At 59.1% G+C, this 55562-nt stretch carries 60 protein-coding genes and 1 pseudogene (2 of these 61 only partly in view); 38 read left to right on the forward strand and 23 right to left on the reverse strand.

Features of this window, described 5'->3' with window-relative positions:
* Both KX928_RS03870 and mutM read right to left on the reverse strand, forming a co-directional pair.
* Positions 1-572, reverse strand: partial view of an enoyl-CoA hydratase gene (locus KX928_RS03870; protein WP_219499166.1) — the 5' portion only. It extends 205 nt beyond the left edge of the window; 572 of the gene's 777 nt are visible here — the first part of the coding sequence; the start codon lies at positions 570-572; its stop codon lies beyond the left edge, outside the window.
* Positions 573-636: 64 nt separating this feature from the next.
* Positions 637-1488 carry a bifunctional DNA-formamidopyrimidine glycosylase/DNA-(apurinic or apyrimidinic site) lyase gene (gene mutM / locus KX928_RS03875; protein WP_219499169.1) on the reverse strand — a complete coding sequence of 284 codons (852 nt, stop codon included), beginning with the start codon at positions 1486-1488 and terminating at the stop codon, positions 637-639.
* Between the two features lie 86 nt (positions 1489-1574).
* On the opposite strand from mutM, the gene ubiE reads away from it, so the two are divergent.
* Both ubiE and ubiB read left to right on the forward strand, forming a co-directional pair.
* Positions 1575-2327: a bifunctional demethylmenaquinone methyltransferase/2-methoxy-6-polyprenyl-1,4-benzoquinol methylase UbiE gene (ubiE, locus tag KX928_RS03880; RefSeq protein ID WP_219499171.1), complete on the forward strand. Its 753-nt coding sequence runs from the start codon at positions 1575-1577 to the stop codon at positions 2325-2327.
* A 1-nt stretch (position 2328) separates the two neighbouring features.
* Complete coding sequence (gene ubiB / locus KX928_RS03885) at positions 2329-3873, forward strand: 2-polyprenylphenol 6-hydroxylase (RefSeq protein WP_219499174.1); 1545 nt, start codon at positions 2329-2331, stop codon at positions 3871-3873.
* Between the two features lie 2 nt (positions 3874-3875).
* On the opposite strand, the gene KX928_RS03890 is transcribed toward ubiB, so the two are convergent.
* A complete protein-coding gene (locus KX928_RS03890) occupies positions 3876-5054 on the reverse strand; it encodes an acetyl-CoA C-acyltransferase family protein (RefSeq protein ID WP_219499177.1) in 1179 nt (392 codons plus the stop codon).
* Positions 5055-5175: 121 nt separating this feature from the next.
* Between KX928_RS03890 and KX928_RS03895 the strand changes: the two genes are divergently transcribed.
* The 4 genes from KX928_RS03895 to KX928_RS03910 all read left to right on the forward strand — a co-directional run bounded on the left by KX928_RS03895 (position 5176) and on the right by KX928_RS03910 (position 8461).
* Complete coding sequence (locus KX928_RS03895) at positions 5176-5742, forward strand: helix-turn-helix domain-containing protein (protein ID WP_219499180.1); 567 nt, start codon at positions 5176-5178, stop codon at positions 5740-5742.
* Between the two features lie 102 nt (positions 5743-5844).
* The gene (locus KX928_RS03900) at positions 5845-7032 is read left to right on the forward strand and encodes a glycine C-acetyltransferase (protein WP_219499183.1); all 1188 of its coding nucleotides are present in this window, start codon (positions 5845-5847) and stop codon (positions 7030-7032) included.
* On the forward strand, positions 7029-8069 hold the full coding sequence (tdh, locus tag KX928_RS03905; RefSeq protein ID WP_219499186.1) for an L-threonine 3-dehydrogenase: 1041 nt from the start codon (positions 7029-7031) through the stop codon (positions 8067-8069). The genes KX928_RS03900 and tdh overlap by 4 nt, the downstream gene beginning before the upstream one ends.
* Positions 8066-8461 carry a hypothetical protein gene (locus KX928_RS03910; protein ID WP_219499189.1) on the forward strand — a complete coding sequence of 132 codons (396 nt, stop codon included), beginning with the start codon at positions 8066-8068 and terminating at the stop codon, positions 8459-8461. The genes tdh and KX928_RS03910 overlap by 4 nt, the downstream gene beginning before the upstream one ends.
* On the opposite strand, the gene KX928_RS03915 is transcribed toward KX928_RS03910, so the two are convergent.
* The 3 genes from KX928_RS03915 to KX928_RS03925 form a co-directional block, all read right to left on the reverse strand.
* Positions 8429-9157 (reverse strand): metallophosphoesterase family protein, encoded by a 729-nt coding sequence (locus KX928_RS03915; protein WP_219499192.1) that lies wholly within the window; start codon positions 9155-9157, stop codon positions 8429-8431. The two genes, KX928_RS03910 and KX928_RS03915, sit on opposite strands and share 33 nt — an antisense overlap.
* 104 nt (positions 9158-9261) lie before the next feature.
* Positions 9262-10857: a phosphoglycerate dehydrogenase gene (serA, locus tag KX928_RS03920; protein WP_219499196.1), complete on the reverse strand. Its 1596-nt coding sequence runs from the start codon at positions 10855-10857 to the stop codon at positions 9262-9264.
* A gap of 54 nt (positions 10858-10911) precedes the next feature.
* Complete coding sequence (locus KX928_RS03925; RefSeq protein WP_219499199.1) at positions 10912-12093, reverse strand: phosphoserine transaminase; 1182 nt, start codon at positions 12091-12093, stop codon at positions 10912-10914.
* Positions 12094-12252: 159 nt separating this feature from the next.
* Here KX928_RS03925 and serB point away from each other — a divergent pair, with 159 nt between their 5' ends.
* Entirely contained in the window at positions 12253-13131 is an 879-nt protein-coding gene (serB, locus tag KX928_RS03930; RefSeq protein ID WP_219499202.1) for a phosphoserine phosphatase SerB, read from the forward strand.
* A gap of 62 nt (positions 13132-13193) precedes the next feature.
* Complete coding sequence (locus tag KX928_RS03935; protein WP_219499205.1) at positions 13194-13508, forward strand: YciI family protein; 315 nt, start codon at positions 13194-13196, stop codon at positions 13506-13508.
* Here KX928_RS03935 and KX928_RS03940 read toward each other — a convergent pair whose 3' ends face one another.
* Positions 13509-14489: an asparaginase gene (locus KX928_RS03940; protein ID WP_219499208.1), complete on the reverse strand. Its 981-nt coding sequence runs from the start codon at positions 14487-14489 to the stop codon at positions 13509-13511. It lies immediately after the preceding gene.
* A gap of 178 nt (positions 14490-14667) precedes the next feature.
* Between KX928_RS03940 and KX928_RS03945 the strand changes: the two genes are divergently transcribed.
* From KX928_RS03945 to KX928_RS03955, 3 genes are all read left to right on the forward strand, one after another.
* Positions 14668-15198 carry an invasion associated locus B family protein gene (locus KX928_RS03945; RefSeq protein ID WP_219499211.1) on the forward strand — a complete coding sequence of 177 codons (531 nt, stop codon included), beginning with the start codon at positions 14668-14670 and terminating at the stop codon, positions 15196-15198.
* Positions 15199-15282: 84 nt separating this feature from the next.
* Positions 15283-16467 carry a dual-specificity RNA methyltransferase RlmN gene (gene rlmN, locus KX928_RS03950; protein WP_219499214.1) on the forward strand — a complete coding sequence of 395 codons (1185 nt, stop codon included), beginning with the start codon at positions 15283-15285 and terminating at the stop codon, positions 16465-16467.
* A complete protein-coding gene (locus KX928_RS03955) occupies positions 16467-17204 on the forward strand; it encodes a DsbA family protein (RefSeq protein WP_219499217.1) in 738 nt (245 codons plus the stop codon). Before rlmN ends, KX928_RS03955 begins: the two co-directional genes overlap by 1 nt.
* 38 nt (positions 17205-17242) lie before the next feature.
* Here the strand turns inward: KX928_RS03955 and KX928_RS03960 are convergent, their stop codons facing one another.
* The 3 genes from KX928_RS03960 to KX928_RS03970 form a co-directional block, all read right to left on the reverse strand.
* On the reverse strand, positions 17243-17581 hold the full coding sequence (locus KX928_RS03960; RefSeq protein WP_219499220.1) for a hypothetical protein: 339 nt from the start codon (positions 17579-17581) through the stop codon (positions 17243-17245).
* A 1-nt stretch (position 17582) separates the two neighbouring features.
* Positions 17583-17939, reverse strand: a complete 357-nt coding sequence (locus KX928_RS03965) for an ElaB/YgaM/YqjD family protein (RefSeq protein ID WP_219499224.1) — start codon at positions 17937-17939, stop codon at positions 17583-17585.
* An 89-nt stretch (positions 17940-18028) separates the two neighbouring features.
* Positions 18029-18871, reverse strand: a complete 843-nt coding sequence (locus tag KX928_RS03970) for an LOG family protein (protein WP_219499228.1) — start codon at positions 18869-18871, stop codon at positions 18029-18031.
* 166 nt (positions 18872-19037) lie between these two features.
* On the opposite strand from KX928_RS03970, the gene dapD reads away from it, so the two are divergent.
* The 3 genes from dapD (at position 19038) to KX928_RS03985 (ending at position 21240) form a co-directional block, all read left to right on the forward strand.
* Positions 19038-19865 (forward strand): 2,3,4,5-tetrahydropyridine-2,6-dicarboxylate N-succinyltransferase, encoded by an 828-nt coding sequence (gene dapD, locus KX928_RS03975; protein ID WP_219500091.1) that lies wholly within the window; start codon positions 19038-19040, stop codon positions 19863-19865.
* A gap of 99 nt (positions 19866-19964) precedes the next feature.
* Positions 19965-20876: a hypothetical protein gene (locus KX928_RS03980; RefSeq protein ID WP_219499231.1), complete on the forward strand. Its 912-nt coding sequence runs from the start codon at positions 19965-19967 to the stop codon at positions 20874-20876.
* 10 nt (positions 20877-20886) lie between these two features.
* Entirely contained in the window at positions 20887-21240 is a 354-nt protein-coding gene (locus tag KX928_RS03985; protein ID WP_219499233.1) for a DUF8846 family protein, read from the forward strand.
* On the opposite strand, the gene KX928_RS03990 is transcribed toward KX928_RS03985, so the two are convergent.
* Both KX928_RS03990 and KX928_RS03995 read right to left on the reverse strand, forming a co-directional pair.
* Positions 21237-22331 (reverse strand): Hint domain-containing protein, encoded by a 1095-nt coding sequence (locus tag KX928_RS03990; protein ID WP_219499236.1) that lies wholly within the window; start codon positions 22329-22331, stop codon positions 21237-21239. The genes KX928_RS03985 and KX928_RS03990 overlap by 4 nt on opposite strands.
* A gap of 1 nt (position 22332) precedes the next feature.
* Positions 22333-23916 carry a Hint domain-containing protein gene (locus KX928_RS03995; RefSeq protein WP_219499240.1) on the reverse strand — a complete coding sequence of 528 codons (1584 nt, stop codon included), beginning with the start codon at positions 23914-23916 and terminating at the stop codon, positions 22333-22335.
* 263 nt (positions 23917-24179) lie between these two features.
* Here KX928_RS03995 and dapE point away from each other — a divergent pair, with 263 nt between their 5' ends.
* Genes dapE through rnr form a run of 4 tightly spaced genes read left to right on the forward strand, consistent with a single transcriptional unit; the run spans position 24180 to position 28601 of the window.
* A complete protein-coding gene (dapE, locus tag KX928_RS04000) occupies positions 24180-25325 on the forward strand; it encodes a succinyl-diaminopimelate desuccinylase (RefSeq protein ID WP_219499244.1) in 1146 nt (381 codons plus the stop codon).
* Positions 25322-25744, forward strand: coding sequence for a GNAT family N-acetyltransferase (locus tag KX928_RS04005; RefSeq protein ID WP_219499247.1), 423 nt, complete (start codon positions 25322-25324; stop codon positions 25742-25744). Before dapE ends, KX928_RS04005 begins: the two co-directional genes overlap by 4 nt.
* Positions 25741-26340: a TIGR04282 family arsenosugar biosynthesis glycosyltransferase gene (locus tag KX928_RS04010; protein ID WP_219499249.1), complete on the forward strand. Its 600-nt coding sequence runs from the start codon at positions 25741-25743 to the stop codon at positions 26338-26340. Before KX928_RS04005 ends, KX928_RS04010 begins: the two co-directional genes overlap by 4 nt.
* Positions 26341-26345: 5 nt before the next feature.
* Positions 26346-28601: a ribonuclease R gene (rnr, locus tag KX928_RS04015; protein WP_219499251.1), complete on the forward strand. Its 2256-nt coding sequence runs from the start codon at positions 26346-26348 to the stop codon at positions 28599-28601.
* Here rnr and KX928_RS04020 read toward each other — a convergent pair.
* Complete coding sequence (locus KX928_RS04020) at positions 28598-29290, reverse strand: glutathione S-transferase family protein (RefSeq protein WP_219499254.1); 693 nt, start codon at positions 29288-29290, stop codon at positions 28598-28600. The genes rnr and KX928_RS04020 overlap by 4 nt on opposite strands.
* A gap of 81 nt (positions 29291-29371) precedes the next feature.
* Between KX928_RS04020 and KX928_RS04025 the strand changes: the two genes are divergently transcribed.
* Both KX928_RS04025 and KX928_RS04030 read left to right on the forward strand, forming a co-directional pair.
* Positions 29372-30091 (forward strand): helix-turn-helix transcriptional regulator, encoded by a 720-nt coding sequence (locus tag KX928_RS04025; RefSeq protein WP_219499257.1) that lies wholly within the window; start codon positions 29372-29374, stop codon positions 30089-30091.
* Between the two features lie 69 nt (positions 30092-30160).
* The gene (locus tag KX928_RS04030) at positions 30161-31504 is read left to right on the forward strand and encodes a lytic murein transglycosylase (RefSeq protein WP_219499262.1); all 1344 of its coding nucleotides are present in this window, start codon (positions 30161-30163) and stop codon (positions 31502-31504) included.
* Between the two features lie 75 nt (positions 31505-31579).
* On the opposite strand, the gene KX928_RS04035 is transcribed toward KX928_RS04030, so the two are convergent.
* The 7 genes from KX928_RS04035 to KX928_RS04065 all read right to left on the reverse strand — a co-directional run bounded on the left by KX928_RS04035 (position 31580) and on the right by KX928_RS04065 (position 39487).
* On the reverse strand, positions 31580-32758 hold the full coding sequence (locus KX928_RS04035) for an ABC transporter permease (RefSeq protein ID WP_219499265.1): 1179 nt from the start codon (positions 32756-32758) through the stop codon (positions 31580-31582).
* A 4-nt stretch (positions 32759-32762) separates the two neighbouring features.
* The gene (locus tag KX928_RS04040; protein WP_219499269.1) at positions 32763-34403 is read right to left on the reverse strand and encodes an ABC transporter permease; all 1641 of its coding nucleotides are present in this window, start codon (positions 34401-34403) and stop codon (positions 32763-32765) included.
* Positions 34404-34691, reverse strand: a complete 288-nt coding sequence (locus KX928_RS04045) for a DUF1330 domain-containing protein (protein WP_219499271.1) — start codon at positions 34689-34691, stop codon at positions 34404-34406. It lies immediately after the preceding gene.
* Between the two features lie 72 nt (positions 34692-34763).
* On the reverse strand, positions 34764-35870 hold the full coding sequence (locus KX928_RS04050; RefSeq protein ID WP_219499274.1) for an extracellular solute-binding protein: 1107 nt from the start codon (positions 35868-35870) through the stop codon (positions 34764-34766).
* Between the two features lie 118 nt (positions 35871-35988).
* A complete protein-coding gene (locus KX928_RS04055; protein ID WP_219499276.1) occupies positions 35989-37089 on the reverse strand; it encodes an ABC transporter ATP-binding protein in 1101 nt (366 codons plus the stop codon).
* A gap of 225 nt (positions 37090-37314) precedes the next feature.
* Positions 37315-38712: an aspartate aminotransferase family protein gene (locus tag KX928_RS04060; RefSeq protein WP_219499279.1), complete on the reverse strand. Its 1398-nt coding sequence runs from the start codon at positions 38710-38712 to the stop codon at positions 37315-37317.
* 82 nt (positions 38713-38794) lie between these two features.
* Complete coding sequence (locus KX928_RS04065) at positions 38795-39487, reverse strand: GntR family transcriptional regulator (RefSeq protein ID WP_219499281.1); 693 nt, start codon at positions 39485-39487, stop codon at positions 38795-38797.
* A gap of 153 nt (positions 39488-39640) precedes the next feature.
* Here KX928_RS04065 and KX928_RS04070 point away from each other — a divergent pair, with 153 nt between their 5' ends.
* From KX928_RS04070 to KX928_RS04090, 5 genes are all read left to right on the forward strand, one after another.
* Positions 39641-40723 carry a polyamine ABC transporter substrate-binding protein gene (locus KX928_RS04070; protein ID WP_219499285.1) on the forward strand — a complete coding sequence of 361 codons (1083 nt, stop codon included), beginning with the start codon at positions 39641-39643 and terminating at the stop codon, positions 40721-40723.
* 81 nt (positions 40724-40804) lie between these two features.
* The gene (locus KX928_RS04075) at positions 40805-41932 is read left to right on the forward strand and encodes an ABC transporter ATP-binding protein (RefSeq protein WP_219499290.1); all 1128 of its coding nucleotides are present in this window, start codon (positions 40805-40807) and stop codon (positions 41930-41932) included.
* A 28-nt stretch (positions 41933-41960) separates the two neighbouring features.
* Positions 41961-42836, forward strand: coding sequence for an ABC transporter permease subunit (locus KX928_RS04080; RefSeq protein ID WP_219499292.1), 876 nt, complete (start codon positions 41961-41963; stop codon positions 42834-42836).
* Positions 42833-43651 (forward strand): ABC transporter permease, encoded by an 819-nt coding sequence (locus KX928_RS04085; protein WP_219499293.1) that lies wholly within the window; start codon positions 42833-42835, stop codon positions 43649-43651. Before KX928_RS04080 ends, KX928_RS04085 begins: the two co-directional genes overlap by 4 nt.
* Complete coding sequence (locus KX928_RS04090) at positions 43648-44973, forward strand: NAD(P)/FAD-dependent oxidoreductase (RefSeq protein WP_219499298.1); 1326 nt, start codon at positions 43648-43650, stop codon at positions 44971-44973. Before KX928_RS04085 ends, KX928_RS04090 begins: the two co-directional genes overlap by 4 nt.
* 12 nt (positions 44974-44985) lie before the next feature.
* Here the strand turns inward: KX928_RS04090 and KX928_RS04095 are convergent, their stop codons facing one another.
* Entirely contained in the window at positions 44986-45651 is a 666-nt protein-coding gene (locus KX928_RS04095; protein ID WP_219499301.1) for a flagellar hook capping FlgD N-terminal domain-containing protein, read from the reverse strand.
* A gap of 11 nt (positions 45652-45662) precedes the next feature.
* Positions 45663-47057 (reverse strand): flagellar hook-length control protein FliK, encoded by a 1395-nt coding sequence (locus KX928_RS24225; RefSeq protein ID WP_219499304.1) that lies wholly within the window; start codon positions 47055-47057, stop codon positions 45663-45665.
* A gap of 92 nt (positions 47058-47149) precedes the next feature.
* Here KX928_RS24225 and KX928_RS04105 point away from each other — a divergent pair, with 92 nt between their 5' ends.
* From KX928_RS04105 to KX928_RS24310, 6 genes and pseudogenes are all read left to right on the forward strand, one after another.
* Entirely contained in the window at positions 47150-47431 is a 282-nt protein-coding gene (locus KX928_RS04105) for a rod-binding protein (RefSeq protein WP_219500093.1), read from the forward strand.
* A complete protein-coding gene (locus tag KX928_RS04110) occupies positions 47421-47780 on the forward strand; it encodes a flagellar protein FlgN (protein WP_219499307.1) in 360 nt (119 codons plus the stop codon). The genes KX928_RS04105 and KX928_RS04110 overlap by 11 nt, the downstream gene beginning before the upstream one ends.
* Before the next feature lie 209 nt (positions 47781-47989).
* Positions 47990-49246, forward strand: a complete 1257-nt coding sequence (locus KX928_RS04115) for a flagellin N-terminal helical domain-containing protein (RefSeq protein ID WP_219499310.1) — start codon at positions 47990-47992, stop codon at positions 49244-49246.
* 72 nt (positions 49247-49318) lie between these two features.
* On the forward strand, positions 49319-49690 hold the full coding sequence (gene flaF, locus KX928_RS04120) for a flagellar biosynthesis regulator FlaF (RefSeq protein ID WP_219499311.1): 372 nt from the start codon (positions 49319-49321) through the stop codon (positions 49688-49690).
* Positions 49687-50091 (forward strand): flagellar biosynthesis repressor FlbT, encoded by a 405-nt coding sequence (flbT, locus tag KX928_RS04125; protein WP_219499313.1) that lies wholly within the window; start codon positions 49687-49689, stop codon positions 50089-50091. The genes flaF and flbT overlap by 4 nt, the downstream gene beginning before the upstream one ends.
* 272 nt (positions 50092-50363) lie before the next feature.
* Positions 50364-50609 (forward strand): annotated as a pseudogene (locus tag KX928_RS24310) (DUF1217 domain-containing protein); the annotation flags it as partial.
* A gap of 265 nt (positions 50610-50874) precedes the next feature.
* On the opposite strand, the gene KX928_RS04135 reads toward KX928_RS24310, so the two are convergent.
* On the reverse strand, positions 50875-52251 hold the full coding sequence (locus tag KX928_RS04135) for a FliI/YscN family ATPase (protein WP_219499315.1): 1377 nt from the start codon (positions 52249-52251) through the stop codon (positions 50875-50877).
* Positions 52252-52305: 54 nt separating this feature from the next.
* Between KX928_RS04135 and KX928_RS04140 the strand changes: the two genes are divergently transcribed.
* The 7 genes in view from KX928_RS04140 to flgA are tightly spaced (at most 49 nt apart) and all read left to right on the forward strand, a layout consistent with a single transcriptional unit that may run on beyond the window.
* Positions 52306-52731: a FlgB family protein gene (locus KX928_RS04140; RefSeq protein ID WP_308342156.1), complete on the forward strand. Its 426-nt coding sequence runs from the start codon at positions 52306-52308 to the stop codon at positions 52729-52731.
* Between the two features lie 14 nt (positions 52732-52745).
* Positions 52746-53138 (forward strand): flagellar basal body rod protein FlgC, encoded by a 393-nt coding sequence (gene flgC / locus KX928_RS04145; protein WP_219499317.1) that lies wholly within the window; start codon positions 52746-52748, stop codon positions 53136-53138.
* Positions 53139-53187: 49 nt separating this feature from the next.
* Positions 53188-53517 carry a flagellar hook-basal body complex protein FliE gene (gene fliE / locus KX928_RS04150; RefSeq protein WP_219499319.1) on the forward strand — a complete coding sequence of 110 codons (330 nt, stop codon included), beginning with the start codon at positions 53188-53190 and terminating at the stop codon, positions 53515-53517.
* Between the two features lies 1 nt (position 53518).
* Positions 53519-53788: a flagellar biosynthetic protein FliQ gene (locus KX928_RS04155; RefSeq protein WP_219499321.1), complete on the forward strand. Its 270-nt coding sequence runs from the start codon at positions 53519-53521 to the stop codon at positions 53786-53788.
* 1 nt (position 53789) lies between these two features.
* On the forward strand, positions 53790-54503 hold the full coding sequence (locus KX928_RS04160; RefSeq protein ID WP_219499322.1) for a flagellar hook-basal body complex protein: 714 nt from the start codon (positions 53790-53792) through the stop codon (positions 54501-54503).
* 25 nt (positions 54504-54528) lie between these two features.
* Entirely contained in the window at positions 54529-55314 is a 786-nt protein-coding gene (gene flgG / locus KX928_RS04165; RefSeq protein WP_219499326.1) for a flagellar basal-body rod protein FlgG, read from the forward strand.
* Between the two features lie 29 nt (positions 55315-55343).
* Positions 55344-55562, forward strand: partial view of a flagellar basal body P-ring formation chaperone FlgA gene (gene flgA / locus KX928_RS04170; RefSeq protein WP_257883507.1) — the 5' portion only. It continues 174 nt past the right edge of the window; 219 of the gene's 393 nt are visible here — the first part of the coding sequence; its start codon is at positions 55344-55346; its stop codon lies beyond the right edge, outside the window.

Here is a 55562-nt window from a genome sequence, read left to right on the forward strand (position 1 = left end):
TTGGCTTCTTCGAGCAGCTTCTTGCAGGGCACCACACGTGATGCAAGGCCTGAGCGTTCCGCCTCGTTGGCGTCCATGAAGCGCCCTGTCAGGTTCATGTCCATGGCCTTGGACTTGCCCACGATCCGGGTCAGGCGCTGCGTACCACCGATGCCGGCAACGACGCCAAGGTTGATCTCGGGCTGGCCGAACTTCGCGGTCTCGGAACAAATGATGAAATCACACATCATCGCCAGTTCGCAGCCGCCGCCCAACGCGTATCCCGAAACGGCCGCGATGATCGGTTTGCGCACCCGCATGATCTGGTCTGTTTCCGGTGTGAACAAGTCTCCCGAGAAGGCTTCGACAAAGCTCTTGTCCTTCATCATCGCGATGTCAGCGCCGGCGGCGAAAGCTTTTTCTGATCCGGTAATGATGATGCAGCGGACTTTTTCGTTGTCCTGTGCGGCGCTCAGCGCGTCGGCCAGTTCCTTCATCAATTCGTCATTCAGGGCGTTCAGGGCATCTGGCCGGTTTAGCGTGATCTGGGCCACATGGTTCTCTACTTCAACGATGATCGTTTCATAGGCCATTAAAGAAGCTCTCGGTTGTTGTCAGGAATTCCGAGTCTGTACCATGCGGTTTGCGGTGTTCAAGCTATCTTTGGCATTGCGCACAATAGAAAGATGAGCGTCCGGACTGAACGATTCGCTTGATGACGCCGGGGCAGTCGGGGGTGCGACAGGCTTCACCTTCGCGCCCGTAAACATCAAAGCTATGTTGAAAATATCCAAGTTCTCCATCAGCTTGGCGGAAATCGCGCAAGGAGGATCCCCCGGCTTCTATGGCTTCTGACAGGACGTCCCGAATGATGGGTACAAGACTTGCAACCTTAGGTTTAGAAAGTTTTGCCGTTTTTTGTGTCGGTCGGATTTTTGCCCGAAAAAGCGCTTCGCAGACATAGATATTGCCCAGCCCTGCAACTAGTCTCTGATCCAGCAGCGCCGATTTTACGGGGGTCATCTTGCCTCTAAAGGCGGAAATCAGATGCGCCTCGTGAAAATCATTGCCCAATGGCTCCGGGCCCAGGACCGCCAGCAGCTTGTGTCTGTCTGCCGTTGCCGTCTGCATCAGGTCCATCGCGCCAAACCGCCTTGGGTCGTTGAACGTGATGCGCGCACCGTTTTCCATATGCAGCACGACATGGTCATGTTTCTCCGGCACCGGATGGTCGTGTACGAAATGTCCCAAGGGGTCACCCGACACCAACATGCGCCCCGACATCCCAAGGTGGATCAGGAGGGTTTCGCCGGAACTGAGATCGGCGAGGATGTATTTTGAGCGTCGCCTAAGGCGGTCTACACACTGACCCGACAGCCGCGCAGCCATGTCGCGCGGAAACGGCCACCGCAGGTCGGGGCGGTTGACGTCTGCCCTGGCGATGACAACCCCTTCCATCGCGGGTGTCAGGCCCCTTTTGACGGTTTCGACTTCTGGTAGTTCCGGCATATTCACCCCTGTGACCAAAGGGCCGCATTGTGCCCGGCCCCCCAAGCCCTATAACAAGTGCCGAACCGCAAGGACCACAAGAGCCGATGACCGATCACAGCGACAAAACCACCCACTTCGGGTTTGAAACCGTCCCCGAAGACGAAAAGGCCGGGCGGGTGCAGGGTGTCTTCAGCTCTGTGGCCAGCAAGTATGACATCATGAATGACGTCATGTCGGGTGGGATTCACCGCCTGTGGAAGGACGCAATGATGGACTGGCTGGCACCGCGGGCGGGTCAGAAGCTGCTGGATGTCGCCGGTGGCACCGGTGATATTTCGTTCCGCTTTCTCAAGCGTGCGGGCTCCGGGCATGCCACGGTGCTCGATCTGACGGAACCCATGCTGATGGAAGGGCGTAAACGCGCGGAGGCCTCGCGCATGGAAGACAGCCTTGACTGGGTTGTTGGTGATGCGATGGCCTTGCCCTTCGAGGACAATACGTTCGACGTCTACACCATCAGCTTTGGTATTCGAAATGTGACCCGGCCGCAGGATGCCCTGGCCGAGGCGTATCGGGTGCTGCGTCCCGGCGGCCGCCTGATGGTGCTGGAGTTCAGCCAATTGCCGAACCCGATGATGCAGAAAGCCTATGACCTATACAGTTTCAACGTAATCCCCCGCATGGGCCAGATGATCGCCAATGACCGCGACAGCTATCAGTATCTTGTTGAATCAATCCGGAACTTTCCGGATCAGGACACCTTTTTGCGGATGGTACAGGATGCCGGTTTCGAGAATGCAAAGTACCGCAACATGACCATGGGCGTCGCCTGTCTGCATTCAGGGTGGAAACTCTAGGGTGCGCGGTCCTCACAATATCTGGCGACTGATCCGTACCGGCGCGACGTTGGAGCGTACAGGTGCGATGCAGGTCGTGCTGGACGCTTTCGAGGCCCCGCCGCCACTGCGGTTTGTCGCGCGTACCCTGGGCCTGCCGTTCAAGTGGCTGGGCTACAAAGGCGATCCCGACATGCCGCCTGCCACCCGTGCGCTGACCGCGCTGGGTCCGGCCTACATCAAGTTCGGTCAGATCCTGTCGACCCGCCCGGATGTCGTAGGCGATGAGCTCGCGCTTCAGCTGCGCGTGTTGCAGGACAAGCTGCCGCCGTTTTCGGTAGAAGAAGCCAAGGCCGAGGTGCAGCGGGAGCTTGGTGTGCCGGTCGATCAGATTTTTTCTGATTTCAGCGCACCCGTGGCGGCGGCATCCATTGCGCAGGTGCACAAAGCCACCTTTGCCGCCAACGGCGAAGCGGTCGCTGTGAAAGTGTTGCGTCCGAATATCGAAAAGGCGTTCCGCAAGGACATCGACGCCTTCTACCTCGCCGCGCGCATGGTGGAGATATTCTCTCCGGGATCGCGGCGCCTGCGGCCAATGGAGGTCATCGAGCATTTCGACGGCGTTGTGCGCGGCGAACTTGACCTGCGGCTGGAATCGTCAGCCGCGTCGGAATTCGCAGCCAACACCAAAGACGATGAAGGCTTCCAGCTCCCTGTGATCAAATGGGAATACTCGGCGCGCCGCGTCATGACGCTGGAATGGGCAGATGGTGCGCCGATGGGCGATAACGATGCCATCGATGCTGCAGGCCACGACCGTGTGCACCTCAGCGAAAGGGTTCTGCAACTCTTCCTCAACCACGCCTTGCGGGACGGATATTTCCACGCCGACATGCATCAGGGCAATCTCAAGGTCGCGCCGAACGGTGACGTTATCGCCTATGATTTCGGCATCATGGGGCATATCGACGAATACACCCGGCGCGTCTATGCCGAGATCCTTTTCGGGTTCATCCGCAAGGATTACAAGCGCGTGGCCGAAGTGCATTTCGAGGCGGGATATGTGCCCGCGGACAAAGATGTCGACGAGTTTGCGCGAGCGCTGCGTGCCGTGGGGGAGCCGATCTTTGGCATGGATGCGACCAAAATCTCAATGGGGCGTTTGCTGAACTATCTTTTCGAAGTGACAGAGCGGTTCGGGATGGAGACGCGGACAGAACTGATCTTGCTGCAAAGGACCATGGTCGTTGTGGAAGGGGTCGCGCGCTCCCTGAACCCGCAAATCAATATCTGGCAGGTCGCGAGTCCGATCGTGAGCGACTACATTTCGAAATCCATCGGACCAAAGGCGGTTCTGTCGGATTTTGCCAAAACAGCCCGCGTGATTGCGCGGTTTGGTCCGCGCCTGCCGGCCATGGTGGAAACCGCCCTGGTCCGGCAAAGCAACGCAGAGGAAACGCCGACGCGCCGCGGGTTGGCGGAGCGCGTGTTTCTGGCCGTGGTCCTCGGTATTTCCGTCGGGGTTGGAGGGGCGGCCTGCCTCATCCTTGTGGATTTCGTCTTTTAGGATCAAAGCCTTTCGATCGCCAGCGAGATGCCCTGCCCGCCGCCAATGCACATCGTGATCAGTGCTTTCGAGCCCCCGATGCGCTCCAGTTCGTAAAGCGCCTTGACCGTGATAATCGCCCCGGTCGCGCCCACCGGGTGACCCAGCGCAATGGCACCGCCGTTTGGATTGACCTTTTGAGGGTCGAAACCCAGCGCGTTGCTGACCGCAAGTGCCTGTGCCGCAAAGGCTTCATTGCTTTCGACAACGTCAAAGTCATCCGCACGCAGACCCGTGCGATCCAGCAGGTTCTGCACCGCAGGGACCGGGCCGATGCCCATCACTTCCGGCCGCACGCCGGCATGGGCATATCCAAGGATCCGCGCCTTGGGCGTAAGGCCAGCTTTCTCAGCGGCTTCTGCGGTTGCCAGAACGACAGCGCCGGCACCGTCGTTGATACCGCTCGCATTGCCGGCGGTAACGGTACCGTCTTTCTGGAAGACGGGCCGCAGCCCGGCCAGAGCCTCCGCCGTTGTCGCCTTGGGGTGTTCGTCTACACCGAACGCCACGGTGTCCCGTTTCACCCGGACATCAACCGGCGCGATCTGGCTTTTGAAGTGACCTGCTTCAATGGCCGCGGCAGCCCGGTTCTGGCTTTCAAGAGCAAAGGCGTCCTGCTGGTCACGCGTGATGTCGTGTTCCCGGGCGACGTTTTCCGCGGTCACACCCATGTGGCCGGTGCCAAAGGGGCAGTTCAGCGCGCCCAGCATCATGTCTAACGTGCGGATGTCTCCCATCTTCGCGCCCCAGCGCTGGTCGGGCACGACAAAGGGCGAGCGGGACATGTTTTCGGCCCCACCTGCGAGGCCAAAATCCGCGTCCCCGAGCATCAGGGACTGCACAACCGAAACAATGGCCTGAACGCCTGAACCGCACAGACGGTTCACATTCATGGCCGGTACTGAATCCGGTACACCTGCCTGCATGGCCGCAACGCGGCTCAGGTACATGTCCTTGGGCTCCGTGTTGATCACATGCCCAAAGGCGACATGACCCACCTGCCATCCCTCGATACCGGCCCGCGCCATGGCGGCCTTTGCGGCAACGGTACCAAGCTCAATCGGAGGTGTGCCCGCCAAAGCACCGCCGAAAGTGCCGATGGCGGTGCGTGCGCCGTCCAGAATTACGATTTCTTTGGTCATGATGGCTTCCTCTCCAGTTGAAGAGGACTATGCGGTGACGCGTCACGAATGTCAGCAGCGACGTGCCGTCAGCGCAAGGTATTGAATTGACAGAATCCTTCATGTCGGCGAAACCTCCGGCATGACGGACACAGATAATGCCATTCTCACGCAGTTACCCGCGCGCCTGAAAGAGGCGCGGCGCGACCAGGGGCTCTCGCTTGACGCGGTGGCCAAGCTTTCGGGCGTGTCCCGTTCCATGGTCAGCCAGATTGAACGGGGCGAAAGCAGCCCGACTATCGCGACCCTTTGGAACCTGACCCGCGCGCTGCAGGTCGATTTCGCCGGCTTGCTGGATGGCGCGCCTGCCGCCCCGCAAATCGAAACCCTGCGCGCGGCGGACGTGCCGACAATCGATAACCTGGGGTCGGGGTGTCGTATCCGGATTCTGTCGCCACCTGAAGACGCGGGCAAACACGAGGTGTATGAACTGACGATCTCAGATGGCGGCTCGCTCGACAGTCAGCCACACGCGCGTGGTGCGCGGGAACATCTGACTGTGATCGATGGCAGCCTGACTGTCACCAGTGGGGATGCGGAAAACACGCTCCGTGCTGGGGACACCGCGCGCTACGCCGCTGATGTTCCGCACCGGATTGCCGCCAAGGGCGGAGAGGTCCGGGCGTTTCTGGTCGTGCAGGACGCCTGATGCCAATTTCCGAGATTACGGAAAATTTCCGCTATTGTGAAATTCCCCTATTTCGGAACGACCTCCACTATGTTAGATGGAAGTCAGAAAGGGAGTCGCCTCATGACGCAATCATATCTGGACCATATTTCCGCAACACTCTCTCAGATCCAGGCGGATGGTATGATGAAGCGCGAACGTATGATCACCTCGCCGCAAGGTGGCGTGATCTCGGTCGGCCCGCGCGATGTCATCAACTTATGCGCCAATAACTACCTGGGCCTCGCGGATCATCCCGATCTGATCGCGGCAGCCAAGGGGGCGATGGATCCGCGGGGTTTCGGTATGGCGTCGGTGCGTTTCATTTGCGGGACACAGGACATCCACCGCGAATTGGAACAAAAAATCGCGACGTTCCTGGGCAAGGACGATTCAATTCTCTTTGCGGCCTGTTTCGATGCCAATGGCGGCTTGTTCGAACCGCTGCTTGGACCAGAGGACGCGGTCGTCTCCGATGCACTCAATCACGCGTCGATCATCGACGGTATCAGGCTCTGCAAGGCCAAAAGATACCGATATGCCAATTCCGACATGGCCGATCTCGAAGGTCAGTTGCAGCTGGCCCGTGACGAGGGCGCAAGGTTCATTCTGATCGCCACGGATGGTGTTTTCAGCATGGATGGCTATCTGGCCAGGCTGCCGGAGATTACTGCGCTGGCGGCCAAATACGAGGCGATGGTGATGGTAGATGACTGCCACGCCACCGGATTCATTGGCCCCAAGGGTGCGGGCACACCAGCGCATGCAGGCGTAGACGTCGATATCCTGACCGGTACGCTGGGCAAGGCTCTGGGAGGGGCGATTGGCGGGTACATTGCGGGGCCGCAACCGGTCATCGACCTGCTGCGGCAACGGGCGCGGCCCTATCTGTTTTCCAATTCGTTGCCACCTTCGATCGTGGCGGCGGGGATCACGGCGTTGGATCTGGTGGAGCAGGGTGACGATCTGCGGGAGCGCTTGTCTGAGAACGCACGGTACTGGCGCGCCGGTCTGGAAGAACTGGGGTTTGACCTGTTGCCGGGGGAACATCCCATCATTCCTGTCATGCTGGGAGAGGCGCAATTGGCGCAGGATATGGCGGCGCGCCTGTTCGACGAGGGCGTTTTCGTGTCGGGGTTCTTCTTTCCGGTAGTGCCCCGCGGACAGGCGCGGATCAGGACACAGATGAACGCGGCCCTCACCCGGGATGACCTTGATCGCGCGCTCCGGGCGTTTGAAGTGGCCGGCAAAGCCTGCGGGGTGATTTCATGAGCAATGAGATGAAAGCCCTCGCCAAGCTGCACCCCCGCGAAGGGCTGTGGATGACGCATGCGCCAGTGCCCGAAATAGGCCCCGACGACGTGCTGATCAAAATCAAGAAGACCGGTATCTGCGGCACGGATATCCACATCTGGAACTGGGATGACTGGGCGGCTGCCACGGTGCCGGTTCCCTTGATTACGGGCCATGAATTCGCCGGTGAGATCGTTGAGCTTGGCCGCAATGTCACGGACCTCGAGATTGGGCAGCGCTGTTCGGGAGAGGGGCACCTGATCGGCAAGACGTCCCGTCAGAGCCGGGCGGGTAAATTCCACCTCGATCCGGCAACCCGTGGGATTGGTGTCAACGAACAGGGGGCTTTTGCGCAATACCTCAAGCTGCCCGCCTTCAACGTCGTGCCGCTTCCGGATGAGATTTCGGATGATATCGGCGCCATACTCGACCCGCTGGGTAATGCCGTTCACACGGCGCTGAGCTTCGATCTCGTTGGTGAGGATGTGTTGATTACCGGGGCCGGACCCATCGGAATCATGGCCGCCGCTGTGGCCCGCCACGTAGGCGCCCGGCACGTGGTGATCACGGACGTCAATCCGGATCGTCTCGCGCTGGCGGCGCGCGTCGCCGAAGTGGTGCCGGTCAACGTGGCCGAGGCGGAGTTGGCCGACACAATCTCTGATCTGAAGATGAAACAGGGGTTTGACGTCGGATTGGAGATGTCAGGCAACCAGCGTGCACTCGATCAGATGGTCGAGGCGATGACGATGGGCGGGCGCATCGCGATGCTGGGCATCCCCCCGGGCAAAAGCCCTGTCGACTGGAGCCGCATCGTGTTCAAGGCGATCACCATCAAAGGCGTCTACGGGCGGGAAATCTTTGAGACATGGTACAAGATGATCGCCATGTTGCAGAATGGTCTGGATGTCAGCCGGGTGATCACGCACCGGTTCCCCGTGGACGAGTTCGAGGCCGGGTTTGCGGTGATGAAATCCGGTCAGTCGGGCAAGGTTGTTCTGGATTGGACGGGGTGAACCCGATCTATGGGCAGGACAGCTTCTTTACGCTGTCACTTGCCGGACAAGTTGGCCTTGCCGCTTTGTCGGGGGGCTTTGCGCTGGCGATGATCTGGCTCAGTTGGCGCTTGACCAGGAACCGAGCCGCGTGGCTGCGCGGGATCACGGCAGTTGCCCTCTTCTGGTTTTTTATCTGGCTCTCACCACAGGCCTACTACTTCTACTACCTGTTGGTCTTCGACGGGTTGCCGGCGCAATGGGTTGTCAGATCGCCGGCCACCCCGTCGCATCTGCTGCGGCTTTTGACCTTCACCGCTGACGCTAGTCTGAGCCACCACGGCCAGGGATTTTTGGGGTGGGGTATGTTGGTCGCGGGCCTATGGCCGCAGCGGCACCCGACCAGTGTCTGACAGCAGCCAGCAGTCTGTCCCCTCGAATACCGCCGCGTGCAGGGGGCGAAAATAGCCCGCGCCACCGTCGAGGTTGACCCGATTGCCTGCGTGTTCGGGTTGCTCCAGCGCGGTATGCCCGTGCACCACCAGCCGTTCATGAGATCTGCGATATTCCAGAAACGGTTGCCGGATCCAGACGAGATCATCCTCGACCTGCCTGTCCAGCGCGACCCGGGGCCGAATGCCAGCGTGCACAAACAAAAGGTCATCGGTCATATGCATCAGCGGCAATTGATCCAGGTAGTCCCGATGCGACTGCGGAACCGATGCAACAGCGGCGGCGTGAACTTCTTTCAGCGGGGCGCCTTCCTGTGCATCGACACCGTAAGAGGCCATTGTCTTGTCGCCGCCGAGACGCGGATCGAACCACTGAAGATCAGCGCGGGTTGCGGGGTCATGCACGATCATGAAATCAAGAAATCGCGTCAGGTAGCGGTCGTGGTTGCCCTTAAGGGTGATCCAGTTCCGCCCTGCCGCGCGCGCATCGACCAGCAGTTGCACCACGCCGCGGCTGTCGGGGCCGCGATCAACGTAATCGCCGACAAAGACAACCTGCGCGTCAGGCCCGCCGTCGGCTTCGATCAGCGACAGGACGCGGTGCAGCTCGCCAATCTGCCCGTGGACATCACCGATGGCATAAATTGGATGGCTCATGATAGCACCTCGGGCTGATGGGGCGGTGATGCCGCAAAGCCCACCAAGAGTGAAGCTGTTTCGTGCGGGGGCCACCGATAAGAAGCGGCAGCCCCCCGATCTGATCAGGCGACGTCGAAGGCGAGCGGCTTGATCTGTGTGAACAATCCGGTTTCCGCCAGTTTCGCGCGCGCTTCTGCCGGGACCGGTTCGTCGACGTAAAGCAGCGCAATCGCCTCACCGCCGGCCTGGGCCCGGCCGAGGGTAAAGTTGGCGATATTGACGCCGTTGTCGCCCATGGTCTGACCCAGAGCCCCGATGATGCCCGGCACGTCTTCGTTCGTGGTATAGAGCATATGCGCACCAATCTCGGCGTCGATGTTGATGCCCTTGATCTGGATGAACCGCGGCTTGCCGTCCGAAAACACGGTGCCCGCGATGGAGCGTTCGCGTTTCGCCGTGACGACTGTCACTTTGATGTAGCCGTCGAAAGCGCCGGATTTATCCTGATTGGTCGTTGAGATCTGGATGCCGCGTTCCTTGGCGATTACCGGGGCGGAAACCATATTCACGTCCGGATTGGCCTTTTTCATGATGCCCGCGATGACCCCGCAGTTCAGCGCTTCGAGGTTCATGCCCGCGACGACACCGTCGTAAAGGATGTTGATCGCGCGGATCGGCTCGTCTGTCATCTGGCCGGTGAAACTGCCCAGATGACCGGCAAGTCTGACCCAAGGCCCCATGACACGTGCCTCTTCCGCCGTGACCGAGGGCATGTTGAGCGCGTTTTCCACGGCACCCGTCAGCAGGTAGTTCGACATCTGCTCGGCCACCTGCAGCGCAACATTCTCCTGCGCCTCGGTGGTGGCGGCGCCCAGATGCGGGGTGCACACGACATTGGGCAAATGGAACAGCGGGTTTTCGCTGGCAGGTTCCTTGGCGAAAACATCAAAGGCTGCGCCTGCCACATGACCGGATTTCAAAGCCTCTGCCAGCGCCTTTTCGTCCACAAGCCCGCCACGTGCACAGTTGATGATGCGCACGCCCTTCTTGGTCTTTGCAAGGGCGTCAGCGCTCAGGATGTTGGCTGTCTGATCCGTGAAAGGCACATGCAGGGTGATGAAATCGGCGCGGGCCAGAAGATCATCGAGGTCGACCTTCTCCACCCCCATCTTCTTGGCTTTTTCCTCGCCCAGAAACGGATCATAGGCCAGAACCTTCATCTTCAATGCACGCGCGCGGTCGCAGACAATACCGCCGATGTTGCCCGCACCGATCACGCCCAATGTCTTGCCGGTCAGTTCCACACCCATGAACTTGGATTTTTCCCATTTGCCGTCATGGGTTGATGCGGAGGCTTCCGGAATTTGCCGGGCCACGGCGAACATCATCGCGATGGCATGTTCCGCCGTCGTGATCATGTTACCGAAGGGTGTGTTCATGACGATGATGCCTTTTTTGGAGGCCGCTTCCTTGTCGATGTTGTCGGTGCCGATACCCGCGCGGCCGATGACCCTGAGGTTGGTTGCCGCATCAATGATCTTCTGCGTGACCTTGGTGGCGGAGCGGATCGCGAGACCGTCATAGTTGCCGATGATCTGGCTGAGTTTTTCCTTGTCTTTGCCTACATCCGGCTGGAAATCGACGTCGATCCCGCGGTCGCGGAAGATCTGAACGGCCGCTTCTGAGAGTTTGTCTGAGATAAGTACCTTGGGGGCCATCTGGCGCTCCATTTCTTGAATCTTGGGAAGGTAAGTCGGGGACGGGTCGGCGGGTTACGCCGACACCTTCTGTGCTTCGAGTTCAGTTTCGAAGGCCCATGCCAGCCAGGGCAGCATGGCCTTGATGTCCGATGTCTCGACCGTGCCGCCACACCAGATGCGCAGGCCAGCCGGTGCATCGCGGTAGGCGCCGATATCCAGCGCCACACCCTCGTCGGCAAGCCGCTTGGCCACCGCTTTTGCAAAAGCCGCCCCATCGGCCACCTGATCGCTGGAAAACTTCAGGCAGACCGATGTGTTCGAACGGGTCGCCGGATCAGAGGCAAGGAAATCGATCCAGTTATGCTGTTCGACAAAACCGGTGATGGCCGCTGCATTCGCATCCGCGCGTGCGATCAGGCCTTGCAACCCGCCTATGGAGTTGGCCCATGTGAGTGATTGCAGGTAGTCCTCGACGCAGAGCATCGATGGCGTGTTGATTGTTTCGCCCCTGAAAATGCCCTCGATCAGCTTGCCGCCCTTGGTCAGCCGGAAGATTTTCGGCAACGGCCATGGCGGCGTGTAGCTTTCCAGCCGTTCGACGGCGCGTGGTGACAGGATCAGCATGCCGTGTGCCGCTTCGCCGCCAAGCACTTTCTGCCAGGAGAATGTGGTCACGTCGAGCTTGTCCCACGGCAGATCAACCGCAAAGGCCGCCGAGGTCGCATCGCAGAGCGTCAGCCCCTTGCGGTCTGCGGGGATCACGTCGCCTGACGGCAGCCGCACGCCCGAGGTCGTGCCATTCCAGGTGAAGCAGACATCGTTGTCGTAATTCAGCGCGCCCATGTCGACGATCTGGCCGTAGTCCGCCGTATGCACGGTGTGCTCGATCTTCAGCTGCTTGGCCACGTCCGTGACCCATCCTGCGCCAAAACTCTCCCATGCCACCATCTGTGCCGGACGTTCGCCCAAGAGCGACCACATTGCCATCTCGAAAGCGCCGGTGTCCGAGGCGGGCACGATACCAATGCGGTAATCCGCCGGCACGCCGAGGATCTCGCGCGTGGTCTCGATCGCTGCCAGCAGCTTTGCCTTGCCGGGGGTCGCGCGGTGCGATCGCCCCAGCGGCGCGTCGGACAGATTGGTCAGATCAAATGTCGGGGGTTTGGCACAGGGGCCAGAGGAAAAACGCGGGTTCGCCGGTTTTATCGACGGTCGAACGTGATCCGGCCGCGTTGCCGGTTTCTGTATAGCCATTGATGCTATCCTTCCAGATATGCGCCCTTCGTTGGGGAAGGGTGTCCCACGGACGGGTCTATGGTGTGCTCCGGTCTGGTGCAACGGAAAAAACGGCGCTAGAACGCCGCAAATTCGCTTTTTTGCGACACCTCCTGCGCCGATCGGAAACTCTATCTCATGTTCACCGTCACTTTGCTGACCGCGCCCACGGCGCGAAACCTTGATCCCGCGCTTGTCGAAGCGCTTCGCAATGCCTGGGGTGGCAGCGAGGTGGTCTGGTTGTCGCCGGGTGAGGCAGCAGAGTTTTCCGTATCGCGAATTCCAGGCAATCGATGGGACGTCTGGGCCGAGGTGCAGCGCCAGGGCGTCGATCTGGTGGTCCAGCCCACCGCGGGTCGTCGCAAGAGAATGCTGCTGGCCGACATGGACAGCACGATGATCCGGCAGGAGTGCATCGACGAATTGGCCGAAGAAGCAGGCATTGGTGACAAGGTCAAAGACATCACGGCGCGGGCCATGAACGGCGAACTGGATTTCGAGGATGCGCTGCGCGCACGGGTGGGGCTGCTGAAGGGGTTGCCGGTTGCGACCATCAAGCAGGTGCTTGCCGAGCGTATCGACTACATGCCGGGCGGTCACGTGGTGCTGGCGACGATGAAAGCGCATGGGGCGTATTCCGCGCTGGTGTCGGGCGGATTCACGGATTTCACCAGTGCCGTGGCAGCCGGCCTCGGCTTCGATGAGAACCGCGCGAATACACTGCTCAGCGATAACGATCTGCTGTCGGGGGAGGTGGGCCATCCTATTCTGGGCCAGCAGGCCAAAGTGGATGCGCTGGCTGAGATCACCGCCCGCCTCGGGATTACCGAGCAGGATGTGATCGCCGTTGGGGACGGGGCAAACGACCTTGGCATGCTGGGCCGGGCAGGGACCGGTGTCGCGCTGCATGCCAAACCAACGGTGGCGGCCCGCTGCGATGTGCGCATCAACCACGGCGACCTGACAGCCTTGCTGTACCTGCAGGGCTATGCGGTATCTGAGTTCGTCAGCGGCTGATCCGGGACGACTCACCCGTTTCTGTGCTAGGATCGGGGCCGGGCCAGATGGGAGGAAACACCATGCCAGAATTCGTATTTGCCTATCACGGCGGCAAAACACCGGAGTCGGAAGAAGAGGGCGCTAAGGTTATGGCCGCGTGGAATGCGTGGTTCGAAGAGATGGGCAAGGCGGTTGTCAATCCGGGCAATCCCGTCGGCATGTCGAAAACTGTGACCGCCGGGGGTGTCGAGGATCATGGTGGCGCCAATCCCATATCTGGCTTCAGCGTTGTTGCCGCAGCCGATATCGACGAGGCGATCGACATGGCAAAGGGCTGTCCAATGATTGTCGATGGCTCAGGGTCCATAGAGGTGGCCGAAGTTCACCAGATGTGATCAGGCGAGGCTTGCGGCGGGTCGGATCCAGCCGGTTTGCACGTCCCGCCGGTTGGTGATGGGCGCATTCAGACGTTTGCGGGTGGCCGGGTGATCTGGCTCTAACACGCCAAGTTTGACCAGTATCGCGGCAATGGCGCATTCCGACGCACGTGTCGCGCCATCGGCGATCTTGAGAGCGATGCCCAGTTTCTGTTCGGGCAGGATACCAATGAAGAACGCCTCCGCACCGGTCTTGATCGTGACCTTGCCATCCATCGCGCGCATCAGTTCCGTACAGGCACGGCCTTCCCCGGCCACAAGCTCAGGATGCAGCCGCATGGCTTCGTGCAGACGTGCCTCCGGACTGTCGGACGGTGCCGCCGCAAAATGTGCCATCGCCCGCGCAATACCGTGGAGGCTTGCTGCGTAGTTGGGCGCAGAACAGCCATCAATGCCAAACCCGGGCGACGTTTCCTGTGTCGTTGCCTCGAAGGCGTCAAGACACGCCTTTTGCACGGGATGCTGTGGATCAATGTATTCAGGCCCGGCACCGAGATGTTTGGCGAGCGTCAGAAACCCCGCGTGTTTGCCGGAGCAGTTGTTGTGCAGCTGGCACGGGCTGTCACCCCCGCGAATAAGGCCCTCGCGCGCTGCGCGATCATCCGGCATCTGCGGGCCGCAGCGCAATGCAGCGTCGCTCAGGCCAAGCGTGTCCAGCCAGGTGTCGACACGGTCGGTGTGGATCGCGGCACCATTGTGCGACGCGCAGGCCAGCGCCAGATGTTCGGGTGTCAGATTTGCCTGATCCGCCGCGCCGGAGGTGATCAGGGGCAGGGCCTGAATCATCTTGGCCGAGCTGCGCGGCAGCACAATCGCGTCGGGGTCACCCCATGCGTCGACAATCTGACCGGTGGCGTCGCAGATCACAGCATGGCCGGAGTGCGTGCTTTCCAGAAAGTCTCCGCGCCAGATTTCGACCATGGGAGCGGCTTGCGTCATTTTACCCTCAAGAATTTGGCGAAAACCTGCTAATCGCCCCTTTCGGGGGTCGCGGGTTTTGCGTTACTGTGACACTTGTCGAGAAGAAATACCGGTCATGCAAGAGAGCGCGCCGAAAAAGACGCACCGGGCAGATCGCAGGGATATTGAGGTCAAGGACGGCTGGAGGCTGTAAAACATGCGAATTTACAAGAGTTTTGTTGGTTTTGTCTCAGTGCTGGCGCTGACGGGCACGGCGGCGCAGGCACAGGATCAGAGCAGTAATCTTGTCGCCGAAAAAACCGACTGGGGTGTCTACGAAGACAACAATCCCAAGGAATGCTGGAGCGTTTCGGTCCCCAAGGAGACGGTCAACACCCGTGACGGACGGGTTGTCGCTGCAACCCGCGGTCAGATCCTGCTGATGGTTTTCTATCGCCCGGGTTCGGGTGCCAATGCGCAGGTGACATTTACCGGCGGCTATCCTTTTGCCAGCGGGTCAAAGGTGAACGTGAATATCAGCGGACAGGACTTTGCATTGTTCACCGATGGTGAATGGGCCTGGCCGGAGAACACGACGGAAGATGCCAAGATCGTCTCCGCGATGAAAAGCGGCGCTGAGGCAGTGGTTACCGGGCTTTCCAGCCGTGGCACGACAACAAAAGACACCTTCTCCTTGCTTGGGTTCACTGCGGCGGTGGACGAAGCCCAGAAACGCTGCGCCGGATAGCCACAGGCGCAACAGGGGCTTTTCCTTTTGATCTTGCTGTAAACCTCTATATAGAGGCGCATCTTCGATACGTTAGGATGTGCCATGTCAGCCTCAGCGCCGATTACGCAAGATGTACACACAATTCCGCGCAAACTGCCGGATGGTCCCGTCAACCTCGTTGGGTTGACGCGCGATGCCATGCGGTCTGCGCTGATTGCGGCGGGCGTGCCGGAAAAACAGGCCCGGATGCGCGTTGGTCAGATCTGGCAATGGATTTACCAGTGGGGCGTGCGCGACTTCGACGTGATGACCAATCTGGCCAAGACATTCCGCGCGGATCTCAAGGAGCGGTTCGTGATCGCGGTGCCGGAGGTGGTCTCCAAGCAAGTGAGCGGGGACGGAACCCGCAAGTATCTTGTACGCATCGCGGGCGGTCACGAGGTCGAGGTGGTCTATATCCCGGAAGAGGGGCGCGGCACGCTCTGTGTCTCAAGCCAGGTGGGCTGCACGCTGACATGCTCTTTCTGTCATACCGGCACCCAGAAGCTGGTGCGCAACCTCACAGCGGCGGAGATCATCGGTCAGGTCATGATGGCACGTGACGATCTGGGTGAATGGCCCGAGATCGGCGCACCCAAGGACGAGACGCGCCTGTTGTCCAACATCGTGCTGATGGGGATGGGCGAGCCGCTTTACAACTTTGAGAACGTGCGCGACGCGATGAAGATCGCGATGGATCCGGAGGGGATACAACTCAGCCGCCGACGCATCACGTTGTCGACCTCGGGCGTCGTGCCCGAAATCGCCCGCACCGCCGAGGAAATCGGCTGTCAGCTTGCCATCAGTTTCCACGCAACTACGGACGACGTGCGCGACCAACTGGTGCCGATCAACAAACGCTGGAACATCGCGGAGCTTCTGGACGCGCTGCGCAGCTATCCGAAAGTGTCGAACTCCGAGCGGATCACCTTTGAATACGTGATGCTGGACGGGGTGAACGACAGCGACGAAGACGCCCGGCGGCTGATCAAGCTGATCGAGGGCATCCCGGCCAAGATCAACCTTATTCCGTTCAACGAATGGCCCGGTGCGCCTTACAGGCGGTCGTCAAATAACCGCATCCGTGCGTTTGCCGATATCATTTACAAGGCAGGATATGCCTCGCCGATCCGCACACCGCGCGGCGAGGACATCATGGCCGCCTGCGGGCAATTGAAGTCAGCCACGGAACGGGCGCGAAAGTCACGGCGCCAGATCGAGGCTGAAGCAGGTTTGGCGGGCGAATAATGCGCCGCCGCGATGCGCTGGTAATTGGGGGCGCTGTCGCAATCGCCCTCGCCATCCCGCCGCTCCTGCGCCGCAGGAACGGCGACTTCCAGTTTTCCGATCTGCCCGGACTGCCTGGATTTCGCCGGTTGGAGCGTGGCAGTCTCAGCGCCGCGCCTGACGTTTTTGCCGGGCTTCAGACGCCTCGGGAAGCTGCCGCCAATGACCGCTTGCCAAACAACCTCTGCGCTGCTGTATTTCCTGATCCGCCTGCGGTCGGCGCGGTGCCCGTCGCGGTGTTCAGTGACTATTACTGCCCGTATTGCGCCGTGCTTGACAGAAGGCTCGCGCTGCTGCGCGACACCGGCGCGCCGATTGATCTGACATTTCACGAATTGCCTTTGCTTGGCGACCGCTCTCGCTGGGCCGCCCGCGTGGCGCTTGCCGCAACCAGACAGACTGATCATACCGCCATTCATCTCGACATGATGCAACGGGTTCTGCGTCCCGGTCCAGCCGGGGTGAAGGCCGTCGCCGGCCGCCATGGTCTGGATGCGGCGCAGTTGATGAACGATGCCGAAGGTGATGAGATACTCGCGCAGATGGAAGATGGTTTGGCCCTGGGCCGTGCCTTGGGCATGCCCGGAACGCCTGCCCTGATGATCGGGCGCACGTTGGTGATCGGAGCCCTGCCCGAACCGGATCTTGAAAGGATTATTGCGCTTGAAAGCGAGGCCTCGGTTGTAGCCTGCTTCTAACGCGCAAGAAAGGCCGCCCGGAAAGGCGACCCCTCAGGTCAACGTGCGCGGCCAGCCGCCATGCCTTGCGCCATGCCCTGCATGAAGGCCGCGGCGACCGGTGGCATTTCCTGTTGATCGCGATGAGACATGTGGCGTTCGTGCTCTTTGCCCGAGCTTCCGGACGGGCGCGCGATCATCATGAGCAACATGCCCGTTCCCAGAAAAGCCCCGCCCATTATGGCACATGCCGTGATGGGGTCGGTGAGCGTCAAGAGGAACAACAGGGCAGAGGCGCTCAGGAATCCTATGCCGGTAAGCCCCATCAGGGCGCCCGCGCCACCCAGCGCAAATCGCTGGGCGGTTTCGCGGAGCTGATGCCTTAGTCGCGCAAACATATCAGGTCCGGCGCGCTGTCATCATGCCAACCAGAAATCCGAGACCGGCAGCAATGCCGACGGCCATGGCGGGTTGCTGGCGAACGGACTCTTCTGCCTTCAGGTAGGCCATCTCCGCTTCGGAGCGCAATTTCTCGCCAGTTTCAAAGGCCTTGGTCTGTGCTGCTTCGGCCGTTTCCGACGCGGAGCTTTTCAATGCCGACGCAGTATGAGCCGCGCGCGATTTGGCTTCGTCTTTCTTGTCTTTTGCCATCTCTGACATAAGCGCCGTCAGGGCTGCAATGTCGTCTTTGATCGTGTCAATCTGGGCGGTTACGTCTGTGACGTCGGTTTTGCCGTTTGTGCGTGCTTGTGCCATTGTGTCCTCCGAATGATTGGTGAGGGCCGACGTGCGACCCGCTGTTGGCTGTTCGGAGGGACAACGACCGCAGCGGGCAAATCGTTCCACTAATTGCGCCCGGGCAGTTTGTCGCGGGCGGGCAGGTCTTCCCAGTTCTCGATTACATGCATTGCCTCGGACGCGCTGTCGACGAAGCGGAACAGCGACAAATCCTCTTCCGAAATCGTTCCGGCATCGGCGAGGGCTTCCCAGTTCAGGATGCGTTCCCAGAAGTCCCGCCCAAAGAGCAGGACCGGCACCGGCTGCATGCGTCCGGTCTGTATCAGGGTCAGTGATTCAAACAGCTCGTCCATGGTCCCGAAGCCGCCGGGAAATACGCAGATCGCCTTGGCGCGCATCAGAAAATGCATCTTGCGGATCGCAAAATAGTGAAAGTTGAAACACAGCGCAGGCGTGACGAATTCATTGGGTGCCTGTTCGTGGGGCAGAACGATGTTCAGCCCGATCGAATGGCCGCCCGCGTCGATGGCCCCGCGGTTCCCGGCTTCCATCACACCCGGGCCACCTCCGGTGACAATCACGTTCTCGCGCCCGCTGGTCTCAAGGCTTTTGAGGGTCATCAGACGGGCAAACTCCCGGGCCTCGTCGTAAAAATACGAAAGATCGGCCAGCGTTTTTGTCCGCGCTCTGTCCTTTGTTGCCGGGCTGGGAATGCGCGCGCCCCCGAAAAGCACGATGGTGCTGGTGATGTTGTGGGTGTCGAGCATCATCTCCGGTTTGAGCAATTCCAGCTGCAGGCGCACCGGGCGCAACTCTTCACGACACAGGAAGTCTTCATCGGCGAAGGCAAGGCGGTAGGCTGGCGCGCGTGTCTGTGGTGTATCGGGCACTCCCTTGGTGGCGTCACGGTCTGTATGGGCGTCGCGCAGAGGGTGGCGGGGTTTGTTCATCGGGCACTCCGGAGGTTTGTTTTGGGCAGGGGGGCATGTTGCGCACCAAGATGCAATGGGTTTGGCGCAACGGGTGCACGGCATGTCGTTATCTTGAACGATTGCGCGCGTGTTCCCGGGCTTGTATAGGCGCTGGAACATGAAATTTTCCTTGGGGGGACGTCCGATGTCCAATGCACAGCTTGAAACTGCCATCGAAGCAGCCTGGGAGGCGCGCGAGACCATCACGCCCGGGACCACCGGTGAGACGCGGGAAGCCATCGAAGAAACGCTTGCCGCCCTGGATGGCGGTGAATTGCGGGTCGCGGAAAGACAGGGAAACGGTGATTGGCACGTGAACCAATGGGCCAAGAAGGCGGTGTTGCTTGGGTTCCGCATCAAGGACATGGAGACACAGGCAGGCGGCCCGCAGAACGGTGGCTGGTGGGACAAGGTGGACAGCAAGTTCGCCGGTTGGGGCGATAACCAGTGGAGGGCGGCCGGTTTCCGCGCCGTGCCGAACTGTATCGTCCGGAAATCCGCGTATATCGCGCCGGGTGTTGTGCTCATGCCGTCATTCGTGAATCTCGGCGCCTATGTGGATGAGGGCACGATGGTCGACACATGGGCGACGGTTGGGTCCTGCGCCCAGATCGGGAAAAACGTGCACCTGTCCGGTGGTGTCGGCATCGGCGGGGTTCTTGAGCCGATGCAGGCCGGGCCGACAATTATTGAAGATAACTGTTTCATCGGCGCGCGGTCCGAAGTTGTTGAAGGCTGCATCGTGCGCGAGGGCTCGGTTTTGGGTATGGGTGTCTTTATCGGGAAATCCACCAAGATCGTGGACCGGGAGACGGGCGAGTTCACCTATGGCGAAGTGCCGGCGGGGTCAGTTGTTGTCGCGGGCTCCATGCCGTCCAAGAACGGGGTCAATCTCTACTGCGCGGTAATCGTCAAAAAGGTGGATGCGCAAACCCGCTCCAAGACCTCTATCAACGAGTTGTTGCGCGACTAAATGCATTCTTAATACCTGAGGCAGTCGCGCCTCAGTATTTCCCGGTAATGGTCTGTAATGCGATGCAATCCGGCCTGTTTGTCTCGTTAAACAGGTTGCATGCGTCATGCCTCGGTCCCGATATCCTTCCAGACGATCCAAGTTGTATCGGATTTGCGATCTGTTGCGGCGACGGGCTTCGGGGCGCTTGCCGACAAGATTGGTGCGGCGCATAAACCGGCTCTGCGGCGCATCATTTTCGAGCAAAGATGTGAATTGTCGTCGCGGGATGCCAAGGAAATTCATGCGGACCTGCTGCTTGCCGCGGCCTTGCCGGACAAGGGGCTGGACCCTTTCATGACCGCCACTGCGCTGCTGTTAGCGGATCGCCTGCAGAACGGCGCGGGTCACGACGACCTCTTTTGGAACTGGGACGCTTTTCAGGATCACTATCGCAAGGGCCCGTCACCCGTGCGGGCCGCATTGATGAACGGCTTCAGATGGGCCCATACAACGCGGCGTGTCAATCTGGACCAGCTGCCCGAAGCGCGCGACCTGCTGACCTACGACGGTGATGACCTGATCCGCATATTGAAGGTGATCGCGCGCTCCATGCCATCGGAGACACGCGATCTTGTGTGTACTGCAGGCCCGGCCGAAACGCGCGATGTGCACCGTACAGCGCTGGAGAACTGCCTGAAAGGCAGCTGCATTCTGTCAGAATACGGCGGCTGGTTCCCGGGGGAAGTCGTTGAACTGGTCTCCCTCGATCCGGAACATGCGGGGCATGCCGGATGCACCGCTCTCGTCTTGCTGGAAGCTTTGGTGACCAATGACGCCAAGGGCCGGATGGCATTTCGGTGGGAAGAGCAGGCGGATCGGTACCTGCGCATGAAGTCGGACGTGCGGACCGCGATCCTCGCAGGTGTGCGCCATCTTTACGAAATGTCGCCGGAGTGGCGGCCCTATGCCAGCTGGACGCCTGACCAGATCCTGCAAAAAGCCGTTGTGGTGCCATTCGCCAAGCCCTAACAATCAGGGCATGGCACACCCAAAGAAACCCTCGCGTCAGCAGGTCTACACCCTTGTTGTTCAAATTGGACGCAAGGACGGGGACGGTTTGCCGAAAAAGGCGACCGGTGCCGGTCTCGTGGTGTTTGCCAGCGGCATCGACGAGGCCGAAGCGGTGCGAGAGACCGTGGCCGTTCTGAAACAGGCCGACACGGCGCCGCTGGATGTCACCGGATACGGCACGTTGGAGGAACGTCTGGCCGAGGGGCACGATATCGACGCGGAGGAGAAGAGCCTCATGCAGCGTGCGCTGGACGAGAATGCCGTGATTATCGCGCAGATGGAGCCGTTTTACGGCACCCATCCGGCCGCTGATGCCGATTAGGCGGCCCGCTGACGCGCCAGATGGATGGCCTCGAACCACTTCAAGACCTTGAAGGCCGCCCGGCCATGCTCCGGCAGGCTGTTGCGGTCAAATCCCCGCAATACGGTCGCTGGCAGGTGCGCCGGTTTGCGGCGCAAACGCCCGATATAGAGACTTTCCAGAGCCGTGCCCGCAACCATCATCGCCTCGTGGCCGGGCAGGATAACCTGCGAATACTGCTGTGTGGGTCCGGTTGATTCCGACAACGCGGCAAATCCATTGATGAGATGCCGCGCAGGGGTCAGAACCGCCTCCTGAGAAAACAGGTACTCCACTTCGGATCCGTCAATGACCAGACGCTGTTCGGGCGTTACGATGACATCTTCAAGCAAGCCGAAGTATGGCGCGCGCAACCGAACCGGGGCAAAGCTGCCCCGCGCGGGCACGGTGCGATCGACGCGGTGCAACACAGGCACGATGTCCCCGCCGCGCGTGTACACCGTATCGCCGCGTTTCAATGTGCCAAGGGCGCGATAACCATTGGGCGTGGCCACGGCGGCCAGTGGCGACAGCGACGGCATCGGTCCAACCGGTTCGATCTGATCGGACAGGGCCGCGAAAACTACATCGCTTGCAAACCCGTGGTCTTCCTGCGCCATCAGCATATTGCGCAAGTCCTGCAGCGCCATCGGGCGCACATCGCGCACCATGACGGAGGCGATCTGATGTTCTTCGGGTCGCTCGACAGTCAGCCGCGCCCAGGCATTGGGGGCATCCCATGAAAACGTGATCCGAAGCACATCCGTTCGGGCCGGGGTGCTGTGTTGCAGGGCAGCATGCGCAATGTTTTCACCCTGTACCTGAACCAGCGAAATACCCCCGCCGGGGATGGCCTGAAAAGTCAGGCTGCGTTGGTCAGGCCACCCGTAGCTGTAGCCCAGCAGAACCTGCGGGCGCCCGTCCGGCGACAGACGGGTTTCGAAAGTGAGGCTGCCGCGGGCCAGAAGAAACCCGTCGTCACCGGGGTAGAGGCGGCTGTCGTGACGGTCGTGCCCCACACCGCGCAGTGAAAACCGCCTCTCCTTGTGATCCGAAATCGCGAGCCATGCCATGTTACGCGGCCCGACCGGCAGCGCGCAAAAGCTCTGCCTCGTAGCGTTTGAGTGTGCGTCGGGCGGCAGCGCTGTATCCTCGGCCGGTTTCAGGGTCTATGTCGGGAAAAATTGAGCATATCTCGTCGATGATTTCGCGCTCGAACACCTCAGTTGTCTGGGGCCCGGGCAAAAAGCTTTCTGTCGCCAACCCTTCGGAAAAGATCACCTGGTGCCGATCAAACATCAGGTGCACATAGGTCACGCTGCCGCCCTCGCGTTTTCGCACGGAACCGTCGTTGACGAGGTCCTTCGCCGACACCAGAACCTCCGCCTCGCCAAAAAGCAGTTCGGCGACCGTGTCGCGGATCAGGATGCGGTGCAGGGGCGAGACGAGGACATGGCCATGTTTGCCAAATGTGTTTGCACGGATGTGGATCGGGGCGAAGGCGCCAGCGGCTGCCACGGTGCGTGTCCCGATCCAGCGGAGAGGTTGCGGCCCGTCATCCTGGGTTATCACCAGATCGCCGGGTTTCAACCGTTCAACCATCATATTGCCATGCGCCGTCGCGATCATCGTACCCGCCACGAAACAGGGGACGGAGGTTGCGTTCACATAGCCGACATCGGTGTTGCCGCCATTTGAAATGGAATAGGTGAAGTTGAAGTTTTCGGCATCCCCGTCACCCAGAACACTGAAGGTGCCGTCAGCATTCAGAGTCACCTCCTGACCGGTCGGCAGCGTGATCGTATCCCCGGCGGTGACTGCCTGGCCATTGATATGGGTGATTGTCAGGGTGCCGGGACCTTCGTTTACGTCATTGTCGAGAACGTTGAAGGTCTTGGTGCCATTGGCAAAGACCTGCACATTGTCTGAGACGGCGACCAGTTCGGTCTGGATGGAATCCGCGGCAATCAGCAGGTTGGAATCGTATCGGTGATCAGAGACGTCGGCAATGCCGATGCGAATGCTGTTCACCTGATCCGGAACGACATTCATTGTCAGCGTCAGAGTGATGGTGAACCCGTCCATCTCGGTGTTGTAATCGTCGTTCTGGTTGTCAACGAACATGTTGATATTATTGGATGTGTTGACGTTTCCGGGATCAACATCGCCGTTGCCGACGTCCATGTTCACTTGGCTGCCGTTGACCCACACACCCACAAAATCCTGATAGATGGAGTTCTGGAATTCAGGGTATTCTTCGGACGAGAACACGAACTGGATGGTCATCTGATCGTGGTCGGGAACAAAATCGACGTCCAGATAGGCCGCGTCATAGGTGCGCGTACCGGCGGATGCATTGAACTGCGGGTTGTTGTTTTGCCCGCTGGTATTGACGGAGGTGCTGTTGCTTCTGTTCGACGACCCGCTGCTGTTGGTGAAGCGCTCCGCGTTGCCGGTGGACAGGATGACGCCGGAATCGCCTGGCGTGGCCGTGGGGGAAATTGCATCGCCGTCCGAATATATGCCCGCACTGTCTATATCGCCGGTGTAGGACGCAGTTTCCACACGCACCCCGTCGCCGAAAATCGCGGCAGCCATGTCAGCTGCGTCAACGCCTTCGCGCACTGTCTGCACAGGCAGCTTGGATGCTGCAACCATACCCCTTGCCTCGTACCCTCGGTCGAGACAGTGCATCGGACGACCACCCGGACAACCGGTTGTGTTCTATCTGTCTGTTGTGCGCCGGGCCCCAATTTTATGGTGACCAAACTGCTGATGCCCTGCCTCGGGTTATTGTTAACAATTCGTTAACACGCATGACGCGTTTTTGTTAAGCTTTTCTTGAGTGCTCCTCTTGGCATTGCGGCGAATTAGTCACAAACCTAGGGCAAGCCTTGTGCCGATTTGAATAGGAAGCCCTGATGTCTGCCACTGATCCCGTTGCGCTGACCGCTGATCTGGTCCGTTGTGCCTCTGTGACGCCGACCGACGACGGGGCGCTGGATGTGCTGCATGACCTGCTGAGCGGAGCGGGGTTTGACTGCAGTTGGGCAAACCGCGGCGAGGTGCGGAACCTGTTCGCGCGCTGGGGCGCGAAAGCGCATGCGCGCACCTTTGGTTTCAACGGCCACACGGATGTTGTTCCCGTCGGCGATATTGCCGCGTGGACGCACCCGCCGTTCGGTGCCGACGTAACAGAGGGTAGGATGTATGGCCGCGGTACCACGGATATGAAGTCCGGGGTCGCGGCTTTTGCCGCCGCCGCGGTGGATTTCGTGCGCGACACGCCCCCGGAAGGTGCAATCATCCTTGCGATCACCGGCGACGAGGAGGGCGAAGCAGTCGACGGGACAACCGCTCTGCTTGCCCATATGGCGGATCAGGGCGAGCGGATGGCCGTCTGTCTTGTGGGCGAGCCGACCTGCCCCGACACCATGGGGGAAATGATGAAAATTGGACGGCGCGGTTCCATGACGGCCTGGATCAAGGTGATGGGTCGGCAGGGTCACTCCGCCTATCCGCACCGCGCGCTTAATCCCTTGCCTGCGATGATCCGTCTGATGGATCGGTTTGCCCGTCATGAACTCGACAAGGGCACGGGTCATTTCGATCCCTCCACGCTGGCAGTTGTGACTGTTGATACCGGCAATCCCGCGACAAACGTGATCCCCGCAGAATGTCGTGCCGCCATCAATATCAGGTTCAATGATACGCATAGCGGGGCATCGTTAAGCGCGTGGATCAAAGGCGAAATTGCCCGTATAGAGACTGAATTCGGGGTCACCACGGACCTCAGGATCAAGATTTCAGGCGAGAGTTTCCTTACGCCGCCGGGGGCCTTGTCGGATCTTGTCTCGGCCGCGGTAGAGGCCGAGACGGGCGTGCAGCCTGTCTTGTCGACCACTGGCGGCACATCGGATGCGCGGTTTGTGAAAGAGCATTGTCCGGTTGTCGAATTCGGCCTTGTCGGTCAGTCCATGCACCAGGTGGATGAACATGTTCAGGTGGCGCATATTCATCAACTTAAATCCATCTATCGGCGCATCCTTGCGGATTATTTCGCATGAGCGTGAGAATTGAGCGGACCGATGACACCGAAGCCTGCCTGGCCCTGCGCCGTATTGTCTTTATCGAAGAGCAGGGCGTCGCCGAGGCGGAGGAGGTCGATGCTCTGGACGCGGAGGCGTTGCATCTTCTCGCGCAGGATGACGAAACGCCGGTGGGTACGGCGCGCCTCGTCTTCAAGGGTGATACGGTCAAGATCGGGCGCGTCTGTGTGCTCAAATCGCATCGCGGCACCGGTCTGGGCGCAAGTCTTATCCGAGCAGCGCTTGATGTCGCCCGAAGTGTTCCCGGGGTTTCGCGGGCGCAACTGGGGGCGCAATTACATGCGCTCCCGTTTTACCGGAAACTCGGGTTTGCCGCCTATGGGCCGACATATGATGACGCCGGGATCGCGCATCGGGATATGGAGCAGCCTTTGTGAGGCAAACCCTTGTCGTCATGGTGAAGGAGCCGCACCCCGGTCGTGTCAAAACCCGGCTCGGTCGCGATATAGGCATGGTACCGGCCGCATGGTGGTTTCGGCATCAGACGCGGGCGCTGCTGCGTCGGCTTTCCGATCCGCGCTGGCAGATCGTACTGGCGGTCAGCCCGGATGCCGAAGGGGGCAAAAGCAGGGTCTGGCCGGATCACCTGCCACGTATGGTGCAAGGGCGCGGGGATCTCGGTAACCGCATGGCCCGCGCCTTCCGCTACCCATGCCATGGGCCGCTTTGCATCATCGGCGCCGATATTCCCGGCATTCGGAAGTCGCATATCAACCGGGCCTTTCGGGCCCTGGGCCATGCCGAGGTGGTCTTTGGCCCGGCACCGGACGGTGGTTTCTGGTTGATGGGCCTGAAACGAACGCGGGCCCTGCCCGCCGGGATTTTTGCCGATGTACGATGGTCAACCGAGCACGCATTGGACGACACTCGCAAAAGCGTACCGCATCTGCGCGCGGCGCATGTCGATATCTTGCGAGATGTAGACACCGGGCACGATTTGCGCATGACGACACCGGGCGCGCGTGCTACCTGAGGGATATGAGCCGCATCCCCTCAAAATCAGACATTCTGGACTGGATCAGTGAGAACCCAACACTGACCGCGAAACGCGATATCGCGAAGGCTTTTGGCATCAAGGGGGCCGCGCGAATTGATCTGAAGCGCGTCTTGAAAGAGCTGGAGGCCGATGGTCAGCTGGAAAAGCGCAAGCGCAGTTACCAGGATCCGGATCGGCTGCCCCCCGTCAGTGTTTTGCAGATCACCGGGCCGGATGCGGACGGTGATTTGTTTGCCAAGCCTATGGAATGGCACGGTGAAGGTATCGAACCGGTCGTGCTGGTGATCCCGCGGGCGTCCGACCCGGCCCTTGCGGCAGGAGACCGCATTCTTGCACGTCTGACCTTGGTCAAGGCTCATGATCACAATTACGAGGCGCGCCTGATCCGGCGGATCGGGTCAAACCCAAAACGGGTGCTGGGGATTTTTCGAAAAACGGCTGAGGGCGGGCGGATCCAACCCATCGACAAAGGGTCGGACAAGGAATGGCAGGTGGCCGGCGACGCGACCCATGGTGCGCGCGACGGTGAGTTGGTCGAAGCAGAACAGGCGGGGCCAAAGGGCCGCATGGGTCTGCCGCGGGCGCGGGTTGTCGAACGGCTCGGCGACCCCTCCGCGGCGAAGGCGGTGTCACTGATTGCCATTCACCAGCACGGTATCCCGGATAGATTTCCAGATGATGTGATCGCCGAAGCGGATCGCGCCAAACCCGCGACGCAGAAAGACCGCGAGGATTTGCGGGATTTACCGCTAATTACCATCGACCCGTCGGACGCCCGCGATCACGATGATGCCTGTTATGCGCAGGCGGACGACGACCCGGAAAATACGGGGGGTCATATCGTCTGGGTGGCGATCGCGGATGTGGCTGCCTACGTCACGCCGGGGTCGGCGCTGGACCGCGAGGCCCGCAACCGCGGCAATTCCACCTATTTCCCGGATCGCGTGGTGCCGATGCTGCCTGACAGGTTGTCAGGCGATCTGTGTTCGCTGCACGAAGGGGTGCCCCGCGCCTGTATTGCAGTGCGGATGAAACTGGACGCAGACGGCAACAAACTGGCGCATAGCTTCCATCGTGGTCTTATGCGGTCCCCCGCGTCGTTGCATTACGAGGAAGTGCAGCAAGCCGTTGATGGGACCCCGAATGAGCGGTGCGGACCCTTGTTAGAGCCTGTGCTGAAGCCTCTTTATGCCGCCTATGAGGCGTTGGTTTCGGCGCGCGAAAGGCGCCAGCCCTTGGAGCTGGACCTGCCGGAACGCCGCATCGAACTTGATGACGACGGAAAGGTGATTTCGGTCAATTTCAAGGAGCGGCTTGATGCGCACCGGCTGATCGAGGAATTCATGGTGCTGGCGAATGTCTCGGCGGCGGAAACCCTGATGGCTAAGAAAATACCGCTGCTCTTCCGGGTTCACGAAGAGCCCAGCCCGGAAAAGCTGGATGCGCTGCGCGAGACGGCCCGGGCCAGCGGGTTGAACCTCGCAAAGGGGCAGGTGTTGAAAACCTCTCACCTGAACCGTCTCCTCAACGATGCCGCTGGCCTGGACGAAGCCGAACTGATCAACATGTCCACGCTGCGCTCGATGACACAGGCGTATTATGCGCCGCAGAACCTTGGCCATTTTGGCCTGGCGCTGGCGCGCTACGCCCATTTCACCTCGCCCATCCGGCGCTATTCCGACCTGATCGTGCACCGCGCGCTGATTTCGGCACATGGATGGGGCAAGGACGGGTTGCGCCCGGAAGACTATGATGAGCTTGAGAAGGTCGGCCAGCATATCTCCGATACCGAGCGGCGCTCCATGATGGCGGAGCGGGATACTGTTGACCGCTATATGGCCGCGTTTCTCAGCGAACGTGTGGGCAATGAATTCACCGGTCGGGTTAGCGGGATCGCGCGGTTCGGCGTCTTTGTGAAGCTTGATGAGACCGGGGCGGACGGGCTGATCCCCATGCGCTCCATCGGGCGCGAGTACTTCCACTTCGATGCCGAAGCGGGCACGTTGATGGGGGCGGATACCGGCATGATGATCAGCCTCGGCCAGCGCGCAATCGTGCGTCTCACCGAGGCTGCTCCTGTTACCGGCGGCATCGCACTGGAACTTTTGTCGTTGGATGGGGATGCTATTCCGCAGGGCCGCAGGTCTCCGGCAGGGCGTTCGCCCCGGCGCCGTAGCGTCAAGGCGAAGCGGAAGGCCGACAAGACCAAGCGCAAGGTCAAGCGCAGCCGCCGTTAGCCGAGCATTTCCTCGACCCGCGCGATATAGGCCATAAGTACAGCATTTTCCTGAATACGATTAGACAGCAGGGTATTGCCGGGGCTGGCGACAGCTGCACTCAGCATCGGCCCGACAGAGGCGTCTGCAGCGGTGGGCCGCTCTCCGAAGAGAAAGCGATTTTGCCACAGTCGTGTTGAAATGGCCTCCAGATCAGGCTCCAGCCGCGCCAGGCGCTGCGTTGCGGTGAATCGCCCAAGCCCTTGGATCTGCATACCTTTCAGGACGTCCTTGCGGACCTTGTTCGCGACAATCCTGCGCAGCAGCTGCGGCACCGATGCAAAATAGGTCTCCCTGACTTCCGGCCATACGGCGTCGTTGTCCCAGCGATCCAGCAGAATGTGGAAATAGAGATGCTCCTCGGCCATGCGAATAAAGGCGCGTGACGTGGCTTTTTCCATCTCCGACAGCCCTGCATCGAAGCGGGCCCCTTTCGATTCCAGATAGGCGCGGATCATGTCGCTGTCGGCGATCAGTTGATCCTCGGCGCGGATGACGGGTAGCTTTCTGTGCGGCATCATGCGCGGGTCCAGGGTGTTTTCACGCCGCCACTGTTGGCCGGACAGCTTCAGAAAATGCGCCGCCTTGTTGCAAAACGGGCTACCAGAAAACTGTCCGAAGGCGGGCGGGTAAGTTAGCAGTGTAATCATGGTGCGTGCTCCATTTGTTCTGACGCAAAACTAACCGCAGCTCCTGTCAAATTCTGTCAGCACATGTGATATGCTGCCGGTATGAGCCGCACTCACCGCCTGTTCCAGATGATGCAGACCCTGCGCCGCCTGTCGCCCCCCGTAACGGCGACACAATTGGCGGGCGAGATGCATATGTCGGAGCGTACGATCTACCGCGACATCGACGCCCTGCGCAGTATGGGTGCCGTGATCGATGGCGAGGCCGGTTTCGGCTACACACTGATCGAGGATGCGACACTGCCACCGCTCGGGTTCGAAGACGACGAACTGGAAGCATTGGTTCTGGGCCTCAGGGATGTGGCGGTGATCGGTGATCCGGCGCTGGCGAAGGCGGCGCGCTCGGCACTGGCCAAGATCAAGGCCCGCGTGCCGCCACGGCAGGCACACCGGCTGCAACACGCCGTTCTGGATGCGCACCGGTTCACCCGCCCCCCCGAAATCGAAATTGATGTCGCCGCCCTGCGCGCCGCGACATGGGACGAAGTGAGTGTCAGTTTCGATTACACCGATGGTCAGGGCGCGGAGACCGTGCGCGAGGTCGATCCCTTGGGTCTTGTATATCTCGACAAGACAAATGTGCTGATGGCCTGGTGCCATTTACGCCAGGATTTCCGGACCTTTCGGCTGGATCGCATGCGCAATCTGCACCGTACGGAGAACAGTTTCCGCCCGCGCAGAGTACCGATGCTGCGCGAACACCTCGACATCATCCGCTGTTACGTCGACCCATCGGCGATTGATCGCAGAACCTCTGATTGAATTCTTTTGAAATTGCCGGACACGCGCTACACTGTGGGCAATAACAATAAAGCAGCAGTAGGGCATATCATGCGGTGGAAGACGTTTGGCATAGTTGCTTGTGCAACTGGATTGATGGGCATTCAGGCAAGTGCTTTCGGAGCGACGCAGTCCTTGCGACCGGTGCTGAGACCCGTTCAGGACGCTGCCCAGGGCGTTGAAAGCGTGGCTGTTCAGAGCCCGGCAGTGCGGCCGAAACTGCGGCCGTCTGATCTGGCGACCGCGCCGGTCCCCGTTGTTACCAAGGCAGCGTCCGATCCCGGTTTTGCCCGTTGGATCAGCGGTTTCGAACGCCGGGCCCGGGCGCAGGGTATTCGGGCGGATGTTCTGACGGCGGCGTTCAGGGGGGTCCAGTACGATCCGGATGTCATTCGGCGCGATCGCAACCAATCAGAATTCACAAAGACGATCTGGGAATACCTTGACAGTGCCGCCTCGGATACGCGGATCAGGAATGGCAAGGCCGCCCTGCGCAAACACAACCGCAAACTGGACGCGATCGAGAAGCGCTACGGTGTCGATAAGGAAGTGGTTGTTGCCGTCTGGGGGCTTGAAAGCGCCTATGGTGAATACCGCGGCAGCAATGATATCGTGCAGTCGCTGGCAACGCTCGCCTATGACGGGCGACGCGGCAAGTTCTTCGAACAACAGCTGGTTGCAGCGCTCAAGATCATTCAGAACGGTGACACCAGCCCGCGTAACATGACCGGCAGCTGGGCCGGCGCCATGGGACACACGCAGTTCATTCCGACATCCTATCTTGCCTATGCGGTTGATTTCACCGGCGACGGCAGGCGCGACATCTGGTCGGATGACCCTTCCGATGCACTGGCCTCGACCGCCGCCTATCTCGCACGGTTTGGCTGGGTGAAGGGTCAACCCTGGGGGGTTGAAGTGCAACTTCCCAAAGGCTTCAATTACGCGCTGGCGAACCGGAAGACCACGAAATCTCCCGGGCAATGGGGCCGGTTGGGGGTCGTGGGTATCAACGGCAGGGCGGTTCCGAACTATGGCAATGCGTCGATCCTGTTGCCCGCGGGCGGGCAGGGTGCGGCCTTCATGATCTTCAAGAATTTCAGCGTGATCGAGCGGTACAACACCGCCGATGCCTACGTGATTGGCGTGGGCCATCTGAGTGACCGGATCAAGGGCGGCCCGGCGATCAAGGCAAGCTGGCCAAGGGGCGACCGTGCATTGACTTTCGCGGAGCGCAAGGAAATGCAGCAACGCCTGACCCGGGCGGGGTTCAGCACGCAAGGCGTCGATGGCAAGATTGGCCCCAAGACGATCGAAGCCGTTCGCGCCTATCAGCGTAGCAAGGGGCTGGCGCCCGATGGATACGCGTCGCTTAGCCTGCTGAACCGTCTGCGATAGGGTCTTGATGTCCGATCCCCGTGGGATCGGACAGCCTCCGGCGGGGATATTTCTGAACCAGAGAAGTTTGCGCCGTCAGCCCGGTGACATGCCGCGCAGGCGCTCGGACCGGCGCCGCAGCATTTCCACCACCGTCAGCAATGCGATGGAGATGATCACGAGGATCGTTGCGACGGCGAGGATTGTCGGGCTGATCTGTTCGCGCAGGCCGGTGAACATCTGCCACGGCAAGGTTTTCTGACCCGCAGAGCCGACAAAGAGGACGACAACCACCTCGTCGAAGCTGGTGATAAAGGCGAAGAGGCCGCCCGAAATCACACCCGGCAGGATCAGCGGCATCTGGACGCGGAAGAAGGTCGTGACCGGCCCGGCCCCCATGTTTGCCGCGGCGCGCGTGAGAGAATTGTCAAAACCGACAAGTGTTGCTGTCACTGTGATGATCACGAAGGGGATACCCAGGGCCGCATGTGCAAGGACGACACCGACATAGGTGCCCTGCAGGCCGATCCGGCTGTAGAAGAAGTACATGCCTGCGGCCGAGATGATCAGCGGCACGATCATCGGCGAGATCAGGATGGCCATGATGGCGCGTCTGAAGGGGACATGCGGCTGGCTCAGCCCGATTGCCGCCAGGGTGCCGAAGCTGACGGAGAGCAGTGTCGCCATTGGTGCAATCTTGACCGAGTTGGCAAGGGCGTTTTGCCAGTCGGAATTGGTGAAGAAGTCTTCGTAGTGTTTGAGCGAATAGCCAGCGGGATCGAACCGCAACATCTCGGGCGTGAAGGTGAAGAAGTCTTCGGCGTTGAAGCTCAGCGGCATCACCACGAGGATGGGCGTGATCAGGAAGACCAGAATGGCGCCGCAGATCACGCGAAAGGTGTAGTGCCACAGTACCTGGCCGGGTGTGAGGTAAGGCGCCACATAGGCACGGTATCGCCCTTCGTAGAGCCAGAAACTGAACCAGCCGAAAAACCAGCCGAACAGCGCGCCGATGATGGCGGCAGCAAACCCGCCCATCACAAACCCGGCAATACCCAGCAGGCCCACCATCGCCCAGCGGGATGGCGTTTCAGCCCTGGCGACCTGTGTCGTGACAAAGGCAAGTGCGGCCATCAGCAGCGCGCCGATGCCGATGCCGAGGAGCGAACTGCCCTGTGCCGTGCCGACAAGAAGCCCTGCTACCGCTCCTGCGGCGGCCACAACGGGCACGTAAAAGGAAACAGGCGTGCGGGAAATCGGTGTGAGTGCAGCCATGGTCTCAGCCTCCCAACTTCACGTTATCAATGCCGACAATCCGGTCGTAGGCCCAGTAGAGGCCAAGAACCACTGCCAGCAGAATGGCACCCAACGCGGCCGCCAGACCCCAGTTCAGCGAACTGGAGATGTGATACGCGATCCGGTTGGAAATGAACGTCCCGGTTGTTCCGCCAACCAGTTCGGGGGTGATGTAGTAGCCGATCGACAGGATGAAAACGAGGATGGAACCTGCACCAATACCGGGTACCGATTGTGGGAAATAGACCCGCCAGAAGGCTGTCCAGTTGGTGGCGCCGAGCGATTTGGCGGCCCGCAGATAACTGGGCGGGATTGTCTTCATCACCGAATAGAGCGGCAGGATCATGAAGGGCAGCAGAATATGCGTCATCGCGATGATCGTGCCGGTCTGGTTGTTGATGAGCGCCAGACGACTGTCATCGGCCACCACGCCGAGCCAGACCAGCGTATCGTTGATCACACCTTGTTGCTGCAGCATGACCTTCCACGCGGATGTCCGGACCAGCAGCGATGTCCAGAACGGCAGAAGCACGAGGATCATCAGCAGGTTGGCGGTGCGCGCGGGCAGGTTTGCAAGTATCCAGCCCACAGGATAGCCGAGAAGGATACAGCTGCCGGTGATGACCAGCGACATGAAAAGCGTGCGGATGAAGAGCTTGATGTAAAGCTGTTCGTTTTCCGGCCGCATCTCGGCGCCATCAGGGGATTTTTTCATATCCACGGCGTTTAGGAAGTAGCCGGAGGTGAAATCGGGGCTGTAGGTCTGGATGGTTTGCCAGACGTCGATGTCGTGCCAATCCTTGTCGATCTCCTGGAAGGATGCCGGATAGTCGACGGTTTCAAAATCTCCGACCGCTGCCATGGCGGCCTTCAGCGCGGCGGATCCGGGGCCGTTGTAACCCGAAACATCTGCACCGGCACTCAGATCGTTGTACAAGGCAGAGTACACCAGCGCCCAAGGGTCTTGTTTGGCGAGGTTTTTCTCGTCTTCATTCTGTACGAAATCCGCAAATGTCTGGAAGGTTGCGGAAGTTTCCGGCAAGATGCCGGCGATTTGCTCATTGGGTTCGAAGGCCGGTTGGATTGCTTCTGACCTGGGATCCCACGCGTTCTGCGCGGCCAGCCAGTCAGCAGACCCCATCAGGGCGTTCCAGTTTTCGCTGTCTTTCCAGAATTTGTCCAGATCCTCGAATTGGTCCTGATAGACCTCGCCCATATCTTCAATCTTGCGACCGGATTTCCGGAAGAGCGAGGATACGCCCGTCAATTCGTAATTCAGACGGGACCCGAGACGCGTGTGAAGCTTGCGTTCCTTGGCGACGAACATGTCCTTGTAGAGCGCCTCGAAGGTTTCCGGCGAAGGGATTTCACCGCTGTCCCCGTCCCAGTCTTTCAACATCGCGGTCGTGCGCGGAAGTGTCTCGGATACGATCTGGTTCTCGACGGAGCGGAACAACATGTCCGCGATCGGTGCGATAAAGGTGACCAGCACGAAGATCAGCAGGGGAGCGATCAAGGCCAAGGCGCGCAGTTTCTGACGCCGCAGCGCCCGGTTCAGGCTCGACTTCAGCGTCGTGCCATCGGCTGCCATCATGGGTCCTGTCTGTTCGGTTGCATCTGTCATTCAGGTACCTTCCACGACGATAATGGAACTCTCTGCGTTGCGGCGGCGGATCTCCGCGACCTCCTGATATTCGGGGTCATTGTAGGCGGCGAGCGCCTGCGCATATGACGGAAATTCTATGACGACATGCCGCTCAAGGCTTTCGCCCTCGACGACCTGAGCCTGCCCGCCGCGGATCACGAAGCGCCCTCCCAGCCCTTCGAGAATAGGCGTGTCCTTGATCACGTATTCCTTGTAGGCGTCCGGGTTTGTCACGGTGATGTGCGCGATGATATAGCCTTTGGGCATGATGCGTCCTTTGTCTTTTCGTGAAGAGGGCCCGTCCAGGCCCCCTTCAATGATATCAGTGGCTGACGGGGCTTATTGCGCCAACCAGGCTTGGAACTTCGCGTCGATGTCGTCGCGGTAGTCGGCCCAGAACTCGTAGTTATAAAGGAACGTGTTCTTGGCATTGTTTGGATCCGTCGGCATGTGCGGCGCCATGTCGATACCAAGATCCGCGTGCTGACCGACCAGCGGAGCAGAAGACGCGCGCGCAGGTCCATAGCTGATGTACTTGGCCTGATCCGCCAGACGCTGGGTGTCTGTCGCAAAGTAAATGTAATCCAGTGCGCGGGCTTTACGCTCATCGCTCAGACCGGTTGGAATGATCCAGCCGTCGAGGTCAAACACCTGCGCGTCCCAGAGCATGGCAACAGGCTGTTTCTGTTCTTCGATGACCGAGAACAAGCGGCCATTGTAGGTAGACCCCATGACCACTTCACCATCAGCCAACAGCTGTGGTGTGTCCGCGCCGGCAGACCACCAGATGACATCGTCCTTGATGGTGGCGAGCTTGTCGAGCGCCTGCTGTTGGCCTTCCGCGGTTTCCAGCACGTCGTACACTTCGTCCTTTGGTACGCCGTCGCAGATCAGTGCCCATTCCATGTTGTTGATGGGGCGTTTTTCCAGCGAGCGCTTGCCCGGATAAGCTTCGGTGTCAAACACCGCGCAGACGGAAGTTGGTGGCGTGTCGCCCACCATGTCGGTGCGGTAGCCGAAGGTTGTGGAATAAACGATCTGCGGAATAAAGCAGTCAGATACCAGCAGGTCGCCGAAATCATCTGCGGCCGATGTGCCGTCAGGCGCGGGGGCCAGGTGCTCGTCAGGGTCGATTTCCATCGCGAGGCCTTCGTCACACAGACGGATGGCGTCGGCAGCCACCACGTCAACAACGTCCCACGTGACATTACCCGCTTCGTTCATCGCGCGCAGCTTGGCCACGGCTTCAGCTGAGGATTCATCGTTGATGATCTCAACGCCGGTCTTTTCCGCGTAAGGGTTGTGATAGGCTTGCTGTTGCGAGTTGGAATAGGCGCCCCCCCAGCTGACAATTGTCATCTCCGATGCCATGTGGCCATCGGCGAGAGTCATGCCAGCCGCAACAGTCAGTGCGGTGGATGCCAAAAGCGTCTTGGTCAGTTTCATTAATAGTCTCCCAATTATGTGCCCGTTTGGGTTGTGAGGCATGCAGCAACGGGCTTGGCCGCCGCCTCTCTTTGATCGTGCCCGTGTTGGATGCACGACAGGTCGCACGCCATTGACGTCAGGCGTCCAAGGCGCGGCAATCTTGGGGCAGCCAGCCGATTTCGATGTGCTGGCCGGGGGTCAGGCGCTCGACGTCCGGCGCATTTCGCGTCTTGATGATAAAATCATCGGTCCCTGCAACCCGCAGGCGGGTGCGGAAGATGTCGCCCATGTACACGAATTCCAGAACCTCGGCGTTGAGTGTGTGGGCATCATCGCTGAGGCGGTCCTTGTTGTATTCGACGCGCTCGGGACGAATGGAAACGCGTGTCCGTTCGCCCGCTGACGACACATTTACCGGCTTGGCATCGATGATTTCGCCACCGTCCAGTTCAACCAACGCCACACCGTTCTTGATCTCCTTGACGATACCTTCGAGCGTATTGTTCTCGCCGATGAACTGCGCCACGAAGCTGTTTTCCGGCTCTTCGTACAACTTGTCGGGCGGGGCCAGCTGCTGGATGCGCCCGTCATCGAAGACAGCAACGCGGTCGGACATGGTCAGCGCTTCGGTCTGGTCGTGAGTCACGTAGACCACGGTGATGCCCAGGTCATGGGCCAGCTTGGTGATCTCGAATTGCAGAGTTTCGCGCAGCTGTTTGTCGAGGGCGCCCAGCGGTTCATCCATCAACACCAGTTCGGGTTCAAAGACCAGAGCGCGGGACAAGGCAATACGCTGTTGTTGCCCACCAGAAAGCTGCGTGGGACGACGTCCTGCGAAATCGCCCATCTGGACCATGTCCAGCGCGCGTTTGATTTTCGCCTCGCGGTCCGATCTGCTCATCTTGCGGACTTCCAGCGGGAAGGAGAGGTTCTCTGCCACGGTCATATGCGGGAATAGCGCATAGTTCTGGAAGACCATGCCGATCCCACGCTTGTGCGGCGGGATGTTGTTGATCGACACCCCGTCGAGCCGAATGTCCCCGTGGGTAGCGGTTTCAAACCCTGCGAGCATCATCAGGCAGGTTGTCTTGCCAGATCCCGATGGTCCCAACATCGTAAGGAATTCGCCCTTTGGCATGGAGAGGTTCAGGTCTTTGACAACGAGGTTCTCGCCATCATAGCTTTTTTGCACGCGTTCGAATTCGACGAACGCGTCTACGTTTGTTGTGTTGGCCAAAAGAGGCTCCCCGTTTTTTCCGGCGGTTTTCCGCGCTGATTGCCGCAAAGCTAACACGATGCGACCCGCTGAGTGCAAGCGCTTAACAATGCGTGAGCGGATTTTCAGCCGATTCAAGGCAAAAAAATCGAAATGAGCATCGATCCGATCTGTTTCGATCAATGTGTTAGCGTGAACATTTCTTTGGTCCGCAGAATGCGTGGCACAGCCAGCATGGAAATCGAGTCATGATGCCGCTTTCAGCATCCCCTCCGCTTTGACCTGGGCGTAGGTTTCATCAAGCGCCTTGCGCGCCCGGGCCATAAAGACATCAATGTCCGGCTGGTCGATGATCAACGGCGGGGAAATGATCATCCGGTCGCCGACATGGCGCATCACGAGGTTGTTGGCAAAGCATCTTTCACGGCACATGTAGCCGACAGTGCCAGCGTCGCTTGCGAACTTCGCCCGACTTGCCTTGTGCGGTGTCAGGGGAAGCGAGGCCATCATGCCCATGATCGAGACACCGCCAACCAGCGGGTGATCCGCCAGTTCGTTGAGGCCCTGCTTGAGCGCTGGCGCGCCCACATCGCGGACGTGATCCAAGATGTTTTCTTCCTGCAGGATACGCAGGTTTTCCAGAGCAACGGCGGCCGCAACAGGATGGCCCGAATAGGTGTAGCCGTGATTGAACTCTGTCGCGCCGATCACCTCTGCAACCTCGTCGCAGACAATCGACCCGCCGATGGGCTGGTAACCCGAGCTTAACCCCTTGGCGATGGTCATGATGTGGGGGCGAATGCCAACGGTCTGGCTGCCGAACCAGTTGCCGGTGCGGCCAAACCCACAAATCACTTCATCCGCGATGAGCAGGATGTCGTACTTGTCGCAAATGCGCTGGATTTCGGGCCAGTAGGTTTCGGGCGGGACAACAACGCCGCCGGCACCCTGAATAGGTTCGGCGATGAAGGCCGCGACTGTGTCTTCGCCAAGCTCCGCGATCTTCTCCTCCAGTTCACGCGCCCGGGCGAGGCCGAAATCTTCGGGCGTCATGTCACCACCCTCTGCCCACCAGTCCGGCTGGTTGATGTGATGAATGCCGGGGATGGGCATGCCGCCCTGCGCGTGCATGTAGCTCATGCCGCCCAGAGACCCCGACCCCATGGATGACCCGTGATAGGCGTTCTTGCGGCTGATGATATTGGTTTTGGCTGACTTGCCTTTCTCCGCCCAGTAGGTGCGGACCATCCGGATGTTGGTATCGTTGGCTTCGGATCCTGACCCGGCAAAAAAGACGTGGTTCAACCCTTCAGGCGCGAGCTTGGCCACTTCCTGTGCGAGAGCGATGGCGGGCACATGCGTGGTCATGAAGAAGGTGTTGTAATAGGGCAGCTCCATCATCTGACGCGCCGCGACCTCGGCCATTTCAGAACGACCATAGCCGATGTTCACGCACCACAGACCCGCCATGCCATCGAGGATCTGGTTGCCTTCGCTGTCGGTCAGATAAACACCCTTGGCGCGGGTGATGATGCGCGCGCCCTTGGCGGCGAGTTCATCGTTTGTCGTGAACGGATGCATGTGATGAGCCGCATCAAGAGCCTGCAACTCGGCGGTTGGCATATGATTGGTGATGGCGGACATGAAGCACCTGTCGTTTGATGATCGCGAGCTGACTGCTCTTGTGAGCACAATATGATCAAATTGTGCGGAGTCAATCGAATCGCTAATGCGATGTATCCGAGGACAATGCGGCGCGGATTTGCAACATGCCCTGATGTACATCTTCCGCCATGGCCTTCGCCGCCCCATCGGCATCGCGCCTGTTCATCGCGTCAAGAAGGTCAGCATGTTTGTCCGGCAGGTTCAACGTCCCGTAGCGGCCGCAAACGACGCGCAGGGAGGGTCCGAAACGCAGCCACATACGGTCAACCGTTGCCTCCAGAATCGGGGCTTTGGCGCTTGCGTTCAGGACCGCATGAAAGCGGTAATTCCGGGTCAGATACTCTGGGATATCGCCCCTTGAAATCGCTGTGTTCAGCGCATCATCCTCGACTTTCAGCGCGTCGAGCAGCGCATCGTCAACGTGGCGAGCCGCCAGCCGGGCCAGCTGCGGTTCGAGTGATTGTCGCATAAAATCAAGCTGTTCTATGCAGTTTGCCGTAAGCTCGGGCACAATGACCCTGCGGTTGCCCATCATCTTTAACGCGCCATCGGACGTGAGCCTGCGAATGGCTTCGCGGACAGGTGTCATGCCCGCGCCCAGGTCTTCGACCAGCCCCTGGATCGTGACCGCCTGACCGGGTGCGAGATCACCAAACAGGATGCGTGTGCGCAGTTGCTCGTACACATGCTGGTGCGCGGGCTGCTTTGCGGCGGATCGTGGCGGCGTCGATGCCGGTTTTCTAAGCAACTGCATGGTCGGTCTTTCGTCATTGCGCGGTATACAAAGCACATGCCTTGCACAGGTTTTGATCGCGTGAAAGCATAAAGCATCTTGCCGAATGAGGCAAAACTTGATCAAATTCATTCGAACCGGGGCAAACCCGGTCTGTATCAACGGGAGTATGATATGAAAAAGCTCATGATGAGCAGCGCCGTTCTGGCGCTTTGTGCAACATCCGCTCTGGCCGAAGAAGTACGCGTCTACAACTGGTCCGATTACATCGATGAGGCGCTGCTGGAAAAATTCGAGGAAGAGACCGGCATTGACCTGATTTACGACGTGTTCGACAGCAATGAGGTTCTGGAAACCAAGATGCTCGCGGGTGGTTCTGGTTACGATGTGGTTGTGCCGTCGGGCACGTTCCTGCAGCGACAGATTTCGGCGGGGGCTTTTCAGGAACTGGACGCGTCCAAGCTGCCGAACCTGAGCAACATGTGGGATACGGTCGAGGAGCGCACTGCCCAGTATGACCCGAATAACGCCTATTCGATCAACTACATGTGGGGCACCACGGGGATTGGTGCCAATCTGAACAAGGTGCAGGAAATCCTTGGTGCCGACGCGCCCATCGGATCGCTGAACCTGATCTTCGACCCGGCAAGCATGGAGAAACTGGCCGAATGCGGCGTTCACTTCCTCGATGCGCCGACCGAGATGATTCCGGCTGCGCTGAAATACATCGGCGAAGACCCTGACAGCCACGACCCGGACGTGATTGCGAAGGTCGAACCCGTGTTGGCGGCGATCCGTCCATACGTGCAGAAATTCCACAGCTCCGAATACATCAATGCCCTGGCAAATGGCGACATCTGCGTTGCTTTCGGTTGGTCGGGTGACATTCTGCAGGCACGTGATCGCGCCGCCGAAGCTGACAACGGTGTCGAAATCGTTTACAACGCGCCCTCCGAAGGCGCCCTGATGTGGTTTGACCAGATGGCCATTCCTGCGGATGCTCCGAACCCGGAAGGGGCGCATGTGTTCCTGAATTTCATCATGGACGCTCAGAACATGGCCGATGCGTCGAACTACGTGTATTACGCGAATGGCAACAAGGCATCCCAGCCCCTGCTCGAAGAGGATGTCATTGGCGACCCGGCGATCTATCCGGACGCGGCGACACTGGCGAACCTTTACACCACGACACCCTACCCGGCCAAAGTCCAGCGGGTTGTCACCCGTCTTTGGACCAAGATCAAATCGGGAACCTGAATACGTTGTCAGAATGGGCGGGGTCATCAGACACCGCCCTTTTTGCATTAGCCCGATCACCGGGCACAAGAAGGACATGACGTGACGCAAACCGTCTTTGCCCCATGGGACGACCCTTCCAAGAAACCGTTGATCCGCTTTGACTGTGTGACCAAGCGCTTTGGTGATTTCGTTGCGATTGACGACCTCTCGCTGGATATCTTCGAGCAGGAGTTTTTCGCCCTGCTGGGGCCATCTGGCTGCGGCAAGACAACGATGATGCGGATGCTGGCGGGCTTTGAGGCGCCAACCGAAGGCAAGATCGAACTTGCCGGCCAGGACATCGCACCGGTGCCGCCCAACAAGCGCGCGGTCAACATGATGTTCCAGTCCTACGCGCTGTTTCCGCATCTAAGCGTCTACGAGAATATCGCCTTTGGTCTGCGCCGCGGCGACATGCCGAAAAACGATATTGATGACCGTGTCGGGGAGATGCTGAAGCTGACGCGGCTGGAGAAGTTCGCCCGGCGCAAGCCGCATCAGATTTCCGGAGGGCAAAGACAACGGGTTGCTCTGGCGCGCAGCCTGGCCAAGGCGCCAAAACTTCTGCTGCTGGATGAGCCGCTGGGTGCTTTGGATGCAAAACTGCGGCAGGCGACACAGTTCGAATTGATGGACATCCAGGAGAAGACGGGCACGACATTCGTGATCGTGACCCACGACCAGGAGGAAGCCATGACCGTTGCCAGCCGGGTCGCGGTCATGGACGAAGGACGGGTCATTCAGGTTGCGACGCCTGAACGTATCTACGAAGCGCCAAACAGTGTCTATGTGGCTGATTTTATTGGGGACGTGAATATCATCAAAGGCACGGCGAAACCCTCTGGCAGCGACAGATACGAGATCCTTCACACAGATGGGCAGCCGCCTTTCAGCGCTGTTTCTGAGACGTCATTTTCCGAGGGTCAGACATGCCATCTGGCGATCAGACCGGAAAAAGTATCGATCAGTGCCGACCGAACGGCAGACGCGGATAATGCAGTCCAGGGCAAGGTTCTGGACATTGCTTATCTGGGGAATCTGTCGACCTATTACGTGGAGCTTCCGGGCGGACAGGTCATCAAGGCTCAAACGGCCAACACCCGGCGCGTATCGCGGCGCGGATTCACCTGGGAAGATTCGGTGTGGCTGTCCTGGACCGCCACGGCGGGCGTGTTGTTGGCAGAATGAGAAGCGACAGGCAGCGGAGGGGCAAATAATGCAAAGACTGGCTTTGATCGCCGTTCCCTATGCCTGGCTTCTGGCGCTGTTTCTGATCCCGTTTGTGATTGTCTTCAAGATATCCCTCTCTGATATCGCTCTGGCAATCCCACCTTATACGCCAACGCTGAAGGACGGGTTTGGCCCGTTTTTTTCGGCACTCGATTTTGAAAACTTTGCTTTTCTCGCCTCGGACGATCTGTACTGGCGTGCCTATGTCAGCTCGTTGCGCATCGCGCTCGTCTCCACGTTTCTGACATTGCTGGTCGGGTATCCGATTGCCTATGCGATGGCGCGTGCGCCGGAAGAGTGGCGACCAACCCTGATGATGCTGGTCATCCTGCCGTTCTGGACATCCTTTCTGATCCGTGTCTACGCGTGGATGGGCATCCTCAGCCAGGAGGGTTTCCTGAACCAGTTTCTGCTGTGGACAGGGGTGATTTCGACACCGCTGACCATTTTGAACACAAACACCGCCGTATATATCGGTATCATATACACCTATGTGCCTTTCATGATCTTGCCGATCTTCGCAGCGCTTGATCGGCTGGATGGCTCACTGATCGAGGCGGCGGAAGACCTTGGTTGCTCCCGGTTCCAGGCATTTTGGCTGGTGACGATTCCTTTGTCCAAGAATGGAATCATCGCGGGCAGTTTTCTGGTTTTCATCCCCGCCCTTGGCGAATTTGTGATCCCGTCACTGCTGGGCGGTTCCGGTACGCTGATGATCGGCAAAGTGCTCTGGGAGGAATTCTTTAACAACAGGGACTGGCCTGTTGCCAGCGCCGTTGCGGTGATCCTTCTGCTCATCCTGATCATCCCGATTATCCTGTTTCAGCGTAATCAGCAGCGGCAGGCGGAGGACGAGGCATGAACAGACTGAGCTGGTTCAATGTCACCTCCTTGACGCTGGGATTCGCATTTCTGTATCTCCCAATGGTCATTCTCATCATCTATTCGTTCAACGAAAGCAAACTTGTGACCGTCTGGGCCGGGTTTTCGACCAGGTGGTACGGTGAACTCATCCAGAATGAAGCTTTTCTGGATGCCGCCTGGGTGACGATCAAGGTTGCGGTCACGTCATCGACGCTGGCCACCGTTCTGGGCACCATGGCTGCTTACGTGCTGGTCCGTGGCGGGCGCTTTTTGGGCCGCACCCTGTTTTCCGGCATGATTTATGCACCTCTCGTGATGCCTGAAGTGATCACGGGCCTGTCGCTGCTGTTGCTCTTTATCGGGATCGGGCTGGACCGCGGCGTGCTGACGATCGTGCTCGCTCACACAACCTTTTCCATGTGTTATGTATCCGTCGTCGTGTCATCCCGGTTGATGACATTCGACCGGTCGCTGGAAGAAGCCGCGCTCGATCTTGGCTGCTCGGGTTTTGATGCATTTCGGCTGGTAACCTTGCCGATTATTGCGCCTGCGGTCATTTCGGGCTGGCTGCTCGCCTTCACGCTCAGCCTCGACGATCTGGTGATCGCCTCCTTTACCGCAGGGCCGTCTGCCACCACGCTCCCGATCAAGATCTTCTCTGCCGTTCGGCTTGGTGTGTCCCCGGAAATCAACGCATTGTCGACCATCATGATCGGCATTGTCACCGTTGGGGTGATTTCCGCTTCGTTGGTGTCGAAACAAAACAGCCTGCGCCAGCAGAGGGATGAGCAGGCAGCGGCACGCACGGCATGAAACGCATTTTCTCCGACTATGCGTATGGCGAGGGCCCAAGGACCGGATGCTGGTGGAACGATACCTGCGCCGTTCCCGACCGCCCGTCGCTCGCCGGTGCGCATAGCGCAGATGTTTGCATCATCGGTGCGGGATTTACCGGTCTTTCGGCGGCACTGCATCTCGCACGCGCCGGAAAAAAGGTCATCTTGCTGGAGGCGCATTACCCCGGTTGGGGTGCGTCGGGTCGCAACGGCGGGTTTTGCTGCCTGGGCGGCAGCATGGTGGACGACGGTACACTTGATGCGCGCGTCGGTCGTGCAGAACGCCTTGCCTACCGGGCCGCAGAAAAAGCCGCCGTCGAGACGGTGGCCGACTTGCTGGGCGCATTCGGCATGGAAGTGGACCGACACTCGCAAGGCGAAACTCAATTGGCGCATCGCGCGAAAGACATGGAGGCGTTGCGCGCCGAGGCGGACAGAATAGTCCAAAACTATGGTGTCGAGCCACATGTTATCGAAAAGGATGCGCTGGCCGGGGAGGGATTGGCAGGTCCGTTTTACGGTGCGGTAACAACGCCTGTCGGGTTTGCGCTGAATCCAATGAAATACATCACTCAGTTGGCTGAAGCCGCGCAGCAATCCGCAGCGCAACTCTTCCATGACAGCCCGGTGAGCCGCATTCTGCCAAGTGCAAACGGCTACCTGGTAAAAACCGGCCATGGTGAGGTGGCCGCCAATCAGGTCATTGTCGCCACCAATGGGTATTCGTCCGAAGATGTGCCGCCATGGCTTGCGGGTCGTTACATGCCGGGGCAATCGAACGTGCTGGTGACGCGCCCCCTGACCAGAGCGGAGTTGCATCACCAGGGCTGGTCCTCTGACCAGATGAGTTTCGATACCCGCAACCTGCTGCACTACTTTCGACTGATGCCCGATCGCCGGTTTCTGTTCGGAATGCGCGGCGGGTTGTTGACCGGGCCTGACGCCGAAGCACGGGCACGGCGGAGGATCAGGCGCGACTTTGAGAAAATCTTTCCGGCCTGGGCAGAGGTTGAGACAACCCACAGCTGGTCTGGCATGGTGTGCCTGGCCCGCAACCGAACGCCGTTTGTCGGCGAAGTGCCCGGCAGCCCCGGGCTGTGGACAGGGATGTGCTACCATGGAAATGGTGTGGCGATGGGCACCCTTTCCGGCCGGATTTTGGCGGATTTGCTTCAGGGCAAGTCGCCGCCGCACTATCCGGCTGCAATGCGCCAACCGCTTGCGAAGTTTCCATTTGGGCGCAGCAGGCGCATCGTTATGCCACCGATTTACGCCGGTTTAATGGTGTCCGATCTTTAAGGTGCGAACCCTTTAGGCCGGATCGCGCAGCGCTGCCACATCGTCTGATGTTACCGACGATCCGCCTTGCAGGATAAAGACGGTATCAGTTCCCTGTCGACGTGCCTCGGTAATGCGCGCATAGGTCTCTGCCGCATTTGTGCCGATCGTCTTGCCAACAGCGCGGCTTTCAACGGCGAAACTATAGAGGCCCGGATCGAACGGGGTGCCATCGTCCTTCAAGCCGGCCCATTCAACAGGTTCGGGACCGGTAGGGATTTGTCGTCGCTGCACTTCGTCGCCATTCGCATTGTAGATGATCAGAATGGCTTCATCTGCTCCGGTTTCCGAGCGTGGCATGACGGTTACCGGGGCGCCATCGAATGATACGGGTGCTGTGGTCCGCGCTTCCATGCCGATCCAGCCTGCCATCTGCGCAATATTGCCAGCGCCCAATTGACTGCCAAGCGCTTCCAAAAGGTCATTTGATAGAACCTGCTGTTCGACCATAGAGAATTGCGCAAGCTGCGCGGCATATTCCGAGGAATCAATCGGTTCCAGCGGGTCCTGATACCGGGCTTGCGCCGTGAGCATCTGCAGGAAGGTTTCAAAGTCGGACGACAGGACCGCAGCACTCTGCGCAGGCGCGGATGCGGCGGCGCTTGCCGCTTGTGTTGCTGGGGAGTTCGTGACTTCCATGGGGTTTCTCCTTAAAGACGCATGTCCACGCCGGACGCTGGCGTGAGGGTTATCGTTGTTGCAACAGGCTCTTCCGCACTGATCCCGGTCTGGTCGCGTGATGCCGAGGGAGACTCAGGATCACCAAAACCTTCTTTGCCTGATCCGGTTTGTCCCTCATTGAAGGCGAACCCGATGTTTTCGTAGCCCAATGCCTGGAACTCACGTGCGAGCTGATCGATATGGCGGCGCATCAGGTCGAGCGTTTCGGGCCGTTCCGCAAGAACGCTGACGGTGATGCCGCCTTCAGCGACGGAAATGCTGAGCCGGACACGCCCCAGTTCCTCGGGGTTGAGCGACAGCTCTACCGGTCTGTCAGGCAGTCTTTGTAACGCTTCAGCCATCTGCCGCCCGATCATCGAAGGCGTTTCCGGTCGCGCCAGTGTCTGCGTCAGGGTTGTGGCAGAACTGCCGCGCGCATCCCAAAGCGCTGGTGCTTCAACGTCGCCACTGACGGACATCGGCTGCTCCAGCCCGGTCAGGTCAGCCTGGGCCGTCAGTTGCGACATCGCGGGTGTGGCGGATGAGGTGGCCAGCGTTGCGGTTGCCGAGGGGGTTTTTGTTGCCGGTCTTGACGTATTGCTGACGGACACCGGCGCTATCCGGGGTTCTGCGTCGGCCGCGCGCGGGTCGGTCTTTTCCCTGATTACACGATCCTCTGTCATTGCCGGGATCTGCCCCGGCATCGCTTGGGCCTGAGAATTCTGTACTGCGGCGGCTGGCAATGTCACTTTTGCAGTTGGGTTTTCGGGAGGCCTTCCAGCACTCTCCGCCGCGGGGACTGTCTTTTGGAGTGATACCGGCTCTTTGACGGCAAGTTGATCCTTGGCGGTGGCCGCCTGTTTTTCACCCCTTGGCAGGCCTTCGATGATGGTGCCCTTGGCCCTCTTCGGGTCGTCAGAAACAACCGCCTGTTGGTCCGGCGCGGGCTCGCCGCGATGGTCCGCAGAGCGTGTGCTCAGCAGTCGCTGCGCAAAGGCGAGTTCATGTGAATCAGCAACCGGCTTTTTCGTGCCTTTGTCATCACTCGCCGCTTCGCCTTTTTCAGGATCAGACGTAAGGGACTCCGGAGTGTCGTCTTCTGTGTCGGCGAAGGTGACCTGCGGGGCTTCATCTTCGGTGTTCGGCGTCTCGGATTTGGCCGCGCGCTCGGAATCACCATCCGAATCTACCGCCTCTTCCGCCGGTTTCTCAGATTGATTGTCGGCTTCCTGCGCATAGGCGCTGTCAAAATCCGCCTCCGCCTGATCGTGGGTTTTGTCTGCTTTCGCCTCTTTGGGCGAAGGTGTTGTATCGGTCTGTTCCGCCTTTGGCGTTGGTTGCAGCATCGGAATATCTAGCACAGGCATCTCCGGGAGTTCTTCCACGTTACAGGCGCCTTATGACCGATGTTAGTTACTGCATCTTTACCGATTGCGCGCATGATCCAGAAAAATACTTGCAATTGGAGACACCTGTTATGTCAGCAATTACGCCGGTCGGGCCGAACAGTGCGCCGACCAACAATCGTGACCTCGCCCTGCGCGAAGTTGCTCAGAAGCTGGAGGCCAGTTTCCTCGCAGAAATGTTGAAATCCGCGGGCTTAGGCAAGACGAGAGACCACTTTGGCGGTGGCTCGGGGGAGGATCAGTTTGGATCTTTCCTGGTACAGGAACAGGCGATGCAGATGGTGAAAGCCGGGGGCATCGGTCTGACCGAATCACTATTTCAGGCATTGAAGGAGAAACAGGATGGCGCATGAGGAATTCGACGGAGTCATGGAGGCATTGGATGATGTTCTGGACGCGGAGCGCACCGCGTTGTTGAACGGAAACCTTGACGAGGTCGGCAGGTTACTTGAGCGGAAGGAAACGCTGATTGATCAGTTGGCCGAACTTGAAGACGGCGCGCGCGACCCACTGGAGGCGCTCAACACCAAGATCAAACGCAATCAGCTTCTTCTCGACCACGCGCTGGAAGGCATCCGGTCCGTGGCGCGCCGTCTTGCCACGCTGCGTCGTGTGCGCAGTTCGCTTGATACTTACGACGAGCACGGTACGCGCCAGACGATTGACATGACAGCTGACGGTGTCGTCGAGAAAAGAGCCTGACAGCGCATTTAAGTAAAAACCAACAGACAGGGATTGCTCAGTTTAAGCACTCATTAGCCTTTCCCCGGGCATTTAGTCCATGCATCCGAGGTCGGGTGGCGCATCGTCAGATAAAGGCGACTGCATTGGTCAGAAAGACAGTTTTGCCCTGCCGGGAAATCGCCGGGGCTTAATTCACGCCAAGCGTGATTGATCAAAGGAACATGCTTATGTCGAGCATTCTTACAAACAACAGCGCAATGGTTGCGCTGCAAACCCTCAAGTCCATCAACATGAACCTGGGTAAAGTCCAAAGCGAGATTTCGACCGGTAAAACCGTTGAAAGCGCCAAGGACAACGCTGCCACATGGGCCATCTCGAAGGTTATGGAGTCTGACGTGGCCGGCTTCGAAGCGATTTCCGACTCGCTGTCTCTGGGTCAGGCAACGGTGGGCGTCGCGCTGAACGCCGCAGAGGGCATCGCCGACCTTCTGAACGAAATCAAAAGCAAGGTCGTCAACTCGCAGGAAGATAACGTTGACCGCGACAAGATCCAGACAGACATCGAGGCTCTGACCAACCAGATCGCATCCATCTCCGGAGCGGCGCAGTTTAACGGCCTCAACATTCTGTCCAACTCTGGCTATGACGCCGATAGCGGTACTTCCAGCATTCTGTCATCGCTGGACCGGTCTGCTACCGGTGTGACGTCCTCAAATATCGACGTTACTAAACAGGACCTGTCGACAACAGCAGGCGTCTTTAGCGCAGCTGGCACCGGCACGGCCGCGAACGCGATGACCGCTAACACTGTTGCTGTGGGTGCCGCGCCAGCTGCTGCCTACACGGTTGTAGCTGCTGATGCCGCTGCCGGGGTAATGTTCTCGATTGACTCGCTTGAGGGCGATGCTCTTGCTGACTCAATCGTCGTTAGCGTAAACGACGGCGATACCGTTGCGGACATTCAGGACAGGCTCATCACCGCATTGAACTTCGCAGCCGACTCGCTGGGTAAAGAAATCACTTTCTCAGCTGACGGAACAACTGCAGGTCAGATCAATGCGTCAAATGACAAAGCCGCGGGTGGTGCCGCCAACGCGATTGTGGCTGCTGACATGCAGAAACTGACCGGTGCTACAGACGACGGTAACACGTCAATCGGTGGCAAGTTGTCCCTGCTCAACTACTTCGACGTGACCACTGAAGACGGCGCAGAAGCCGCTTTGGGTGCTATCGAAGGTTTGATCCAGACATCGATCGACTCGGCTGCGGTTCTTGGTTCTGCCGGTAAGCGCATTGAAACTCAGGCTGAGTTCGTTGGCAAGTTGAGCGATCTGCTGACCTCTGGTATCGGTGCGCTTGTGGATGCGGACATGGAAGCGGCCTCGGCCAAGCTACAGGCTCTGCAGACACAGCAGCAGCTGGGTGTTCAGGCTCTGTCCATCGCCAACCAGGCGCCGCAGACAATCCTGTCGCTCTTCCGTTAAGCGATATCTCAAGGGCGCGAGCAATCGCGCCCTTGAACTCCTTAATTTGAATTTTTCAGTAAAGGTTGCCCCGTGAACGCTTTCGCTCAGGCTCAACGCGCATACGCGCCCGCAGCATCACCAACCAGAACGGCTCGCAGTGCCGAGTATGAAGTGATTGCACGGATCTCGCACCGTATCAAAAAAGCAATCGAAACCGACGATTTTCCAAAACTTGCCGAAGCGCTCTACGAAAATACCAAGTTGTGGACGGCACTTGCCCTGGACGTGATTGATGACAAGAACCTGCTGCCCGACGAGTTACGGGCACGGATTGTCTATCTGGCGGACTTTACGCGCATCCACACGCAGAAGGTGCTTCGCAAGGAAGATAGTGCCGTTGCGTTGCTTGAGATAAACGCGACCATACTTCGCGGCCTTAAACATGAGGGAGAACCGGCATGAGCGGACTTGTTTTGAAACTCAGCCCGAAGGAACGTGTTCTCATAAACGGCGTTGTCATCGAAAACGGTGACCGCCGAAGCAGATTGGCAATTATGACGCCGGATGCGAATATTTTGCGCCTCCGGGATGCCATACATCCTGAAGACGCGAAAACGCCGGTTCGGCGCGCCTGTTTCGCAATGCAATTGGTTCTCTCCGGAGACAAGAGCCCCGATGAAGCCCATCTTCCCTTGCTGCGCCAGATCGAAGAATTAAGCCAGGTATTCACGGATTCCGACAGCCGAAATGTTCTTGCGGAAGCGACACGCGGGTTGGTGGAGAAACAGCATTACCGCGCGCTGAAGGCCCTGCGCGCGCTGCTACCACGCGAAGACCGTCTTTTGGCAGCAAGACCGCATTAGTGTTTAGGAGGGTAACACCGGTATCCGGCCTGTTGCGTCGGGGTGCCCTGCAAACGACGTAGAACGCGCCGTTGACGTGATCGGTCAGTCGCGCCAAATAGGCCGCGCATTGGATTATTTCACACAAAGGGTTAGGGCGATCACCGGTGCCCAAGAACTCGTGGCGTACCGTCAATTGCTGGAGGTTTTTTTTGGGGGTAGCCGGTCTTCAGGGGCAATATTGAAACAGATGTTTCGCCCCGAAACTGTTGTAAGAAGTCACATCAAGCAACAAGGCCCTCGCCAACCGCTTTTCCGATACAAGAAACGTAAGTTTCTCCAGGGCGTTCGGTTTGGGTCCAGCTGAAGACGCGCAAATGCGGCGTGACAGTTTTGCCAACAAATTCATTGAAAAATGCGAGGCTGGTCGTTTCGAAATCGCCACCGGCGAACAGGGTGACAGCGTGCGTGTTGCCTTGTTTGCTCAGCGACAGCTCTCAGATATCTCTGGCGCAGCGATGTCAAACGACTCCATATAGTCTGCAACCCGGAGGCGACCGCCGATGCGTTCTCTCTCTTCGAAAAAGCGCTGAACATGCCAGCGGCAGTTGATCGAGTGGATGTTGATCAACATCCAAGCATATTCAGGCAACGTCCTTTATAGGTAGCGCTGAATTGGCTCAAGTCACAGGTCCTGAATCCCTCAATGATGCTATTGCCAAATCAATCGTGCGCACCCAGCTTGCGTCGTTTCAAACCTCAAGCTCGACTGCCCTGACGCCGCTGCGGGCATGGTCCAATTCTCTATGCGGCTGAGGTCGGCCGTTGTGTTGGCACAGAGTTTCCGGAGCCAAAGGAACCGCGAACACGGCGCAATATGAGCTCCAGTTGGGTAAAGCTATTTGCAACGCTTTGCCTTTCGACCTTTGCAAGAAACGAATCCAGTTCGGTCCAGATTTGAATGGCCGCATCAATTTCCGGGTCGCTGCCTGTTGAATAAAGGCCGGCGCGTATCATCATGACGTTGCGATCGTAGACAGATAGCAAATGACGTGCTTTGGATAACAGCGCATTTTCATCCTCTGTCGCTGCGTCCGGCAAACTGCGCGATACAGACCGCAAAACATCAATTGCAGGATATCTACCGCGCTCGGCAATGGCTCTGTCAAGGATCACATGTCCGTCCAGCACGCCGCGCAAAATGTCTGCGATGGGCTCATCCATGTCGGAGCCCGCAACCAGAACACTGAAGACGCCCGTGATATCACCCTGTCCTCCATGGCCTGGCCCGGCCCGTTCACACAGGGACATGATAAGGTGCGCGGTGGACGGCGGGTACCCGCGCAAGACGGGGGCTTCTCCTGCAGCGACGGCGACCTCACGATGAGCTTCGGCAAATCGCGTGATCGAATCTGCCAGCAACAATACCGACTGCCCCTGATCCCGAAAATGCTCGGCCACAGACATTGCGGCCCAGGCGCATCGCCGCCGGATCAGGGGTGATTGATCCGACGTCGCGCATACCACAATGGCGCGCTTGAGACCATTGGGTCCCAGAACCTGTTCGATGAAGTGACGCAATTCCCTACCGCGTTCGCCGACCATGGCAATGACAACAACGTCAGCCGTCATGTGTTGTGCCAGATGCCCCAGAAGACTGGATTTGCCGACACCTGACCCCGCAAACAATCCGATTCGCTGACCCTGAACCACCGGAAGCAGGGTGTTGAGCCCCGCCATGCCCGTGTTCAGCCGCTCTCCAAACCCACGTCTTGCCGCCGGGTCAGGTGGCGCGCGGCGGAGCGCCCGTGCCTGCGCGCCCCGCAACAGGGGCTTGCCGTCCAGAGGATTTCCGAAAGGGTCAATGACACGGCCGATCCATGCGTCAGAAGGGGCGATGCCGCGCGCTTCCAAAAGTGCTGCTCGGTCTTGCAGTGCGACACCCTCGGGGGCCTGATCGGGCAATAAAACAAGGATATCCCCTTCCAACTGTAACACTTCGCCCGACAGGGGATCACCTTGCCTGTAGACGACCACCAGATCGCCGATACGCGCTTTGCCAGCGAGGCCGGACACATGGATAACGCCGCCTTCTACACGGGTCACCCGCCCGATGGCGCGCACAGGGTTCAGATCTGTGATCTGCGCGGTCAGGCCGTCGAATGGCAGAGGCTTGTTCATGGCAATCCTTTTGTGTTCGCACACTCTTTCTAAAGGAATCAGAGTTAAGCCTTGATGAAACTGCACGAGGGAGAAGCCCCGATGTTTAAAAATTTGGAAGTCTTCAAGATTTCTCACGCGATGGCGGTGCATGCTGGCCAGAAGCAGGCGGTCGCCGCGCAAAATGTCGCGAACTCAGACACTCCCGACTACAAGGCGCGTGATCTCGCGTCCTTTGCCGATTCTTATAGTAGCAACATGTCTGGCAGAGGAGCGCCTGGACAGCTTGCAACGCGGTCGCGCCACTTGCATGGCGCGGGTGATGGCCGTGTTGCGGAGCCGATGATTGATGAATCGGCAATTGCGTCGCCGAACGGGAACACGGTTTCGCTGGAAGGTGAAATGCTGAAGTCTCTGGATGCCAAGCGGCAGCATGACCGCGCCTTGGCCATCTACAAATCCTCGCTTGGCATTCTTCGCACCGCGATGCGCAGATCATAATAGGGGAACGTTTCATGAACGATTTTGCGAAAGCACTTAGTGTAACGTCCAGCGGCCTCAAGGCGCAGGCCACGCGACTGCGGCATCTGGCCGAAAACATCTCTAATGCCGACACACCGGGATACCGTCGCAAACTGGTATCCTTTGAAACCTCGTTCAACGCCGGCAGCGGTGTCTCGTCGGTCGAAACCAGCCGGGTCCGACTGGACCGCACATCGCTGGAACGGGTCTATGATCCCGCCCATCCGATGGCCGATGAGACAGGTTACTTCGACGGTTCGAATGTCGATCTGATGATCGAGCTCGGCGATGCGCGCGAAGCTCAGCGCAGCTATGAAGCCAATCTGAAACTATTCGAGCAGACACGTAAAATGTCGAGTGGTCTCATGGACTTACTTAGAAAATAGAATGCTACTGCGGCAATGAAATTGCCTCGTCACTACAAGGAGATCCAGAATGGATATGAAAGCTGTTTCAGCAATTCAGAAGTTTACCAATGCGCGACCTGCCGCTGCCATTGAAAGCTACGCCCAGGCCCGGCCGGCAACCGAGCCAACACCAGAAGAGACCCCCAGCGTGATGGAGTCGGTTGGCAAGGTCGCTCTTGATTTCGCCCAAACGCTTCAGCAAAGCGAAGAAACCGCAAAAGCTTCGATGATTGGCGATGCCGATCCGCACGCCTTGGTGCAGGCATTGGCCCAGACGGAGCTGGCGGTCGAGGCGGCGGTAAGTGTGCGGAACAAGGTGGTCGAAGCTTACCAGGAAATTCTGCGGATGCCGGTCTGACATGCTTGATGAGGTCCTGTTTTTTGACACTTTGCGCCAAGGCCTTTGGATTGCTGTCATCATTTCCATCCCGATCCTGACTGCGGCCCTCATCACCGGTGTGTCAATCGGGCTGGTGCAGGCGCTCACGTCAATTCAGGAGATGACACTCACCTTCGTGCCGAAACTCGCCGCCATCGTGATCGTTTTCTGGATGTCGATGGGCTTCATGACACAGACTCTGGTGTCGTTCTTTCATGACCGCATCATCCCTTTGATTATCGGAGGATAAATTGGACAACGCTGGCTACACAACACTGACACGTCAATCCGGACTGCTGCGGGAAATGCGAATCGTGGCGAACAACATCGCCAACTCCGCCACAACCGGATACCGGCAAGAAGGGTTGGTGTTTTCGGAATTTGTGAAATCAATCGACGGGGCCAACAGTCTGTCCATGGGTCAAGGCAACACACGCCAGACATCATTTCAGCAAGGGGCATTGACCCAAACCGGCGGCACCTTCGACTTCGCGATCGAAGGAGATGGATTCTTCCTTGTCGAGACACCATCCGGCGAACGTCTCACCCGGTCGGGCGCTTTCTCACCCAATGCCGAAGGAGACCTGGTGACTTTCGACGGGTACCGGGTTCTTGATGCGGGCGGTGCCCCTGTGTTCATCCCACCGGGTGCCGAAGACGTCGCGGTCTCGGCCGACGGCACGATCTCCAGTGAAGGCAACCCGATCGGGCAGATCGGTGTCGTGCAGCCCACCAATCCGCAAGGCATGATCCGTGAGGACGGGGTCATGTTCCGCGCGGACGATGGCTACGACCCCGCCGAGCAAGCGCGCGTTCTGCAAAGATTCGTTGAAAACTCCAATGTTGATGCGGTGACACAGCTCACGCGCATGATCGAAGTTCAGCGCGCGTACGAGCTTGGCGCAAGTTTCCTCGAAGCCGAAGATGAACGCGTGCGTCAAGCAATGCGGGCGTTGTCTCAATAAGCCAGTTTAGTAAAGGAGGTGCCCGATGCGCGCCCTAAAGATTGCAGCTACCGGAATGAGCGCCCAGCAGATGCGGGTCGAAACCATTTCGAACAACCTCTCCAACATGAGCACAACCGGCTACAATGCGCGTCGCGCCGAGTTTGCCGACTTGCATTACCAGCAGATGACGCGGCCGGGAACCATCAGTGCGACGGATGGCACCGTGATGCCTACGGGCGTTCAACTCGGGTTGGGGGTTCGGCCCGCGGCGGTGTCGGTCCAACTGCAACAGGGATCGCTCAGCGCGACGGGGGGTGACCTTGACCTGGCGATCGAAGGCCAGGGATATCTTGAGGTGACGCTGCCATCCGGTTTGACAGGCTATACGCGGGATGGTGCTTTAAAACGGACCGGTGAAGGGCTCATCGTGACGTCAGACGGCTTCGCGGTTGAGCCACAAATCGTCATTCCGGACGATGCGCGACGCATTTCCATCAATGCATCCGGCGAGGTTTACGCATATTTTTCGGATTCGCCGGACGCCCAGTTGCTAGGTCAATTCAATATGACCGGTTTCACCAACGCAAAAGGCCTTGAAGCCCTGGGCAGCAACCTCTTTGCGGAGACGGAAGCCTCCGGCCCGCCTCTGGTCTCTACGCCGGGAGAGGATGGGCTCGGCACCGTTCGCCAGGGATATCTCGAGGACAGCTCCGTAGATGCTGTGCGTGAAATTACCGAACTGATCGAAGCTCAGCGCGGATACGAAATGAACGCGAAGGTCATATCGGCCGCAGACCAGATGATGGGCGCAACGACGCAAATCCGATGACCCGGTGTTTCGTCATAGCACTGTGGGCAATGTCGTCGGCCTGCGCGGCGCTTGCCGATACGGTCGTACCGACGCGAACGATCCGCGCAAACGCCATCATCACGGAGGTGGACGTTGGCACAAAGGCGGGTCATGTGGCGAATGGCTTTGACCGGGTCACAGATGTGATCGGACAGGAGGCCAAAACCACGCTTTATGCAGGCAGACCCATTCTGGTCGATAGCATCGGGCCGCCGGCTTTGGTGTCG

This window comes from Roseobacter insulae, from assembly GCF_019375555.1.
Taxonomy (GTDB): Bacteria; Pseudomonadota; Alphaproteobacteria; order Rhodobacterales; family Rhodobacteraceae; genus Roseobacter; species Roseobacter insulae.

Bases quoted from the DNA above. Each gene is read 5' to 3' on its own strand.
- mutM (WP_219499169.1), bottom strand. From the start codon at position 1,488: ATGCCGGAACTACCAGAAGTCGAAACCGTCAAAAGGGGCCTGACACCC.
- ubiE (WP_219499171.1), top strand. From the start codon at position 1,575: ATGACCGATCACAGCGACAAAACCACCCACTTCGGGTTTGAAACCGTC.
- KX928_RS03890 (WP_219499177.1), bottom strand. From the start codon at position 5,054: ATGACCAAAGAAATCGTAATTCTGGACGGCGCACGCACCGCCATCGGC.
- KX928_RS03895 (WP_219499180.1), top strand. From the start codon at position 5,176: ATGACGGACACAGATAATGCCATTCTCACGCAGTTACCCGCGCGCCTG.
- KX928_RS03900 (WP_219499183.1), top strand. From the start codon at position 5,845: ATGACGCAATCATATCTGGACCATATTTCCGCAACACTCTCTCAGATC.
- tdh (WP_219499186.1), top strand. From the start codon at position 7,029: ATGAGCAATGAGATGAAAGCCCTCGCCAAGCTGCACCCCCGCGAAGGG.
- KX928_RS03915 (WP_219499192.1), bottom strand. From the start codon at position 9,157: ATGAGCCATCCAATTTATGCCATCGGTGATGTCCACGGGCAGATTGGC.
- serA (WP_219499196.1), bottom strand. From the start codon at position 10,857: ATGGCCCCCAAGGTACTTATCTCAGACAAACTCTCAGAAGCGGCCGTT.
- KX928_RS03925 (WP_219499199.1), bottom strand. From the start codon at position 12,093: ATGGCTATACAGAAACCGGCAACGCGGCCGGATCACGTTCGACCGTCG.
- serB (WP_219499202.1), top strand. From the start codon at position 12,253: ATGTTCACCGTCACTTTGCTGACCGCGCCCACGGCGCGAAACCTTGAT.
- KX928_RS03935 (WP_219499205.1), top strand. From the start codon at position 13,194: ATGCCAGAATTCGTATTTGCCTATCACGGCGGCAAAACACCGGAGTCG.
- KX928_RS03940 (WP_219499208.1), bottom strand. From the start codon at position 14,489: ATGACGCAAGCCGCTCCCATGGTCGAAATCTGGCGCGGAGACTTTCTG.
- KX928_RS03945 (WP_219499211.1), top strand. From the start codon at position 14,668: ATGCGAATTTACAAGAGTTTTGTTGGTTTTGTCTCAGTGCTGGCGCTG.
- rlmN (WP_219499214.1), top strand. From the start codon at position 15,283: ATGTCAGCCTCAGCGCCGATTACGCAAGATGTACACACAATTCCGCGC.
- KX928_RS03955 (WP_219499217.1), top strand. From the start codon at position 16,467: ATGCGCCGCCGCGATGCGCTGGTAATTGGGGGCGCTGTCGCAATCGCC.
- KX928_RS03960 (WP_219499220.1), bottom strand. From the start codon at position 17,581: ATGTTTGCGCGACTAAGGCATCAGCTCCGCGAAACCGCCCAGCGATTT.
- KX928_RS03965 (WP_219499224.1), bottom strand. From the start codon at position 17,939: ATGGCACAAGCACGCACAAACGGCAAAACCGACGTCACAGACGTAACC.
- KX928_RS03970 (WP_219499228.1), bottom strand. From the start codon at position 18,871: ATGAACAAACCCCGCCACCCTCTGCGCGACGCCCATACAGACCGTGAC.
- dapD (WP_219500091.1), top strand. From the start codon at position 19,038: ATGTCCAATGCACAGCTTGAAACTGCCATCGAAGCAGCCTGGGAGGCG.
- KX928_RS03980 (WP_219499231.1), top strand. From the start codon at position 19,965: ATGCGTCATGCCTCGGTCCCGATATCCTTCCAGACGATCCAAGTTGTA.
- KX928_RS03985 (WP_219499233.1), top strand. From the start codon at position 20,887: ATGGCACACCCAAAGAAACCCTCGCGTCAGCAGGTCTACACCCTTGTT.
- KX928_RS03990 (WP_219499236.1), bottom strand. From the start codon at position 22,331: ATGGCATGGCTCGCGATTTCGGATCACAAGGAGAGGCGGTTTTCACTG.
- KX928_RS03995 (WP_219499240.1), bottom strand. From the start codon at position 23,916: ATGGTTGCAGCATCCAAGCTGCCTGTGCAGACAGTGCGCGAAGGCGTT.
- dapE (WP_219499244.1), top strand. From the start codon at position 24,180: ATGTCTGCCACTGATCCCGTTGCGCTGACCGCTGATCTGGTCCGTTGT.
- KX928_RS04005 (WP_219499247.1), top strand. From the start codon at position 25,322: ATGAGCGTGAGAATTGAGCGGACCGATGACACCGAAGCCTGCCTGGCC.
- rnr (WP_219499251.1), top strand. From the start codon at position 26,346: ATGAGCCGCATCCCCTCAAAATCAGACATTCTGGACTGGATCAGTGAG.
- KX928_RS04020 (WP_219499254.1), bottom strand. From the start codon at position 29,290: ATGATTACACTGCTAACTTACCCGCCCGCCTTCGGACAGTTTTCTGGT.
- KX928_RS04025 (WP_219499257.1), top strand. From the start codon at position 29,372: ATGAGCCGCACTCACCGCCTGTTCCAGATGATGCAGACCCTGCGCCGC.
- KX928_RS04030 (WP_219499262.1), top strand. From the start codon at position 30,161: ATGCGGTGGAAGACGTTTGGCATAGTTGCTTGTGCAACTGGATTGATG.
- KX928_RS04035 (WP_219499265.1), bottom strand. From the start codon at position 32,758: ATGGCTGCACTCACACCGATTTCCCGCACGCCTGTTTCCTTTTACGTG.
- KX928_RS04040 (WP_219499269.1), bottom strand. From the start codon at position 34,403: ATGACAGATGCAACCGAACAGACAGGACCCATGATGGCAGCCGATGGC.
- KX928_RS04045 (WP_219499271.1), bottom strand. From the start codon at position 34,691: ATGCCCAAAGGCTATATCATCGCGCACATCACCGTGACAAACCCGGAC.
- KX928_RS04050 (WP_219499274.1), bottom strand. From the start codon at position 35,870: ATGAAACTGACCAAGACGCTTTTGGCATCCACCGCACTGACTGTTGCG.
- KX928_RS04060 (WP_219499279.1), bottom strand. From the start codon at position 38,712: ATGTCCGCCATCACCAATCATATGCCAACCGCCGAGTTGCAGGCTCTT.
- KX928_RS04065 (WP_219499281.1), bottom strand. From the start codon at position 39,487: ATGCAGTTGCTTAGAAAACCGGCATCGACGCCGCCACGATCCGCCGCA.
- KX928_RS04070 (WP_219499285.1), top strand. From the start codon at position 39,641: ATGAAAAAGCTCATGATGAGCAGCGCCGTTCTGGCGCTTTGTGCAACA.
- KX928_RS04080 (WP_219499292.1), top strand. From the start codon at position 41,961: ATGCAAAGACTGGCTTTGATCGCCGTTCCCTATGCCTGGCTTCTGGCG.
- KX928_RS04085 (WP_219499293.1), top strand. From the start codon at position 42,833: ATGAACAGACTGAGCTGGTTCAATGTCACCTCCTTGACGCTGGGATTC.
- KX928_RS04090 (WP_219499298.1), top strand. From the start codon at position 43,648: ATGAAACGCATTTTCTCCGACTATGCGTATGGCGAGGGCCCAAGGACC.
- KX928_RS04095 (WP_219499301.1), bottom strand. From the start codon at position 45,651: ATGGAAGTCACGAACTCCCCAGCAACACAAGCGGCAAGCGCCGCCGCA.
- KX928_RS04105 (WP_219500093.1), top strand. From the start codon at position 47,150: ATGTCAGCAATTACGCCGGTCGGGCCGAACAGTGCGCCGACCAACAAT.
- KX928_RS04110 (WP_219499307.1), top strand. From the start codon at position 47,421: ATGGCGCATGAGGAATTCGACGGAGTCATGGAGGCATTGGATGATGTT.
- KX928_RS04115 (WP_219499310.1), top strand. From the start codon at position 47,990: ATGTCGAGCATTCTTACAAACAACAGCGCAATGGTTGCGCTGCAAACC.
- flbT (WP_219499313.1), top strand. From the start codon at position 49,687: ATGAGCGGACTTGTTTTGAAACTCAGCCCGAAGGAACGTGTTCTCATA.
- KX928_RS04135 (WP_219499315.1), bottom strand. From the start codon at position 52,251: ATGAACAAGCCTCTGCCATTCGACGGCCTGACCGCGCAGATCACAGAT.
- KX928_RS04140 (WP_308342156.1), top strand. From the start codon at position 52,306: ATGAAACTGCACGAGGGAGAAGCCCCGATGTTTAAAAATTTGGAAGTC.
- flgC (WP_219499317.1), top strand. From the start codon at position 52,746: ATGAACGATTTTGCGAAAGCACTTAGTGTAACGTCCAGCGGCCTCAAG.
- fliE (WP_219499319.1), top strand. From the start codon at position 53,188: ATGGATATGAAAGCTGTTTCAGCAATTCAGAAGTTTACCAATGCGCGA.
- KX928_RS04155 (WP_219499321.1), top strand. From the start codon at position 53,519: ATGCTTGATGAGGTCCTGTTTTTTGACACTTTGCGCCAAGGCCTTTGG.
- flgG (WP_219499326.1), top strand. From the start codon at position 54,529: ATGCGCGCCCTAAAGATTGCAGCTACCGGAATGAGCGCCCAGCAGATG.